This is a genomic window from Desulfosporosinus nitroreducens (assembly GCF_023897015.1).
Taxonomy (GTDB): Bacteria; Bacillota; Desulfitobacteriia; order Desulfitobacteriales; family Desulfitobacteriaceae; genus Desulfosporosinus; species Desulfosporosinus nitroreducens.
In genome coordinates, this window is record NZ_JAMHFY010000033.1 from 1 (window position 1) to 53,084 (window position 53,084).

A 53,084-nucleotide genomic window follows, 5' to 3' on the forward strand; every position below is an offset into this window, starting at 1 on the left:
TCGCTCATGATTTCTTTTGAAACTCTTTCGAGTCTCTCTCATTGGCTGTCCTTGTTGTTTAGTTTTCAAAGACCATCGTGTAATTTTACGTCCCTTTAGGACCGAGTTATATCTTAGCATTTCTAACTTACATTGTCAATACTAATTTATTCCAGACTCCAATTCTTAAAGGCGTACTTGTTTGCTTCGCTCTTGGCAGGTATTTTGTCGAGCGAACAAATAGTACTATACCATAACTGTATAACTCTCCTCAAATATGATTTGAATCCATAATATCATTATTATATCCCAAAACTGTTCATATTCTTCCTGATGCTCCGTTTATCTGGATAATATATTTTTCTTTACAATATTTCTTAGCAGGTTTCAACATAATCCCGTATTGACAAAAGCTACCCAATTCTTAAAGAGGCCACTGAAAAAGTCCCGTTGTAGAAAAAAGGTATAACACCTCATGATTTTGAGGAAGTTATACCTTTTTTGCTTTATAATTATGATATCAATTTCATGAAGGTGAGTACTACTATGATTCAAAAACAACAATCAATGATCCTTAGCCCATTTATGGATATCTATGATATAGTCGTTCCAAGGGATAATCGATTGAGAAAATTAAACGAACTGGTTGACTATTCTTTCGTATATAACGAACTAAAGGATAAATATTGTCTTGATAACGGTCGAAACGCCATCGACCCTATTCGGATGTTTAAATATTTATTGTTAAAATCTATCTATGACATATCTGATGTTGACGTGGTAGAGCGTTCGAAATATGATATGTCGTTTAAGTACTTTCTTGATATGGCACCAGAAGAGGCGGTAATTGAGCCGAGTTCTTTAACCAAGTTCCGGAAACTACGGCTAAAAGACGTAAACCTTTTAGATATGCTGATTAATAAAACCGTTGAAATTGCCATCAAAAAGGAAATCATCAAAAGTAAAGCTATTATTGTTGATGCCACTCATACGAAAGCTCGCTATAATCAAAAGGCCCCTAAAGAAATCCTGATGGATCGGTCAAAAAAGCTGAGAAAAGCCGTTTATAAAATAGATGAATCCATGAAAGACAAGTTTCCTGCCAAAACAACAACGGACGTATTGGAAGATGAACTATCCTACTGCCAAAAGCTCGTTGATGTGATCGAAAAGGAGGACAGCATTTCCAGCTATCCAGTAGTAAAGGAACATCTAAACCTTTTAAAAGAAACCATTGTGGATGATCTCGAACACCTGCGAATCTCGGATGATCAAGATGCAAAAGTTGGACACAAAAGTGCGGATTCCTCATTTTTTGGGTACAAAACGCACCTTGCCATGAGTGAAGAACGAATCATCACCGCAGCGACGATCACGACCGGCGAAAAAAGTGACGGAAAAGAATTACTGGCACTGATAGAAAAAAGTGTGGCAGCAGGCTTGGAGATTGAAACAGTCATTGGAGATACAGCCTATTCGGAAAAGGAAAATATTAAATACAGTAAGAAGAATGACATTAAATTAGTTGCTAAATTAAATCCTTTAATTACTCAAGGGAACAGGAAAAAAGAAGATGAGTTCAATTTTAATAAAGATGCCGGAATGTATGTGTGTGAAGCAGGCCATATGTCAATTCGGAAGGCCCGACAGGGTAGAAAAAAGCAAGGCAAAAATCAAAGGGATACATATTACTTTGACATTGAGAAGTGCAAGAGATGCCCATTAAAAGAGGGTTGTTATAAGGAAGGGGCCAAAAATAAGACCTATTCCGTTACTATTAAATCTACAGAACATACAGAACAGGCAAGATTTCAGGAAAGCGAGTACTTTAAAGAAAAATCAAAAGAGCGCTATAAGATTGAAGCTAAAAATAGCGAGCTGAAGCACAGGCACGGATATGATGTGGCATCATCTTCGGGTCTAATTGGTATGGAGTTACAAGGGGCGATGGCCATATTTACCGTAAATTTGAAAAGGATATTAAAGCTGATGGAGTAACAAAGGGACTAAATAGTCTATCAAATACTAGAAAAAGACGGTCACATTCAAAAAATGGAATAATGACCGTCTTTTATTTATTTAATCACCGACTACTAGTAAGAAAAACATAAGTTTTTCAGTGGCCTCTTCTTAAATCGGGTAGCTTTAAACACTAATAGGTTATTCAACCTCTTCGTCTTGAATATTTTCATCTCTTGGCCGCATCGTTGGGAATAGGATGACGTCACGAATTGACGCAGAATCCGTTAATAACATTACCAAACGATCTATTCCAATTCCCAGTCCACCAGTAGGCGGAAGCCCGTACTCTAGAGCTTGGACAAAGTCTTCATCCATGATATGAGCCTCATCATCCCCTTTAGCCCGCTCAGCAGCCTGCGCTTCAAAACGTTGTCGCTGATCAATAGGATCATTTAATTCGGAAAAAGCATTGGCAAGTTCACGTCCATATATGAAGGCTTCAAACCGATCCGTATATTCGGGGTGCTCAGCATTACGTTTAGCTAGCGGGGATATTTCTACGGGATGTCCGATTATGAATGTCGGTTGTATCAATTTTGGTTCCACGTACTCTTCAAAAAACTCATTAATAATTTTCCCGCGAGATGAATCTGACTCGACATGCAAACCCTTTTCTTGAGCTACAAGACGAGCTTGTTCATCCGTTATGATTTCCCTGAAATCTACTCCAGAGTACTCCAAAATACCATCAAGCATTGAAAGTCGCCGCCATGGAGTCTTGAATTCGAGGGGTTGTCCCTGATAAGTAATTTCCAAGGTACCGTGTATCTTTTGCACAATATGGGCAATCATCTCCTCTGTCAATTCCATTATATCTTCGTAATTAGCGAACGCTTGATAAAGCTCCATCATAGTAAACTCTGGATTGTGCTTAATTGAAATTCCTTCATTCCTGAAAGTACGGCCAATCTCGAATACTTTTTCAAACCCGCCAACAATTAAACGTTTCAATGGGAGTTCAAGAGCAATCCTCAAATAAAGATCTATATCAAGCGCGTTGTGATGCGTGCTAAATGGACGTGCTGCCGCTCCACCAGGAATTGTATGTAACGTGGGTGTCTCTACTTCAAGGAATTCCCGTTTCTCTAGAAACTCTCTCATAAACCGAATGATTTTACTTCGTGTTATAAATACTTGGCGAACATCGGGATTCATAACTAAGTCTAAATAACGCTTGCGATAACGTGTTTCTACATTGGTTAGGCCATGGAACTTCTCTGGGAGTGGGCGCATTGCCTTGGATAGCAGTAAAACCTCACGCGCATGAATAGATATTTCCCCTCGCTTAGTCCGGAAAACCTTCCCTTTTACCCCAACAATATCTCCAACGTCAAATTTCGTAATTAAATCAAACATAGTCTGACCCAATTCGTCCATTCGGATATAACTCTGAATACGGCCATTAAGGTCTTGAACATGTGCAAAGATAACTTTCCCCTGATCACGCTTGCTCATGATTCTACCAGCAATACTTACTTCTTGGCCTTCTAATTCTTCAAAATGCTCTAAAATGTCAGCAGTTTTATGGGTTCGAATATAGCGATCAGCATAGGGTTCAATATCTGCTTGGCGAAGCATCTCAAGTTTTTCTAAGCGAATTCGCCAGAGGTCGTTGGTATTCTCCATCTTTATTCCTCCATAAATTATTCTCTAATTATCAATTTTACCAAACTTAGACTTCAATAAACAAGAAAATTTAATTTCAATAAATAAAGTGCAGCATCTGTACGTGGCCAAACCAGTCACAGAAACACTGCACTTACAAATACTTAGTTCTAATGTTTTCTCAAATTTGAGTGTACACTCTTACTTGATCTTACTTAATATCAAGAATTTGATAGTGTAAAATACCTGCTGGTACATTTACTTCAACTACAGATCCTTTAGTTTGGCCTAAAACTGCTTTTCCGACAGGGGATTCATTGGAGATTTTGTTGGTACCTGGATCAGCCTCAGCTGACCCGACAATAAAGTACTCTTCTTCCTCACCAAAGTCCAAGTCTTTCAGGAGTACTTTTGTGCCTACTGCCACGACATCTGTTCCTTCTAGTTCATCAATAATTCGCGCATTCCTAAGCATTTTCTCGAGAGTAATAATCCGACCTTCGATAAAGGCCTGATCATTCTTAGCATCATCATACTCTGAGTTCTCACTAATATCTCCAAAGTCAATGGCCTGCTTAATGCGCCCGGCGACTTCCCGCCGCTTCACAGTTTTAGATAGCTCCAACTCTTCCTCAAGTTTTTTGAGGCCTTCTAATGTTAGAATAACTTCTTTTTCAGCCATATTTTCCTCGCTCCCTTTTCTCATCCTACGCATTATGCTTCTATACTTGTTGTACCACACACTTTTAAAAAGTTATATGCGTAATTCCTTTTAAATCTAGGAACTCCTTGAAAGATTCCTCATTTACATTACTCGTTATTATAAGGACCTTGCAAAATATTGTCAAGGATGCGGCTGTTATCTATAACGAGATATGCCATCAAATTATTCCTTTTTTCTGCAAAAAATAACACTTCACCCTGTTATTCGGGTTAAGACAGCTCGCATTTCTTCCGGTGATCTCGTTTGCATAATTTCATCCCGGATTTGGGCTGCCTTCCTAATCCCTTTAATATACCACACCGCATGTTTTCTCATTTCATTAAGACCAATTCTTTCACCCTTATAACGCAACACACGCTCGAAATGCTGTAATGCTACCTGTATCCGTTCTTCAATTGACGGTTCAGGCAATAAGATACCATCTTTTAAAAAAGATTGGGTACGCGGAATAAGCCATGGATTGCCCAAGGCACCACGTCCGATCATTACCCCGTCGCATTCCGTTTGCCCGATTAATCTACCGGCATCTTCAGGCCTAGAAACATCCCCATTACCGATAACCGGAATACTTACTGCTTGCTTTACCCTCCGAATCCATCCCCAGTCAGCATGACCCGAATAAAATTGCTCACGGGTTCTTGCGTGAACTGTTAGCATCTGGACACCTACCGATTCTAGACTTTTAGCCAGTTCAAGGGCCACAATTTCTTGATCGTTCCAACCAAGACGAATTTTTACGGTTACTGGTACATTAACGGCTTGTACGACAGCTGAGGCGATAGCTTGCGCACGGGGGAGATCCTTTAGCAGTGCCGATCCTTCACCATTCTTAACAATTTTCTGTGCTGGGCATCCCATGTTAATATCAATAACATTGGCGCTGGATTTCACGGCCAACAGGGCTGCTCGGGCCATTGTCTCAGGATCTGTACCAAACAACTGTACAATTCTCGGTTCCCCTTCTCCACTCAAATCCAGCATCTTCAAGGTTCTCGAGTTTTGATAAGTTAATGCTTTATCACTTATCATTTCCGTCCACACATACTCTCCGCCCACTGCACAGACTGTTTCTCGAAATGCTTTATCTGTCACACCAGCCAAAGGTGCCAGAAATACCGGGACTCCAAGTTCATAATGTCCTAACTTCATATTCTTATTCCTCTTAATTACTATTTCCTGTTACGTTCGTAGATTAATAAAAGTCCCTCAAGGGTTAAGAAGGGATCGACAGTTTCAATCATTTCCGATTCTTGAGAAATCATTTTGGCTAATCCACCTGTGGCAATTACTTTAGTCTCTGGTCCTAATTCCCCTTTCATACGTTTAACTATTCCATCCACCTGGCCAGTGAATCCATAATATATCCCGGATTGCATTCCAGCCACCGTATTTTTCGCGATAACTGAAGTGGGCTTAACCATTTCAATGCGAGGTAATTTTGAGGCCCTTTGAAAGAGGGCTTCTGTCGAGATCCCTATACCTGGAGCAATCGCCCCACCTAAGTATTCTCCGCGTTTTGATACTACGCAAAATGTCGTTGCAGTTCCAAAGTCGACAATGACAAGCGGTCCTCCATATTTAGTATATGCAGCTACTGCATTCACAATGCGATCAGCCCCAACCTCTCTGGGATTATCATAAATAATTGGCATCCCTGTTTTAATGCCAGGCCCCACAACAAGAGGTTCTACTCCAAAATACTTTCGAGCGAGAGATTCTAACGTAGGCATCACTGGTGGGACTACCGAGGAAATTACAACCGCATTAATTTCTTGAAAGGTCAAGCCGCTTAAATCGAATAAATTTTTAATAACCACCGCATACTCGTCCATAGTACGTGATTTATCTGTTGACACCCTCCAATGATGAGTTAATGTTCTCTCATCGTAGACCCCCAACACAATATTTGTATTACCTACATCAAATAATAGAATCATAATAACGCTCCTTTTGGCCCATTTAAAGTCCTCTTTCCCAGTTTGCTCTCGTCGTGGCTTTAATCTCGCCCAGGTCAAGACTAAAGTCCATGGCCTTAACCGAATGGGTCAAAGCACCAATTGAAATCAAATCGACCCCAGTCTGAGCCACTTGACGAAGTTGATCTTCCTGAATCCCCCCTGAAGCTTCAACGATTGCCCGGTGGTCAATATAAAGAACTGCTTCCCGCATTTCATCGATTCCCATATTATCCAGCATAATCACATCAACACCGCAAGCTACGGCGTCTTCCACCTGTTCGATCGTTTCACACTCAACTTCTATCTTAACCATGTGCCCAATTACGGCCCTTACCCTTTGAACAGCTTCTGTTAATCCACCCACTGCAGTAAGGTGATTATCTTTTAACATCACTGCATCATAGAGTCCAAATCGGTGGTTATGCCCGCCTCCGACTCTTACCGCATATTTCTGCAAAGCTCGCCATCCTGGGAGAGTTTTTCGTGTATCCACAATACAGGTCGAAAGTCCAGTGACCTGATCAACGGCACGTTTTGTTGCCGTTGCGATTCCTGAGAGGTGTTGTAAGAAATTTAAAGCTGTTCGCTCTCCCTGCAAAATAGTGCTTAAAGGGCCGTCCAGCTCGATTACAACCTCTCCAACCTTGACTTCATCTCCATCTCTCACTAATTTATGGACCTGTATCCGTTGGTCTACACGCTGAAAGACCTGCTCAACAAGTGCCAGACCAGCGACTATTCCATCCTGTTTAGCATACAGTTTTGCCAAACTGGTTAAATCCTCCGGAAAAATCCTAGTGCTCAGATCCCCCGTCCCGATATCTTCCATCAATGCCTGATCAATCAGCTCTTGAAACTGGAACGTAGCGTACATCATTATCCTCCTTATGTTGCAGAGAGTGCTTTTGCCAGGATTCATCAAGCCGCACGGGATAATCTGAACGGAAATGCCCGCCTCGACTTTCTTTACGATCTAAAGCGGCTTTGGCAATAGCTACTCCGACCGTCAACATGTTTACTGTTTCAAGTTCATGCACAGAACCTGTTGACAAGACTTCTTGCTCCCAACCCAGCAATAACCCAACGGCCTCTCTAAGGCCCGTTTCATTTCTCAAAATACCCACCTTGTCCCACATTAAGTCTTGAATATGAGTCCTCAAGCTTTGAGCATCTATGGGTTTCTTTGATCGATATATTCCTGTTACATTAAGACTTCCCTCAGGACTAAGTACGTCCTCCCATGAAGGACGTTTACCAGGACCCTTATCCCCTATCTTTTCTACGATACGCGCTCCAAAAACCAGTCCATCCAACAATGAGTTACTTGCTAACCGATTAGCTCCGTGGACCCCATTACACGCGCATTCTCCAGCCGCATAAAGATGAGGCAGGCTTGATTCCCCATAGGAGTTTGTTGCGATTCCGCCCATCATATAATGAGCCGCCGGTGCAACTGGTAAAGGCATAGTTAATACATCCCTACCATACTTCAAACACGTTTGGTATATGGTAGGGAATCTCTCAAGGATCCTCTTTTCTCCGATAGGTCGAAAATCCAAATAAACTGAACCATGATTCATTTCTTCCCAAATTGCTCGAGCGACAACATCCCGTGCTGCAAGTTCTTTCCCAATAATATTTTCCATAAAGCGTATCCCAGACGCGTTAATTAAATGTGCACCCTCACCACGCACTGCCTCCGAGATGAGGAAGCGGGGCGCATTAGGGATCAACAAAGCCGTAGGATGAAATTGAACAAATTCCATGTCCATCAAATCTGCGCCTGCACGCAAGGCTACGGCCATTCCATCACCCGTTGCAACACTGGGATTTGTTGTAAAGCTATAGACCTGCCCCAACCCTCCGGTTGCCAGAACCACTGCATTTGCTAAGTGACTTTCCAGCTCCCCTGTTTCTCCATTAAGAACTAAGGCCCCAACAATATGCCCTCTATCATTTTCTAAAAGATCAATCACAAAACGTTCTTCAAATGTGCTGACATTAGGGCTTGACTTTACCTTGGCAACCAAAGCCCGTTCTATTTCCCATCCCGTAGCGTCTCCCAGCGCGTGCAGTATTCTCCTCTGACTATGTGCGCCTTCACGGGTAAGAGCAAGCTCCCCATCATGGTAGTCGAACTGAGCACCCATACCCATTAATTCCTCAACACAGATAAGCCCTTCTTCCACCAGAATCCTCACTGTCAAAGGGTCGCAGAGCCCCGCGCCTGCCCTAAGAGTGTCATTTAAGTGCAACGTTGGAGAGTCAGCTTCATCAATGGCTACCGCGATCCCACCTTGGGCATGCTCTGTATTGCTTTCTTCAATTGTTTTCTTAGTAAGAACAGTAACCTTAAATTGTTCACTTGCTTTGATTGCTGTGTATAACCCGGCGATTCCGCTTCCCAATACAAGTACGTCCGAATCAAAGACCTTTACCCCTGTTTTAGACCAAGGGTATAAATATCGTCTCAACACGCCCATCCCCTGCTCTTCTGCTGCTTATAAGGCCAGCATTCGCTCTAGTGCCGCTTTGGCTTTAACTCGTATTTCCTCTTTCACTGTAACACGTGGAGAGAGGTTTTTAAGTGCATCTCTTACCTTTTCTAAGCTTGTCAATTTCATATTTGGACAAACTAAACGTTCTGAAGCGAGATAGAATTTTTTCTCTGGACAAACTTGGTGGAGTCGATGTAAGATTCCTGACTCCGTCCCCACAATAAATTCTTGGTTTTCAGAGTTTTGAGCATACTTAATCAATCCTGCTGTAGAGCCAACATAATCCGCTGCTTCACAAATGTCTTCTCGGCATTCCGGGTGAACTATGACTTTGGCGGAGGGATGCTCATTCTTCGCTCGTTGAATGTCTTCCTTCGACAATCGGTCATGAGTTTTACAGTAACCAGGCCAGAACTGAAGGGAACGCCCAAGAATTTTGGCAGCGTAACGGCCAAGATTTTCGTCCGGAATAAATAAGATGTTATCTCCTTGTAAAGACTGCACTACTTTCACCGCATTAGAGGAAGTACAGCAGATATCGCTCTCCGCTTTGACTTCTGCAGAGGAATTAACATAACATACCACCTGAACTTCGGGAACCCTCTTTTTATAAGCTCGCAAGCCGTCGGCATCAACCATGTCTGCCATTGGGCAACCCGCCTTTTGATCGGGCAATATTACGACTTTGTTCGGGGATAGAATAGCTGCACTTTCTGCCATAAAGTGGACACCGCAAAAGACAATGACCTCCGCGTCTGTATTTGCAGCTTGTTGACTCAGTTGCAAAGAATCTCCAACGAAATCTGCAATATCCTGAACCTCGGGTCTTTGATAATAGTGGGCTAAAATAACTGCTTTGCGTTCTTTTTTAAGCACTTCAATCTCCGCAGCTAAAGTCTCAAATAAGTCTTGGCTAATGGTATAATTCATAAAATATTATGCCCTCCCTTGAGTAACAAAATCTTTTTAAAAGATTAGGTCTTTCGATTAAATTTGTCAAGATTCCCGTCCATGAACTTCTTCTGAAGCAATCTTAGTTTCATGGTTTTTTTCATCGACAAAAACGACTTTAGGGGTATACTGATGAGCCTCTTCATCAGTTAACACCGCATAAGAAATAATAATTACTTGATCGCCAACTTGTACCTGACGAGCTGCCGCACCATTTAAGCATATCACTCCAGAATTTCTCTCTCCGGGAATAACGTAGGTCTCAAGCCTTGCTCCGTTATTATTGTTAACGACCTGAACCTTTTCATTAATCAATAAATCCGCTGCCTCCATCAATGCGACATCAATGGTAATACTGCCTACATATTGAAGATTCGCTTCTGTTACGACCGCCTTATGAATTTTTGATTTCATCATCGTTCTATACATTCTGCTTAACCTCCACTACTTTATTATCAATTAAACGGGTTGTCCCAAATTTAACTGCTAAAGCTAATAGCACCGGCCGCTTTATTTCTGTTACTTCAGACAAGTCACCAGCATCTCTTACCTCTGCATAGTCGATAATACCCTGACTCTCAGAAGTAATCCTTTCTCGCAGTTGCCTTTCAATTTCCCGAGCTGATCGTTGCCCCGTTTGTATGCTTAACTCTGCAGCAGCAAGACTCTTGGACAAGATTTGGGCTTTTTGCCGTTGTTCAGAGGTTAAAAAAATATTGCGGGAACTCATAGCTAACCCATCTTCTTCCCGAACAATAGGGACAGGGCAAATTTGAATTGGCAGATTAAGATCTCTCACCATACGTTCAATAATCAGATACTGCTGATAATCTTTCTGCCCAAAAAATGCCCTGTCAGGTTGGACGATATTGAACAACTTGTTTACAACAGTAGTGACTCCACGAAAATGTCCAGGACGAGTTGCCCCACAAAGCATCCCATCTAATTGGCCTACCTCAACAAATGTAAGCATCGGGTGGGGATACATTTCTTCAACCGTCGGATGAAAAAGGGCATCAACCCCGGCCTCTTCCAAGAGTCGGACATCACGTTCTAAGTCCCTGGGGTAACGTGATAAATCTTCATTGGGGCCAAATTGCAATGGATTAACAAAAATGCTCACTACCAAGAAATCATCCTTCTGTTGGGCTTGCTCAATTAACGATAAATGTCCACGATGTAAGAAACCCATCGTAGGCACGAAATTAATTTTTCGTCCCCGTTTTTTTTCCTCAGCTATCATCTCACGCAGTTCATGGATATGTGAAGTTCTTTTCACATCTCACTCCACCTTTCTTATCGAAATTCACCGTCTGAATTTTGTCCACCAAGCAACAATTTCAAAATGTTTAGCTCCTCTGAAGGATAGCTTAATCCTTGTTTAGCCCTCTTGTTTTTCCCTAACTCTAAAGCCTTTAATCCCAAGCCTTTATAAATTTCCGTGAGTTTAGATGGCAACTGATCTAAATGCCCTTTAATAACTTGTACTTCTCCACGAGCAATTGGTCCGGTTAATGCTTGGGGCAACCCTACTTGTTCTAAATTAGAAAGTGTCCCTTTCATCAGCGGTAATAAAGAAGCCAAGGCTTCTTCTCCTTGAATTCCTGCTGCCGCAAAAAGCTCTACAGCTAATGAAGCAAGTACTGCCAAATAATTCGAGGCAACAACAGCGCCAGCATGATAAAGTGTCTTCTCATCAGCTAAAATTTTATGCGGAATTCCACCGAGATCTTTCACGATCTCCTCTCCCAGCGCCTCTGCCTCTCCTTCAACTCCAAAGTGAGTTCCAGAAAGAATTGTCAGTGCATTATCCACACTTGCAAAGGACTGTAGAGGGTGTAACGACAAGCAACGCACAGGTAGGTCTTCCTGGATACGTAGAATGGATGAAGGAAGCGAACCTGAACAGTGAATCCATATTTGGTCCGGAATAATTAGATCTTTTTCAACTAGATTCTCTGCAATCGATTGAATCATGCCATCCTGTGTCGTAATAAACAAAAAATCAACTGCAGGCACAAGCTCCTCTAAAAGAAGATGATCGATATTTAGATAACTGCGAAACCGTTCATATGAGAGTCGACTTCGGGTATGAACCCCTAAACATTCATGACCTGCCTCTGTTAATTGCACTGCTAATGCGGTACCCACTATTCCAGCTCCAATTATTCCAAATTTCATTTCGTTCCTCCTTTCAAACGCAGTTTGATCTGCAATGGCGTTGGCAGTAAGAAATAGATTATCCCGTTCTCAGTGTGCCGTATTTCGGCATGAAGTCAGACCAGCATAAAAAAACCTTCACGAGCGTGAAGGATATTTTCTCTCTCCTCCGTCTCAGTCATCTTGATCTAAGCGGGTTATTATTGAATTTTCAGAAATAAATATTTGTCAGTCTATTCAATATATTTTATAAAAAATAATTAATCTAAATCAGTACAATTCAAGAATGATATTGTCTGATATTAGATTTCCGTTCAGGTAAGTGGATAAACCTTACCATCTCCCATTACTTCATTTATAGATCTACCCGAGGGCAGGATGAGTTCTGGTGCAATTTCTCGTAATGGAGCAATAACAAAAGCACGTTCTTCCAAGTATGGATGAGGTAAGCTTAATTCTTCTGTCTCACTTACTCTATTATCGTAAATTAAAAGGTCTATGTCAATGGTTCTTGAACCCCAATGTACCTTACGCTCTCTCCCCAGGCTCAGTTCAATTTCTTGGCAAACATGAAGCAGGTCTAGTGGCTCTAGGATTGTCTCAATCTCTATGACCTGATTCCAAAATAAAGGTTGATCTATCCCCCCCCAGGGTTCTGTTTCATATATGCGGGACATCGCCATTATTCTAATTGATCGGCCTTTCAAAGCCGAAATTGCCTCTCTAAGGTAAAAAGCTCGGTCTCCCATATTACTTCCTAACCCTAGATACACTTTCATCGCTTTCACCTGCCTCGCCAAATCTCCACAGAAACATCTCTAATAATTCCCGGGATTGGTGCCTGTGGCTTGTGGACTTCTACTCGCACTGATTCACAGGCAAACTGCCCCAGTACCCTTTTAGAAATTTCTTCAGCCAGGCGTTCTATTAATAGATACCTGCCCTCAGTTACGCACGCTTTAATAACTTGGTATACCTCTCCATAATGAATCGTATCCTCAACTCGATCAGAAGAACCTGCCTGGCTCAAGTTGTGGAAAAGATCCATATCTATTAAAAATCTCTGTCCTAAAACATTTTCTTCGGGTAATACCCCATGGTACGAATAGAATTCCAGTCCACGAAGGTGAATCACGTCAAGCTCCGACATAATGGACTCCTCTCTGCCCTCTTACAATGGCATCTGCCATTTGTATCGCCCTGCTATTTGCCTTAACATCGTGAACACGTATAATATCTGCCCCAGAAACCACCCCCAGAACGCTGGTTGCCAATGTCCCCTCTAAGCGCTCATTCACCGCTAGGTTTAAAGTATTTCCAATCATTGATTTGCGAGAAGCCCCTAATAATACAGGGTGTCCCAGCGTCTTTAATTCTGCCAAACGGGCCATAACTTCAAGATTCTGCTCTGTTGTTTTCCCAAACCCGATTCCTGGATCCAGAATAATCTGGTCTCCTGACAATCCCTGAGTTTCAGCCAATTCGATGCTCTTTTGCAAAAAAGCAAAAATGTCCCCCATAAGGTGGTGGTAGGCTGTTCCATCCTGATTATGCATTACAACGACGGGTACTCGGTAATCCCCAACCACTCTAGCCATATCCGGATCTCTTTGGAATCCCCATACATCATTAATCATATGAGCACCTACTTCAAGCGCTTTGGCCGCGACGCTCGCCTTATAGGTATCTATTGAGACAGGGACGGCTACTCGCTCTAAAAGCGCCTTCAGTATGGGCTCTAAGCGTTTCCATTCTTCTTCAGCACTTACACCCGCATAATTCGGCCGAGTAGACTCTCCGCCGATATCTAAAATATCTGCACCTTCATCAATCAAACGTTGCGCTTGAGAAATAGCGTCTTCAATACTAGCGTATCTGCCCCCATCCGAGAACGAATCTGGAGTTACATTTAAAATCCCCATGACAAGGGTGCGCTCCCCCAGAATTAGTTCTTTTCCTCGACAATTTAGACTGCGGGTCGTCGATGGCTCCAAGGCAATAAGTAATTGCTTGAGGGCCTGTCCAATCTTCTTAAGTCCAAATGGTTGGGCTGACACCTTTTTCGCAAGGTGCTCTAATTGCCGAACTGTACCGAGTAACATAACATCTGTTGCATCTATGCTATTTGTAATTACATCCCGATGAACTGCAGCATCTCCACCAACGGACAGCATCTCTTGCTTAAGAATATGGGCTGCGCGTAATGGAACTTGCTCTAATTTTATCGCACGGCCAATTCCTTTACCTGCCATGTTTGCGACTCCTGCCGGGTCAGATCCAATCTGTGTCAACGCCATCTTAGCTTCTGACAAGTTATCAATCGCAACCCAACGCATTCCATATATTTGCATTGCGGTCCCTCCTTAATACATAATTTGTTTCATTGCGGGCTTAAACTTGTGACATAAAGTTTGAGCGGAACAATATCGACAATCTCTAGACCAATCATCCGCATTAGCTAATACCTCGCCAAGTAAAGTCAGATTGTCATAATGATGCCGACGATGTTCACGGATTCCTCCCAGGATTATCCCTATATCCTCCGAGCAAAAATTACACGATTTGAGCAAGGGGAGTGCCAATCGGGCACTTGCCTCAGCGTGATCTTCACCCGTTTGATATTCTACCCATCGTCCGATATCATGCAGCAATGCAGCAGCATAAACTGCTTCTTTAGATAGACTTACATCCCCTTTTTCCAGCAGGTAGGCATAGGAGATGCGTGCAACACTTAACCCATGTTCAAAGCCATGTTTACAAAATCGTCGTTCTTTTTCTAATTTATCAATTTTCTCTATATAGCAAATATAATCTTCATGGTCCAATAGCCGGTTGACGCGAGCCATTGAATGTAACATTTAGCCACACTCCCAAGATTTCATCTCATTTCTCCCAAAACTTAAGCCCCTGAGTCAGCTAAGGGTTTCGCTTCCTTAAACGAATATGAACCTTTGTAGGATGGGATACGCAGAGTTTTCCTTGCTATACTTACAGTCATGCCTCTATCTTTAAGAGTTTTTCCATCCAGTTGGGAAACATAGTCGAGAAGCGTTTCCTGATCCCCGATGGCACTAAATTCATAAGGGTTTCCCTCTGTACGATTTATAGGCACTTTGTTTACTAGGATAGTCGAACTTCCGCTCAACACAATATCTGTAGAACCAACAATCCGTTGGCCATTGATACTGATTGCTTCTGCACCAGCCAGTTTTAAGGTGTTGATCATTCTTAAAATTTCATCCGTATAAAGCGGAAAAGTTACCTTTTTATTACGGTCGTCGATGCTTACCAAAATTCCTGGTCCTTCTACTTCTTGTGTACCATCAAGCATTTTCAATTGTTTGAGATGTACAAGCAGTTGAGGATCCGTCCCTACTTGGTTACGTGCTAAGTCCAGCTTTTCCGACAGGCCCTTATGTCTTTCCTGAAGCAGAGCATTTTGTTCCTGAGAATTCACCAGCACCGCTTTCATTTGAGACATACGTTGTGCACTAATTTGTTCGGCAGCCGATACATTCTTTTGAGTTTGAGCCTGAAGGGCAATTAAAAACCCTAGGGCAATCGCTACCATAGTGACCGGTAAAGCTAAGGTTCTTTTCCAACGTTGCATTACGTTCCCTCCTTAATGGGTTCCGCATAACGATAATCTCTCAATTTGCCCGCCGGAGTCTTTACTTCTTCTAAAACCTCAAGCTTGCGAGTTATTCCATACTGTTCTTGAAACTCTCCAAGTCTATCCCAGCTATAACCATAAAACTTAAGGGCAGCAGACAAATTATGTGAATCACCAATAGCCCCAATCACATAAGGGGGCATTTGACGGGTGCCATTGACCTGGATAAACGATCCCCCACAAAACACTTCAGTGTTCGTCGTCACGCGTTGCCCATTAACTGCAATGGCTTCAGCCCCACCATTCCAAAGTGCATTCAATATTTCACGAATATATTCCTCATGAATATAATAATTATTTGGGTCTTCTTCCCCAGTTGCTACGCGAGTAGAGTCATCCAAAGTGATTTGCACACCTGGACCCGCGAGCTCAATTAAGCCTGCATTCATCATAGCCTCTTTTACTTGCTCATTTAGCAATGAGGACGCGCTTTGACCCTGAGCATATTTAATTAATTCTTGCTCTATTTTATCATTTTCTACGGAAAGCTGTTGATTCTCCTGTTCCGTTTTAATCAGACTAGGGATAGCCGTTTCCTGTTGTGTCACCTGACTGCCCGCAACACCCTGCGCTTTAATCAGCAGGACAAAGAGAAATCCTAGCAAAATTGCAGAAAACCCCAGCAGAGACCGTTCTTTTCTATCCAGATGCATTTGATACACCTCCACAATACCAACTTTAGAAAACTTAGGAGCCATAGATAGACCATAAGTCATACTATCTGACCAGTATTTGAAAAAAGGACACCCCTGCGGGCGTCCCTTATTAAGTTTCTTATTTATTCACTCAGCCATTCATCGCCTGCTTTTCGATAGTCAACAAGTTCCTCGGGTTTAAAGTAAAGGGCAATTTCGCGGTCAGCACTGGCAACCGAGTCTGAGCCGTGAATAACATTTCTGCTAATATCCATCCCATACATCCCTCGAATAGATCCCGGGTTTGAATTTGCAGGATTTGTTGCACCCATTAACTCACGAGCCAAAGCAACTACGTTTTTACCTTCCCAGACCATTGCTACGACCGGAGAGGACATAATGTAACCAACCGTCGGCTCAAAGAACCCTTTGCCCCTGTGTTCGGCATAATGCTCTTCCGCCAAGGCACGATCTACTTGAATTAACTTCATACCCGCAAGTTTGAAGCCCTTTTTCTCGAAACGATTAATTACCTCTCCGACTAATCCCCTCTGAACTGCATCCGGCTTGAGCATAATAAATGTACGTTCCATTCTTCCTTCTCTCCTCTACAATCGAAACTCTTTATAAACTATTGAATTTTATTTAACTCTTTTTCCATTATTTGACCAGGCAACTCAGTATCTTGCTTAGTTTTAGTTTCTGTAATGTCTAATGGACCTTCAACAGCCTTTTCTAGAGTAACGGTACCTTCGGCTTGTTTGACTGCCTCAGGATTAGGATCAAATTTAGCCATTAGTGCTGCGAAATCTTTGACATCAAGGGTTTCCTTCTCCATTAATGCTTCAGCTATGGCATGCAGTTTTTCAATATTTTGCTCAATCAGATCTTGAGCCTTCTGATAGCAGCCATCGATAATGCGCCGAGCCTCTTTATCAATAGAATATGCCACAGCATCACTGTAACTGCGATCTCGCGAAATATCTCTGCCTAGGAAGACTTGCTCTTCTTTGTGCCCAAAGGTTAGTGGACCTAATTCCTCGGACATTCCCAATTCAGTAATCATTTTTCGAATAATCCCCGTGGCCCGCTCTAAGTCATTAGATGCACCTGTACTAATTTCATGAAGTACCACCGCTTCAGAGACGCGTCCACCAAGTAACATAACTACTTGGTCCAGCAGTTGGGATTTAGTCATATAATTACGGTCTTCTTTCGGAAGAAGAAGGGTATAACCCCCTGCCCGTCCACGCGGGATAATGGAAACCTTGTGTAAGGGGTCCGTATGAGTGAGTAGCTCTCCTAACAAAGCGTGCCCTGCTTCATGATAGGAAACCAGTTTCCTCTCAAATGGACTTATTACGCGACTCTTCTTCTCGGGCCCTGCAATAACTCGTTCTATCGAATCTTCCACGGACTGCTGTTTAATTTGGGTTTCGCTGCGACGAGCAGAAAGAAGTGCAGCTTCATTTAACAGATTTGCTAAGTCTGCCCCAGTAAAGCCTGAGGTTTGACGAGCAATAACCTGAAGGTCAACATCCTCCTTCATCGGCTTACCTTTAGCATGGACTTTAAGGATCTCTTCACGTCCTCTGACATCCGGAACATCGACAATTACTTGCCGGTCAAAACGACCCGGACGCAAGAGTGCCGGATCAAGTACATCCGCTCTATTTGTAGCCGCAATGATGATAACTCCATCATTGCCATTAAATCCATCCATTTCTACAAGAAGCTGGTTAAGAGTCTGTTCCCGCTCATCATGTCCGCCGCCTAAGCCTGCTCCCCGTTGCCGTCCAACAGCATCAATCTCGTCAATAAATACAATGCAAGGAGCATTTTTCTTGGCCTGTTCAAACAAATCCCGAACTCGAGAAGCCCCAACCCCTACGAACATTTCCACAAAGTCTGAGCCGCTGATGCTAAAGAATGGCACACCTGCTTCTCCAGAGACAGCGCGAGCAAGTAAGGTCTTACCTGTTCCAGGAGGTCCGAACAGAAGTACACCAGTAGGGATCTTGGCCCCTAATTCATGAAACTTCTTCGGCATCTTCAAGAATTCAACCACTTCTTGAAGCTCCTCTTTAACCTCATCAGCACCTGCGACATCTGCAAATGTCACTTTTTTCTTATCTTCCCCAACCAGGCGTGCTTTACTTTTTCCGAATTGCATTACCCGGTTTCCACCGCCCTGGCTTTGCTGCATCATAAAGAAGAACAAACCAACGATGACAATAATAGGCAACATTGTGGTTAGCAGTCCGACCCACCACGGTGTCTTCGGAGGTTGTTCTATGCGCAAAGACGGAACATGAGCATATAAATCCGAGGTAAGTTGTGGGTCAGAGGCAAGTCCAATAACCTCGTGTTTTTCATCATCCTTCATGGTGACTGAATATTTAGTCGAATTGCTTTCAACAACAGCAACAACACTTTTAACTTGATCCTCTACTACCGCCTTTTTAAAAGCGTTATAATCTAAACCAATGTCTTTACTAACGGGAGGGGTCGACCACTTTATTAGCATTATCGCCATGAGAATTATTAGTATATAAATTGCCGCATTCTTAAAGACCTTCAAATATGGTCCTCCTCTCTAGTTAGGAAGCTGCTTCACCGAGAAGCAATTCTTCATATTATACCATGGGGTATTGCGTTTTACAATGAATTCAAATTAGAACACCCGCTCAGTGGTGTGAGAATACAATACATTTTTTCGTCATCATAATCGGCATAATACAGTCCGCTTTGGCGAACCCCGGGAATCCATAGAACCTCTGTCCCTATGGCGATCAAAGGCACGCTGTTTCTCTCTTTATCGTCTATTTTTGCTTCCTGAAAAACCTTTTTAAGAGGCTTATGTCCTACACCCTTAAACCACATTCTGTCCCCTTCCCGCCTTACACGACATACCAAGGATCGCTCAGAAATGCTTGTCAATAGGTCGCGGCTAAAAACCGCTATCTTGTTCTCACATCTATCACTATAATTTGGCGTGGAACGATTCCATTCTTTAAATAAGCCAACGGCCATTTTTAAGCCAGAAATTTCAGTCCATTGCCCCATGACTAAAAGTATCTCTGAGTTTAATCCCTGCTGTTCGCTTAAAGCATCCATTAATCCGTCGTTTTGTCTGCTATTAATATGCGAACGGCTAAACTGCAAACCTACTTCTGAGATCTTAACCCTCAAACCTGGCAAATCCTGAACCCAACCGAGCTTACCCTGATAGGACATAATCTTTGCAACATAGGCAAAACCCAGTCCACGGGGTTCTTGGGTGACCTGCATAGCCGCCTTACGCAACAGACGGGAAAGAATAGCAGCGGGCTCCTCAAAAACGTCAAGGCTTAAGCAGATAGTTCCCTCAGAATTTTTAAAGTGATACCGTTTCCAGGCGGCTTCCACCTGCTGGTCAAAATATTCTTCATCCCAACGCAAAAGTTCTCCTGTTCGTCCCAAGGCTTCCTGAATACGAGAATTGTAGCTCCTCTCCAATTCTGGTAACAACTCTAAGCGAATTCGATTGCGTACATAAACTGGTTCTTCATTTGAGCGATCAAGAGCATATGGAACTGCTTCACTCTCACAATAATGTAGGATATCTGCTTTTGTAAAGGTCAACAATGGACGAATAATTGAGCCTTTGCTAGGATACATTCCCGCTAAACCCGCTGTCCCGCTTCCTCTAAGCAACCTGAAAAGAATGGTCTCTGCTTGATCTCCCAGGTGATGAGCCGTGGCTAGAAGCGAGCACCCTTCCTTTGCCATATCCTCTTTCCAGCGAGAGTAGCGCCATTCTCGCGCAGCTTCTTGGAACGATTGACCCGTAGTTTTAGCGTATTGTTTAGCATCAAAACGGTGTATTAGACAAGGCACATTCCACTTCTTCGCCATCTTTCGAACTAAGTCTGCTTCTTCATCCGACTCTTTTCGAACCCCATGATGGACATGGGTTAATACTAGCGAAATCCCTCTGCCGCTCTCCTCTTGTACATACCTCCAAAGAATATGACTTAATGCCATTGAGTCGGGTCCTCCGGATACTGCAACCATAACTCTAGATTGAGAAGGAATTAGTTGGGGCAGTATGAATTTGCGCAATTTCTCGTACATCTTGCGCCCCCCTTTCAGATCGGTTGCAGGCTTTGTCCTTAGTTACACTGATGGCTGGCTATGACTCAAGCACAGATGTCCTAGATTAGAGCATGCCAGCGCATACATTATGTGTCGATAGTTATATCTTCCACTGAAAGAACTCGTTTCAAACCTGCCAACCCCAACTAGTTTATCACTTTATCCAAAAACAAACACTCCTTTTTGCTGGTTTGATTTGGCAGAATTGAAAAGACCCTGATTGCTCAGGGCCTAAACCTTATATTCCGTAATTAGTTTTAAATCATTTTAGAACAATCCGCTTACTTTACCCGTCTTGGTATCAACGTCAATTCTTCTGTAAGCGGGGTCTGAACTTGTACCAGGCATCAAACTGATTGTTCCAGCCATTGGGCAAAGGAATTTCGCTCCGCCATATACTAAGATATCACGGATCGGCAATCTCCAGCCTGTTGGCACACCTTTCAGAGTGGGATCATGGGACAAACTCAAATGGGTTTTAACCATCATGGTGGAGAAATCAGCATAATATGGATCTGATTCAAATCTCTTAGCCTTAGCTTCTGCCTCAGGTGACCAATCTACGCCGTCTGCCCCATAAACTTCTTTAGCGATAAGCTCAACGCGTTCACGCAACGGCATTTCCAAAGGATAGAGGCATTTGAATTGAGATTCTTCTGTGCAAGCATCCATAACAGTATCTGCTAATTCTAAAGCACCATCTCCACCGCTGAGCCAGTGATCAGAATGAGCACAACGAGCTCCTGCAGCCCTGACAATTTTCTTAATTAAGTCAATTTCTGCTTGGGTGTCTGTGTAGAAACCGTTAATGCAGACAACTGGAACAATTCCAGACTTTTTAATAATTCCAAGGTGGTGAAGCAGGTTAGCGCAACCCTTTTCAACCAGTTCGAGATTTTCTTGGGTGTACTCTTCAGGTAATGGACGACCCGGTACGACTGCAGGTCCGCCGCCATGCATTTTTAGAGCACGGATAGTTGCTACGAGAACGGAAACATCCGGTTTTAAACCGCCCAAACGAGCTTTAACATTCCAGAACTTCTCAAATCCGATATCTGCTGCGAATCCGCTTTCCGTAACATGATAATCAAACATTTTGAGACCAACCCGATCCGCAATAATGGATGATTGTCCAATAGCAATATTAGCGAAAGGACCAGCATGAACCATGACAGGTTGACCTTCAGCTGTGTAACAAATTGTTGGATTAATTGTGTTACGCATCCAAGCAGTCATTGCGCCATCGACTTCTAAGTCCTTTGATGTAACAGGTTGGCCGGTTTTACTATAGGCAACGATAATTTTGCCAATCCGCTCTCTGAGATCCGGGAGATCTTTAGCGACAGCCAAAATTGCCATCAACTCTGATCCAACAGCAATCCCAAATTTAGATGTCATTTGGAAGCCATCTTTTTTACCGCCAATACCAATGATAATATTTCTCAGGCCTTGAGCTGCATAATCGATTACCCAGCCCATTTCAACATTCTTAGGATCGATGTCCAAGCGTTTCAATCCGCGCTTAGCAAGCTCTTCATCCGTATAGTTTGCTTCATGCTGCATCCGAGCATTAAGGGCAACCATGCATAGATTATGGGCATTCATGATATCATTTATATCACCAGTGAGTCCTAGGGAAAACTCAGTCATAGGAATCAAGAGAGCATTCCCACCACCAGCAGCGGTACCCTTAATATTCATCGTTGGGCCGCCGGACGGTTGCCGAACTGCGCCACCAACGTTCTTGCCTCTCTTAGCAAGTCCTTCGATGAGACCCAGAGTCGTCGTAGTTTTTCCTTCACCGAGCGGCGTTGGAGTAATAGCTGTTACTTCAATATATTTGCCATCGGGTTTATCTCCAAGGCGCTCCATCATTTTCAGAAAGTCTACTTTTGGTGTTTTTCCGTATGGAATTATTTCTTCTTTTCTAAGTGACAACGTTTCGATTAATTGTTCCACAGTAGGCATGTTTTTTTCGGCCTCTTCGGCGATTTGCCAGTCCTTAAGTTTGGTTGCATCCCAAGCCATTTTTAATCCGCTCCCTCAATTCAATTTCTACTTTCCAGTAACTTAGATATGGAAAGCTTACCCGCACCATTAGTTAAACTATTATTAAAGCGTAGGTCCTATACCTTAATATTACTAATCAAACGTGATTAGTATATCCACAAACGTATTTTTAATATAAAAAACACCTCCGAGGTTAGTATTTCCTAAACTTAACTTTTTGGAATTTTCGGTTTAACAAACTCCCGGTGCTGGGCATTTTCAGATTTGATTACAATAGTTTGATTCGACACGCATTTCTGATATCCTTCTTCATACCTAATCTTTTCAGGCGAGTTTTCCCACATTTTAAAATTTTTGCACTCCTGAGTAACCCTAATTAAAACCAGCGCGGCATCTTAAGATCAATTATTGATTCCAAAAGTTTTTTCGAATGACCAAAACTATTCCATCATCATCTAAAGTCCCTCCGCTTAAACGGCGGGCTTCCTGTCCAATTAGATCTGCAATTTCTTGAGATTTGACTAAGGGCGTTTTCTCTAAATAGTCTTTGATCCAATCCGTTCCTTCCTTTAAAACATCTTGAACCCCATCCGTCAATAAAACCAAGGCTTCCCCGCTCTGCATTTCCAATTCAATAACAGGAGTGTCAATCTGGTTTAAAATTCCCGCAGGAAGGCTTGAAGATTCAATAACTTTTACTCCATCTTGACCGATTAAATAGGAGGGCGAGGCCCCCACTTTAATTAACTTTAAGTTAGTGGACTCTAAATCAAGAATTGCCATATCAATTGTAACGAAACTTTCTTCGGGAGAACGCAGTACCAAAATCGAATTCAGGGCTTGGATCGCGCCTTCAGGTTTGAACCCTGTTGTCAGGAGTTGCTCAAGAAGGGTTAATGCCGTCGCACTCATTTTGGCTGCATTTTCCCCAACACCCATACCATCACTTAAAACAAATGCATGTTCCTTTGTGGAATAAGCAATAGAAGCATAATTATCCCCGCTCATTCCATTTCCGGTTTTCGTAAATGTTGTTATCCCCACATCAAGAAAAAAGCGGCGGCGACGGGCTAAATTCGATGGTTTTACTACTTCCCAGTTATGCTGTGTATGAAGTTCCTTGGCTAGGTTTCCTATAACCTGCGAAACATTTAGAAATTGGCGAGACAATGCTTCTTGATTAAGAAGCAAGCGGCGACGCCATGTTTCTTGGTTCTTCTCTTGCTCAATGATAAACTGCACTCCCAATAGCATCTCTTTTAATCTCCCGCAATGACGTTTCCATTCGATGGGTAAGGCCTGTAACTTTACGTCTGTTTGCTTTTCGACCAATCCAAAAAGTTCAAAGAAAATATGGTATGTTTTATAAAACTCTCGGTTCCAACACACATCCATTGTTGGGCAAGAATGACATACACGCTCAACCAGAACATTCATTAATTCTGGAACTTCTGGACGCATCTCAAATGATTCTACCTCTGCGGCTTGATAACTTAAGGCTATTTGATCGAAAATCTCTGACAATGCTTTGACTTTGGAAACCGTGGTCTCAACCTCTGGAATTACCTTAGGTTTTAAGAAATCTTTTTCCGGGGTTGCTCCTGGCCATATTAAAAAGAGGAAAAGACCCGCTGTAGAGGAAATGAGCTGCGAATATATTGCCTCCTGCCGCAAAAAGACGGTAAGTATCAGCATCACCGAAATAAAAGCGGTCCCGATTCCCAGTTTACCTAACCGCCGAAAAGCCCCCGTGCAAAAACCGGCTAATCCGTATATTCCAGCATCTATGAGATTCTGAGTATTTACCGATAATTGAGGCATAAAACCAAGTAACGCTCCTACACCCGCAGCCGTCCCTGCTCCGTAACGTTCCGATACAAATAACGTAAAGAAACTCAATAGGACGATTGGGAAATTGATTCCCATAACCTGAACCCCTTGAAGACCGCTAATTACACCAATAAGGATGAAAAGCCAAGCAATCCCTTGTTCATTCTGGAACTCCCCACTCCAAATGGGCTCCTGATGACATAAAGCAAACCAAAAAATAATTGAGCATCCTCCAGAAATTATCCCCTGAAGTGCAACTATAAGAAAGGCATATAGATCAGGATTTGCGAAGCTAATAGAAAGAGAAGGAACTAGGGCTGTCATCAAAGTCGTTAAGGCAACTAAAAAAATCCCCTGATGCTTCTTTTTACGCAAAGAAGGCACAATCACCATTAAAGCGGCTAACATAGCCACACCCTGTAAAGTGAAAGATATGTCGTTCAATGAAATCATACCCATCAGAATACCCAGCAAACCAAAAGGAAACCCTTTTTCTCCTCTCAGTATCAAGGCTGCTCCGAACGCCACCCCAAAGGGATGTAACCCAAATATGCTTCCTCGCGCCAACACTCCCCCAAGTATCAAAGGAAGAAACGCACTTTCAATTGAAATTCTGCTTCGCAGACCTTGATCCAGTTTTAATGTTGCCCATTCTGCCATAATGTCACCTCTTAACCATTTATTGGAAACATTATAACGCAAATTATTGGCAAAGCTTGTCTAGTAAAGTCAATAAAGCACAGCAACTTTCGACGTTGTTCACAGTAAATCTCACTAAAATCTCGCGATAACACTATGTGCCTGATAAATATGCCAGCATTTTTATTTTTTGTAATAAAAAAACCGCCTTTCCGGCGGTTATGTTCTAGTATCTGCTTGATCCTCTGCCTCCACGTTTAGAGTCTGTGGCCCGACGGAATTCAGTCTGACGTTCATCACTGTCTTTTATAAACTTAGCCAATTTATCCTCAAAGGACACTGTTGGCGGAAGACGGCGTTCACGACTCACATTGCGAACAGGGGGATTTGCTTGTTTAATCGAGAGTCCAATTTTTCCCTTTTCATCAACGTGAATGACCTTAACTTTTACATGATCTTGTTCCTTTAAGTAATCTCGAACGTCCTTGACATAGGCATCAGCGACTTCCGAGATATGTACAAGTCCGGTGATTCTATCCGGTAATTCAATAAATGCCCCAAAGTTCGTGATCCCTGTTACGACACCTTCAACAATACTGCCAACGTCAATGGCCATACGAAGCAAACTCCTCCTTGTGATGATCTATCTATACTTACTCTATATTATATGCAGTACATTTCATGCCTGTCAAGGTTAAGTAGACTAATGTGGCGTACTAATTCTTGGGAGAAATGAGAATTTCGCCTTGTTTCACAAGACCTAGCTGTTCTCGGGCTAACTGTTCGATGTAACTTGGTGTATTTAACCGAGTAATCTCATCATTAAGAATCTTTTCCCGTTGAAGTAATTTGGTCTTTTCTTGATTCAATTGAGCTAGTTGATCCTCAACCCGAGTTCGGAGTTTCCATATCTGCCAAGCTGAGCTCCCAACTATCGCCATAAACACCACCAAAATAAGAATAGAACTGCGACGAATTCGGACCCTTTGGCGATTTTTTGGGTTACTCTTCAGACGAGCCCTCTTCATCCAATTCCTCTCCTCCTATACCAAGTTCCCCGCCCGGAATGATACAGACAATTTCATATCCTTTACTTCTTGCGCGGGTTAATAGAGTCGCGACCGAACTCTGACTGAGATGAAGCCGTTTTGCGATGTCTTCCAGCGACTTTCCACTTTCCTTGAGAATCACTGCTTGGCGTTCCCGAAAACTAAGTTTTTCCAAGCCTCGAATTTCTAGTTGCACTGTGGCACGCCCTTGCTTAAAAGTTATCCACAAATTGTGGATAGATTGTGGACAGATCACCTACAATCTGTTTACAAACCGTTTACAAACCAACGGGTAATTCCATTATAGCACTCAGCATTAAGGAATCAAGACCTCTGGGAAATTTTAACCATTTGTTCTTGGTGGCAGAAGCCCCTTCCACCAATCTCTGAGCCTTCTTTTAATACGTCTGGCTCGCTTAAAAAGAATAACTTCTCCAATTCTATAAAGAAGCAAACTCAACCAGTGCAATATCGCATAAGGGGGTCTCATTATGATTACCAAACCCCTAATTGGAATCTTGATGCTTCTGTGAATAAGTTTAGCAAGAAAGGATATCAGTCTGTAGAATCCGAAACAAGCACGTAACGTAAAATAACTAAATATTTTCAGATACAGCCCTAAGCCCAGCAGGCTTCCCCAAATAATGTAAAAGCGAAAGTCTAGCGCGTTAGCTCTTTCAAAAAAGTAAAAAAGAATCACTATGGAAATTAAAGAAAAAATCACATCCCCTATAAAGGTTAAAATTTGTCCAAAGTCTTGCCAGCGACGAAAAGAACGATAAAAGTCAAAAACCAAACCGACGGTTGCTCCAGCAAGGATTACCCAAAAGAAAGTCTCGAATTCTGAGATTGTTCTTCCTCCTCTCTTTCTTCATTCTTCAAGCTATGGAGGAATCGTTCGCTTTTTAACGAAACACACGGTTCAAAAATCCTCGACGCGCAGCATTGCTCGAACTTCGATGATAAATTAAAGCACCAACTGATCCTTGAAGATCCACTAAACCTTCCTCAAGATTGAGCAATTTAATGCCTAACTGATCCCCTTTGACACTCAATATCCCAAGTTCTGTTTCCAGAACAATTTCCTTGGGGTCAAAGGACTGAACTTTTAGGATCCCTGTCAATTCAATAAGTTCACGATTCTGCATGACAAGGCGATGTCCCTTGGCAACTTTATCGACCATGCCCCATCCCCCTAACTCTTTTTCTTCATATAACCCTATTCAGCCGGCCTGTACTTTAGACATCTTGGGAGTTAGTTTCTTAGAGCGCACTTAGAGTTCGTACCGATTTCAGTCGAAACCGGCTCTCTAAGCTTAGTTCCTCCCCTGGACAGGGTAATCCTTAACAGTTCGTGAGTTAGGGTCACTGAGGCATTGTTTGCGCCTCTTACGTAATGATACTGAGCTGAAGTGTAATCCGGAAAATGTGCACGATCCTCACTTAATTTTGGTGAAACCCAGGAATATATAGAAAAGACAGAGTCTTTTACTTAAGACTCTGTCTTTCGTTCATCTCGAATCAATTCGTAGAGTGTCTGCGCTTCGTTAGCTTTTATACTGTTCGGAGTCGATAACACTTGGACTTCAATCAAACGATTTGCAAACTCCAGAGTGATACGGTCCCCTGGCTTGACATCTGCCGAGGGTTTAGAGACTTTTCCGTTAATTGAAATTTTTTCTCCCACACAAACATCTTTAGCAACCGTTCGACGCTTAATGAGTCGAGATACTTTTAAATATTTATCAATTCGCATACCAACCCCGCCTTAAAAACTTAAATAGTTTAACTTTCACGGATATACAAAGTCAGGTTCCAGAAATGGAACCTGACTTTATCACCAGTCCGAAGACTCATTTTTGTACCGCGTCCTTGAGAGCTTTACCTGCCTTGAAGCCGGGTACCTTAGCCGCAGGAATTTGGATTTCTTCCTTCGTTTGTGGGTTTCTTCCAGTCCGTGCTGCACGATCTTTAACTTCGAATGTCCCAAAACCAACTAGTTGGACTTTTTCACTTTGTGCCAACGATTCCTCGATCACTTCAAAAACAGCTTTTACTGCTTTTTCAGCATCCTTCTTGGACATGTCGGCCTTCTCCGCAACTGCGCTAACTAATTCAGCCTTATTCAAAATGAGTCCCTCCTAAATAACTGATCTACTACGTAAATTATATTTCGCGATAAATAACCAATCTCCTGCTTTTTTTAGATTATATTACACCTTATTGCCACTTTTTTCTTGAGATTTTGCTTTTTCCCAAAAAATATCCATTTCATCAAGGGAAAGTTGCTCAAAATCTACATCATTTTTCTCGCTTAATTCAACCATTTTTAGGAAACGTTTCTGAAACTTATGTATAGTGTCCCTTAAAACCTCTTCAGTATCAAGCTTTAAAAATCTAGAGAGATTAACGATGGAGAACAATAAATCACCTAGTTCTTCCCGGATCCCAATCCCATCAGTTAAAGCACTTTCCAGCTCTTGTAATTCCTCTTTAACCTTACCCCAAGGCCCCTCGATATCTGACCAGTCAAACCCTGTCTTGGCAACTCTGCGTTGAGTTGACGCGGCCCACATGAGTGACGGCAACCCCTTGGGATCATTAAAGAAGTCTCTTCTCTTATCGCTCTCCTTCTCTTTCAGCTTAATTCTATCCCAAGTAAGGATGACATCATCTGCAGTTTCAGCCTGCTCTTCGCCGAAAACATGGGGATGCCTGCGAATCATTTTTTGAATAACCCCGCGCAATACATCTTGAACTTCAAAAATACTGGCCTCAGTAGCGATCTGAGCATGAAAAACTACTTGCAATAATAAGTCTCCCAACTCTTCACACAAATTATACATATCTTTTTTTTCGATTGCTTCAAGAACTTCATAGCTTTCTTCAATCAGATATTGCTTTAACGTATCATGTGTTTGTTCTCTATCCCATGCACACCCTCCTTCTGCACGCAAGGTCCTCATAACTTTGACCAACTTATAAAAAGAGATGACCTCTGAGTTAGGAGGCAAAACAATCGTCGTTAAATGATCGAAGTCTCTATGGTCCATCTCGTAAAGCGGAAGCTTGTCCACGTGTTCTAATTTAGTTCCCAAAGCCTGGACTACATATACCCATGCATCATCTGGATAGGCATTCATAAGATCTAATTTGACCTCTGAGGCGATTAACTTATTATAAACTTGAGGAATAACAAGCCATTCCCGCCCTGTTAGTTCAACATCTTTGAGGGCATCATAGTTTCGTATTGACACTCCATCGATAGGGTCGAACTTCAAGACTCTGAAAATCTCATCCACAAAGCTCATCGCTGGATGAATCACAACGTTATATTCTGGAGCAAGTCTTTCCGCAATAAGTTGTACTGTCCTTTCTGCAACCATGGGATGACCCGGTACTGTATAGATGACCTCAGCCCTCTTTTTTAATTCGTTACGCAATTGCTCTGTGATCTTTTCATATACCGCCTCAAAGGATGTTTCTGCAGCATAGATTTCATCAAATGATTCGACACTTACACCCTCAGCCATTAATTCTTGAACGCAAGGATGCTGGGCTGTGCGCGCAAAGATTTTCTTTGCACTGCATATACGCCGATAGTTTCCAAGGGTTAGCTGCTCTAGGCCGGCAGGACCTAACCCAATTACATGAAGACACGCAGACATTTAGGTATCACCTCCTAAAATAGTTTACCACAAACTGCCTAACGGGCATAGAAAGGAAGAGTGGCTGGAACATGCGGGTCTAACCGCCACAAGAAAACTCGACAAGCGCCAAGGTCTTAAGGACAGGAGACGTCTTAATTGTACGTATGCGCTGGCCATGACTCGAACAGGACATTAGAGATTAGAGTATCGCGGTGGATGGCAAGGTGCCCGGGTATAAAAAATAAAGCGGCAGGACCGCTTTATTATGTATTGCTTTGCTAATGCTTATTGTTCCATCTGCTTTGCTAAGAAACCTGCGGCAGTTTCAACTAACTTGACCTCCAATTCACCCATCTTCATGTTTAAATCTTTGGACATTAGGATCACCGCACCTATTGGATCTCCTTGTGAAATAATCGGTGCAACAACTTCACTGGTAACCTTACAATCTTCATCCTCATTTTCAGGGCAACTTTTACAGGAGGTATGTTCTCCTGCAACGCCTATTTGAATAGTTTTTCTTTCGTCCATAGCTTGTTCAATAGCTGGTCCTATCGCTTTATTTAGATACTCTTTCTTTGACGCACCAGCGACTGCAATGATCGTATCTCTGTCTGCGATACAAGTAATATGCCCAGTAGATTCGAATAAAGAATCAGCATATTCCTTAGCAAACTCTCCCAATTCACGGATAGGAGAATATTTCTTTAATATTACTTCCCCTTCCCGATCTACAAAAATCTCTAACGGATCTCCTTCTCGAATACGAAGAGTCCGACGAATTTCTTTTGGAATAACGACACGACCGAGGTCATCAATTCTTCTTACTATACCTGTTGCTTTCATAGACGTACATTCCTCCTTTTGTCGTTCCCGAAAACATATTTCGTCTTGTCCTTTTGCGAGCTAAATTCAATGATAGTATATATCTAGAGATTGCCAATTATTCATTATTTTCCAAGGTAAAATATAAGAAGGCATTTTCTAAATGCCTTCTTACGCTCGTTTTATTAACTTTCTGGCTTATATCCTTGAGAATACTCTATTTTTGCATTTTTACGAAGGTCGTCAAAATACGTCTGAAACTTGGTGTCTTTTGCCTGATTTAATGCGTCTTGCCCCACTTGATCTTTCACCTTCGCGAAGTCTGGTGATGAAGCCTGTGTGTGAGCTTCAACCTTGATAACATGATAACCAAATTCTGTTTTTACAGGAGCTGACGAAAAGGTACCCACTTCTTGAGCAAAGGCTGCAGTTTCAAATTCAGGAACCATTTTCCCTTTAGTAAACGTTCCCAGATCTCCGCCAGACTCATTTGCCCCGGGCTCAATGGACTTTTCTTTCGCAAGTTGTTCGAAATTAACTCCCGTGCTAAGTTGCGCTATAATTGCCTTAGCCTCATCTTCAGTTTTAACCAAAATATGCCGTGCTTTTACACTTTCGGGCTGACTGTAATACGAAATATTTTGATCATAAAAATTCTTTATATCTTCATCGCTTACCTTGACGTCACTGGTGACCTTCTCATATACTGCCAAAAAATTCCTTAATTCAGGTTCTGTCATACCCTGCTGTACCAGTGTATCTTGAAATGTTGTTTCATCGCCCATATTCTTTTTAATAATATCTTCTTGCTCTTTTACTTTGGCATCCTCTGGATCAAGTCCAAGCTTCTTAACCTCTTGAGCAATCAGTTCCCCTTCTATCATACGATCTAATAATTGGTTTTTGATTTGAGGCAATGCTTGCTTTCCTTGATCAGTGTCAAATTTCATACCTTGTTTTTCATAAATTTTTTGTGCTTCAGTAACGCGGGCATCATAATCTTTTACTAAGATCGAACTTTCGTTAACTTTAACAGCCCATTTACCGCCAACCAGCGAAGAGCACCCCGTGGTCACAAACATCAACGCCAGGACTCCATAAATTAACCCCACGCGGGACTTTTTCAATATAGACACACCCTTTCAATTAGACATGGGAATAGTATATCAAGGAGTTGTCCTTGAAGCAATGTCGCAAAATGTCGAAAGCACCCTGTAGACAGCCTTAATAGCCACTTCTTGGTCAAGCGTACGGATACGAACCTTGCACTCTAGATTTCCATTTTGCATAGTTCTAAACGACAATGGATAGGGGGAAGCTGAAGCCGCAGACATCAAATGTTCTCCCGTTAGGAAATTGATATTTGCCAAGAAACGAAGGCTGACATTTTGTTTGGCTTGTTGAATTTGTTCGATTTTCAACGAACTTGCCAGTAATTTTATTCGAATAATTTCAATCAGATGCTCAACTTCACGTGGAGGGGTTCCAAAACGATCCAACAGTTCATCCACCATCTCACTGAGTTGATCCTCATTTCGCACCATAGCCAGCCTTTGGTATAAGGATGCCTTGGTTTGATTATCCGCAACGTAGGTATCCGGCAAGAAGGCATCAATTTGAAGCTCAATGCTCGGCTCGATAATCTCTTCGAGCTTTTCTCCACGGAGTTCTTGGACCGCTTCCTTGAGCATCTGACTATACATTTCAAATCCTACTGCAGATAAATGCCCATGCTGCTGAGCGCCAATTAAGTTCCCTGCACCACGAATCTCTAAATCACGCATGGCAATTTTGAATCCCGCTCCAAACTCTGTAAATTCTCGTATTGCCGCCAGACGTTTTTCTGCAATTTCCGTGAGAACCTTTTGAGGTTTATACAAAAGATACGTATACGCTTTACGATTGGAACGCCCGACGCGCCCTCGCAGTTGATAGAGTTGGGACAACCCGAAACGATCAGCTTCATCGATAATCAGAGTATTGGCGTTGGGCATATCAAGGCCAGTTTCGATAATAGTGGTGGAGACCAAAACATCCATCTCGTGTTCTAAAAAATCAAGCATAACCCGTTCCAATTCTCTCTCACGCATTTGTCCGTGGGCAACCCCGAACCTCGCTTCAGGAACTAATTGACTCAAGAAATTAGTAACCTTGTCCATGTCCTCAACTCGATTATGAACATAGAACACTTGACCTCCGCGTTGGATCTCACGCCGTATTGCCTCACGTACCACATCGGCTCTAAATTCAGTAACGTACGTTTGCACAGGATAACGACCTTCGGGCGGGGTCTCAATGACACTCATATCCCTAACGCCCACGAGCGACATATGTAAAGTTCTCGGGATCGGAGTTGCAGACAATGTCAGTACATCCACATTCCCCTTTAACGTTTTTAACTTTTCCTTATGCGCAACCCCAAAACGTTGCTCCTCGTCGATTACCAATAAGCCTAAATCACTAAATTTAACTACTTCTGAGAGAATGCGATGCGTCCCAACAATAACATCAATTCGCCCTTCCTTCAGGCCCTGAATTATTTCCTTTTGCTCTTTCTGAGAACGGAAACGACTCAGCATTTCGATGGTAATCGGATACCCGATAAAACGTTCTTTGAAGGTATTAAAATGTTGCTGAGCCAAAATAGTTGTAGGAACAAGTACCGCGACTTGCTTGCTGTCCATCACAGCTTTAAAGGCTGCCCGAAGGGCAACTTCGGTTTTACCGTACCCCACATCTCCACAGAGTAACCGATCCATGGGACGTGAGCGCATCATATCTTTCTTCACATCTTCAATACTCTGAATTTGATCCGGGGTTTCAACATAAGGAAACTTCTCCTCAAATTCAGTTTGCCAGACATTATCTTGAGAAAAAGCAAAACCTTGGACGGCCTCCCTTTGAGCATATAACTTTACCAAATCAATAGCCATTTCCTTGACAGCACTTCGCGTTTTCCGCTTTACTTTATACCACTCAGAGCCCCCGAGTTTATAAAGCTTAGGCAGGGTTTCCCCAGCACTCCCTAAATACTTCTGCAGGAGATGCAACTGATCTAAAGGAACATAGAGTCGGTCTTCCCCGGCATAGCGAATTCCAAAATAGTCTTTAGCTATACCGCCCACTTCCAGCCGCTCTATGCCAGTAAATTGACCGATTCCATGATGGACATGCACCACAAAGTCCCCGGGTTTAAGATCCGCAATAAATATATTCTTTTGGGCAGGAGCACTAGGCTTCTTGCCAATCGCCTTACTCTCTCGTTTATAGATTTCTGTCTCGGTAAGAATAACTAGTTTGCCGAGCGGCAACTCAAATCCTTGATCAAGCGAAAATGGATAGATATAAACATTTCCTTCCTCAATCGGATCCAGAAGTTCCTTACGAGATGCTGTCACTCCACGATCCTTTAAGCCCTGAATTAATCGTTCAACATGATCTTCATCCCCGACAAATAATGCTACCACATTTCCGGCATCCTTACGATGTACAATCTCATCAACCAATTTACTTGTTTTTCCCATGAAACCCGTTAACGGTCGAGCGTTAAGGTTAAATATCCTCTTCGGAGAAAGCCCAGGAGCCTGCCTCAACAGAGTTGAAAGCCCAATCAAGGGGTGATGGTCACCATGCTTTAATAACTCCTCGTAGACAATAAATTGCGACTCGGGATGAACAACTCCTTCACCGTTTTCCAATTGCTGCGTAAATTCAAGTAAGCGTTCATTGGCCTGAAACTCTAATTGTTCCTTTAAACGAAGCGGCTCATCTAAAACCACAAAATGGTCGTCAGTAAGATATGAGAAAAATGGAACGAGCGGGGTATTTACTAAGCTTAAGAAGGGATAAACATTTTCGTCTAAAATACCCTGCTCAAGTCGTTCCACTAGTAAATCAACTTTATTTTGTAATCGTTCAGCAGCTTCTTTTCGCCCTGAACGCTGAAGACGGCCTGTTGTTTTACGAGCTTCCGCCCGAATTGCAAAGCGCAATTCTCCAAGTTCTTCCTTAGTTACGATATATTCCATAGCAGGAGACACCAAGACCTTATTCTGGGAACTCGTTGATTTCTGCGTTCCCAAATCAAAGGTTCGAATGGAATCAACTTCATCATCGAAAAACTCAATCCGCACCGCTTCCCCATCCAAGGGGGCAATGTCCAAGATCCCTCCTCTTAAGGCAAACTGACCTTGCCCTTCAACCGTCTCGATCCGTTCGTACCCTCCAGTAGTTAATAAAGACAGCACTTCGGACAAGTTATATTTTTGCCCTATTTCAAAGGTAAGTGTAAAATTTTTCCATCTATCGACTGAAAATAACCGTCGTTCTACGGCGAGAACAGAGGCGACCACAGTACACTTCCGATCGTGAGCCAGCTGATTTAAAACACGAATCCTTTCTGCGGTTGTTTCTCTGCTTTTGCCCAATATTTCAAATGGGAGCCATTCCGTTGTCGGCAGATGCAGAATGGTTTGATCAGTACACCAAGTACGCAAATCATTGGCCCACTTTTGAGCCTGCTCCTCCGAATAAGTTAAGATCAACCCTGGTTTAGACTTTTGGAAAAGCTGAGCGACAAAGGCTGCCTTTTGGCTTCCCGTTAAATCATAAATCATTTGGGGCCACTCTCCATGGCTTAAGGACTGATTAATCTCCTTAATATCGAGCCCCCGACGAAGATAACTGTGAATAGTATTCAAAATGTCCATCCTTTCGGGTAATTGAAAAAGATGAACGTCCGTACGGACCCCCATTCGCCTGCCCCCTAAAGCCAAAATAAGGGTCACAGCGGCGTTCATCGATATTGATCCCGTCTAGTCATTGCTTGCCATCTTAAAGACCAATGCCAAGCCTTCCCTTAATGATATACGTTACAAGGCTCTGTTTTCATGTCATTAAGACAATCTGTACAAAGCGCGTATGCCACGTTTCCAATAATATCCATTATAGGATCCGAGTTATTGCTGGTCAAGTCATCTAACTCAATCTCTCCAATAATTCGATCACAAGTATGGCAGACTTTAAATATTTTCATCCTGTAATCACCTCCCTTTGCTAGTAGAATTACCCCTAGCACAGGAGGTTATACTCAACCTAACGATGGTATAAGTTCATAGCCCGCTCAGATTCCCCTTTAATCCATAAATAGCTCGCCTTTTCCGCACGCCCTAATACATCATCTAACAAAGCAAATTCATCTTCCACGAAGGGAGCGAGCACGTAGCGTGCCGGGTCCCACTCTTTTGGCGGACGACCTATCCCCAACTTCAGCCGCCATAATTTTTCCGATCCTAATTCCGCTTGAATGGATTTGATTCCGTTATGTCCACCTGCACTTCCCTGATCACGCAGACGGATTTTGCCAAGCGGCAAATCCATATCATCTTGAACTATTAATACATCTTCTTGAGCGATTTTATAGAAATGAATAAGCTCACTTACCGAACGGCCGCTCAAATTCATAAATGTTTGAGGCTTTAAAAGAAATAGCCGTTCCCCCTCAATAGTCCCCTCTGCCAATGATCCCTGAAACTTTGCACGAAATTGCAACTTATGAACTTCTGCCAGCAAATTAACCAGCAAGAAACCAATATTATGGCGCGTCTCTTCATATTGAGAACCGGGGTTTCCAAGACCAACAATAACCTTCATTCTAATCACCTCCAAAGCATATTCATTCGATGCAATGAATACATTCTTTAAGAATAGAAAACGGATCAAGACTAAATAAAGGGGGTGAACTATGAAACCCAGCCGTAAATTCTTATCATTACCTATCATTTCCCTTCAGGAAGGGCAACAACTAGGGTATGTAAAAAGCCTGATTCTAAATGCTGGTACAAAGTCCCTTGCTGCAATCGTCGTAGACCCTAAAGGCTTTTTTAAGGATCAGCGCATTATCCCCTATTCTAAAGTTGTTAGCGTCGGCGATGACGCAATTACCATTAACAAGGAATCTCATGTTGAAAAGACCTCCAGCTTACCTGAATTGTTAGATTTGGTCAAAGAAAAACTGACCATCATCGGAACAAAAATGGTCACGGAAACAGGAAAAACCCTTGGAACTGCCGACGAATACTACGTCGATCCAAGCACCGGAAAAATAACTCAAATCGAAATCTCAGGTGGTAAACTCGAAGGATTTCTAAATGGTAAGGCATGGATTTCAGCAGAATACATTACGACGATCGGCCATGATGTTATTGTAATCCAAAAAGGAAGCGAAAATGCACTAACCGTGTCTGACAAAGGACTCAGTGATTCATTTAAAAATCTGATTCACACAACATCTAACCTGGCCTCAGAAACAACTCACACCATCAGTAATTACTTTAAGAAAGAAAGAGTCAAACCTCAACCCGCTCCAGAGAAGGCTGCCATCATCTTTCCTGAAACCGAAGTTATCTCACCAACTGAACAGACTGTTTCAGAAATACCTACAACTAAAGACCCCCTGGGGTGACACCCCGGGGGCCTTTTTTACACTAATCAGAAACGTGACTCTCTGGAAGCATAAGTCCTTGACTGCAAGGACACTCGGCCATCCGATGGGCTTGGGGCCAGCAAGTTCTCTTTAGCTGAAAAGTTTGCTCACCGAAAGATCCTCATGAATGCGAACAATAGCCTCACCTAAGAGTGGAGCGACGGATAATACTTTAATCTGAGGAATTACTTTCTCTTGGGTTAAGGGAATTGTATTTGTCACAACGAGCTCCCGAATAACGGAATTAGCTAAACGTTCGACAGCGGGCCCGGATAATACCGGGTGAGTACAACAGGCATATACTTCCTTCGCGCCTCGATCAACAAGAGCTTGGGCCCCTTGGGTAATAGTTCCTGCTGTATCGATTATGTCGTCAATCATAATCACGGTTTTGCCCTTCAGCTCGCCAATGACATGCATTATTTCGGAAACATTGGCTTCCGGTCTCCGCTTATCAATAATAGCAAGCGTAGCGCCAATTCGTTCAGCTAGGTCTCTAGCTCGTGTAACCCCACCTAAATCCGGAGAAACAACACAAATGTTTTCCAGACCTTTTTCTCTAAAATATTCTGCCAGAATTGGGACACCAGGCAAGTGATCAAGCGGGATATCAAAAAATCCTTGGATTGCTGGAGCGTGTAAGTCCATAGTTACCACACGATCCGCTCCCGCGGTTGTAATTAGATTTGCCATTAGCTTTGCCGTGATGGGATCACGAGCTCTGGTCTTGCGCTCTTGACGAGCATAACCGTAATAGGGCATCACTGCCGTAATACGACGCGCTGAAGCCCTGCGAATAGCATCAATCATAATTAATAATTCCATGATGTTATCATTCGTTGGATGGCAGGTAGGTTGAACAACATAAATATCCGCCCCCCGAACGCTTTCATCTATGGCAAGACAAGTCTCTCCGTCTTGAAAACGTTTAATCTTTGCTTCACCTAGCGGTACTCCTAAATAGTCTACAATTTCTTGTGCCAATGGACGATTAGCATTCCCACAAAAAATTTTAAATTCTTTTGCTGCCATGCCTCTTTCTGCCCCCTATTTTATCTTTTCGCGATGCCAATTTTCCTTGACCACTTGTTGGCTCCGTTCAACGACCAAGGCCTTTGCTGGAACATTCTTCGTAATAGTAGATCCAGCACCCGTAACGGCATATTCCCCCACTTCAAGTGGCGCAACTAAATTTGTATTACTGCCGATGAAAGCATGATCTCCAATTTTGGTGTGATGTTTGTTAACCCCGTCATAGTTACAGGTAATTGTGCCCGCTCCAATATTCGCGGATTTCCCAACATGTGTGTCTCCAATATAACTCAAATGGGGAATTTTTGCCCCCATTTCAACCCAACTGTTTTTGATTTCAACAAAGTCCCCTACTTTTACTCTTGCATCCAGTTTTGTGCCTGGTCTTAAATAGCTAAAAGGACCAATATGACAACATTCTCCGATCACCGCATCTCTGGCAACAGAGCAGGTTACTTCAGAACCACGTCCAACCGTACAATTCTCTAGATTTGTCTGGGGACCGATCACTGAATCCTCTTCGATCTTGGTTTTCCCCACTAACCTTGTAAATGGCAGAATCGTAACATCTTGAGCCAATATTACTTCTGCATCGATAAAGGTTGACGCGGGATCAACAATCGTAACTCCTTCAGACATCCAATGCTCCAGAATATTTTTCCGAACAATTCCTTCAGCTTCAGCTAATTGACCTCGACTATTAATTCCTAATGCTTCTTGGGAGTTCACAGTACGATACGTCAATACTGTTTTTTCATGCTTTAGTAAAACATCAAAAACTTCCGTTAAATAGTATTCCCCTTGTGCGTTCTGAGTAGTAATTTTTGTCAGAGCATCCTTAAGTGCAGACCCCTTGAAACAATATGTTCCAGTATTAATCTCCTTAATTTCCCGTTCATCTGGAGCTGCATCCTTTTCCTCGACAATTCTAACGAGGTTCTCACCCTTTTTAATAATCCTACCGTAACCAAAGGGTTGTTCCATATAGGATGTCAAGACTGTTGCGCTAGCCCCTTGCGCTTGATGCAATTTAACAAGTTCATTTAGAGTCTCGGATTTGAGCAACGGTTGATCCCCGCTTAAGACAAGAACGGTCTGTTCACCCTCTAAATAAGGCATAGCTTGCAGAACAGCATGCCCAGTACCAAGCTGTTCTGTCTGAACGACGATCTCCGCTCGATTCTCTATAAGGGCTTTAACACCCTCTCGACCATGCCCTACGATAACTAGGGAGCGGTCAACTCCAGCTCGGCCCACTATATCTAAGACATGTTCAATGAGAGTTTTTCCAGCCAATGAATGCATGACTTTCGGCAACTTAGATTTCATTCTTGTGCCTTTTCCTGCCGCCATGATCACCGCTACCAAATTAGACATAATCTAATTCTCCTCCAGCTCTAGTTTAACCTCTACTTATTTTATATACCCGTAAAGTATAACTTTCGGATGGCATAAGCGCAACTAAGATTTCAATAGCCGTTTTTATACCTAAAAATTGTTTATTCGCCAAAATAGGAAAGAATCCTTTTTTATTAGGCAGAAAGTATTAAAGAGGCTTTATCATAAAATTTCCTTTAACCAAAGTTTTTAGGCGTGCCAAAGGAGACCTAACTGCAAGGTCCCCTTTAGCACGCCTAAAATATCTAAATAAGCTCTTCAAATGGCTTCTTGATAAGCTTTCAAAACAGCAGTTTGAATTACTTCTCGTGCAACAGCTGAAATGGGATGGGCGATATCACGAAATTCCCCTTCAGGAGTTTTACGGCTAGGCATCGCTACGAAAATACCATTCATACCCTCAACGACTTTGACATCATGGACTACAAAAGCATTATCAAAGGTTACCGAGACCACCGCTTTCATCTTTCCTTCTGTATTAATCTTCCGAACCCGCACATCGGTAATATTCATTATGAATCACCACCCTTCCACTTTCCGGGCCTATTCATAATAATATTCTCTGTATGGTAAAAAAATCCTGCTTCAATTTTAGGAAAATTTCTATTAATAATAAAAATTATCTTATTTGATTTGTATAAACTAAAAAATAGAAACAACCGTTGTCTTTCCTGAATATGGATTTAGTTCCTTGAGTTGCAACAAAGACAAATACCCTTCAACGAGCTTAGGCTCTGCAGTTATTTGAGCTTCTACCAAAATCCCAATTCCGACAACGTCTGCTTCAAATTCTTCCATCAAGTTTTTGATTCCCAACGCCGTCCCCCCAGCTTTCATGAAATCGTCAATAATCAGAACACGTTGCTGAGGTTCTAAGGCCCTTCGAGAAAGCGACATAGTTTGAATACGCCGAGATGATCCAGAAACATAGTTAATACTGACTGAAGAACCTTCCGTAACTTTGTTGCCACTGCGAATGACTACCATAGGAAGTCCTAACGCCTCTGCTGTAACAAGGGCTAAAGGGATCCCTTTTGTTTCGATAGTAACTACTACATCAGGCTTCTTATCTCGAAAAGCACCAGCAAAAATTAAACCTAGCGGCCGCAAAATTGAGGGATCGAACAATAAGTCCGTCATATACAGGAAGCCCCCGGCAAGAATTCGCTCCTTATCGTTCAGACGTTCAGCCAGTGAACTAAGGACTTGTGTTGCTTCTTTTTTAGAGATCTCTGGAATGTAACGCACTCCTCCGGCTGCCCCTGAAATGGTTTCGAGATGACCGTGCCCTGAAAGGAGTAAGCTCCCCTTGACAGCCATCAAATCCTCACTAATTGTAGACTTAGCCGTTCGAAACTGTTCTGCAAATAAAGTTAACGGAGTCAGGACATTCGGTTTTAACATCAGTACTTGAGTGATGGCTACCATCCGTTCCGCTCTTTTCATCTTTTCCACGTTTTTTAATCCACCTTGTCCGGATCATTCTTTATACTGAGTACATCGAACATAACATTCTCTGCAGTAACAATATGTGCCATCGCTAAAGATTGAGCTTCCTCGCTATTATGATTTCTTAAAGCCTCAACAATCATTCGATGCTCCTCAATCGCAAGTTTATTTCGTCCTGGAACAGCTAATGAAGTAGCGCGAAAACGTTGAATCTGTTCTCTTAAGTTCGCTAAAATTTGAATCAAACGTTCATTGCGACTCGCGCTATAGACTAAGGCATGAAAATCTGTGTCAGACTTTACAATCTGCTCTAAGTCCAGTTCTCCCTCGCCGGCTTTATAAAACAAGACCCTTTCCATTTGTTCCAATTCATCCTCCGTAATACGTTCGGCTGCGAGTCCTGCAGCCAATCCTTCAAGAGCAGATCGGATTTCAAAAACATCAGCAACATCTTTCGACGAAACGCCGGCTACGTAGGCACCCTTGCGGGGAATCATTACAACAAAATTCTCAAGTTCTAATTTTCGAATTGCTTCACGTACCGGGGTTCGGCTAACTCCCATTTCTTCAGCCAGCTGAATCTCCATCAACCGCTCTCCCGGTTGGAGAACGCCGCTCAAAATAGCCTCCCGCATAGATTCAAAAACAATCTCCCGCAGCGGTTTATAACCATCAAGTATTACCGGTAACAATCGTTTCTCCACCAAACTATCCCCTTTCAAACAATTACTGTCAAATAGTATTCGTCACCCAAACATATTTAAAACCCTTTTTTCTCAACTTCTCCGCTACTTTCATGGCGTGTTGCTCTCCTTGTGCAATCCCAAATACACTCGAGCCGCTGCCAGACATTAAGGCTCCATAACACCCTGAGTCGAGTAAACTCTGCTTATATTCGAGGATATTAGGAACTAGTTGAATCGAGGCCGGCTCAAGATCGTTATATAGCAATTCGGCGATTTGCTGAACCGAATTCCCGCTTAGAGCCTTTTCCCAGTCCATTTTCCTTAACAATCCTCCCTGTCCTCCCACGTCAAACTGACGGTAAGCTTCCCTGGTATTCACCCCATCAATTGGTTTAATTAAAACAAGATTCATTTTGGGAGCTGAGGGCAATTGTTCAAGTCGCTCGCCCCGTCCAGTAGCCCACATCGTTCCACCCTGTAAACAGAATGCGACATCTGCCCCACACCTGCTCGCCAGTGCAAGAAGCTCCTTCTTACTCAAAGGTTCTCCATAGAGCTGATTTAATAATCTCAGTGTTGCCGCCGCATCCGTACTCCCTCCAGCTAATCCGGCTTGAATCGGAATATGTTTCTCGATCTCAATTTCAATTCCTTCGGATTGTCCACATAGTTCTAAAAACTCTACCGCAGCCATATAAGCCAAATTCTTAGGGCCGCTTAATGCTCCACAACGACATACAACCGTTTCTCCATGACGACGAACCCGAACAATATCGTGCATTACAATGGATTGCATGACACTTTGAAGCTCATGATACCCATCTTCTCGAATTCCTTGAATGGCTAGAGCCAGATTAATCTTCGCGTTTGCGAACGTTGTAAGAAAAGATCCTTCCATTTGCATTACCTCTTCCGAACATTGCCAGAGTATTTCCTTTCATTATACATATTTTTAGGTTTAAGTTCCAGCACTTCTCTGGGTAAAATCTTTTAGAAAACTTGGCTGACGGCTGCCAAAGTTGTACTTATGCTTGGAAAGTATATAACGATGAGTTTTATACTTTCTGACTGTACAAACAAATAGGGGCGAAGATAATCCTCGCCCCTCCTAACTCTTAATACCAACTTTCCCTTGTCTGTCTCAAGCCCTAGAATTCTCCACCAACAACCCAATCATTCTGAGTTGGTATATAGGACAAGGCCTTTTGCAATTCCATTCTCTTGCGAATCTCCTCTTCGATTGGCTCTAAGTGCTCATAAAACATCACAAATGTGTCTCCTGGCACGCAACTGTCAAGTCCCTGAGAGAAAGCTTCTATTTCTGGCAGTACTACCTTTATGTTTTTGGGAGCCATTCCACTTAGTATCGCCTCATCATAAAGCAATTGAGCAATCTCCCCAGGTTTTCGCCCTCTCAAATCAGAATCCTCACGAATAATTAACCGCTGGAACCCCTTTGCTGCAATCCGCGCTACTTCACGAACTGTTTCATCTGGCCGATCTCCTGGCACAGTGATACATCCTACAAGAGATTTCTTTTTAAATTGTTTAAGAGTCTTGGCAATCTCTTGAATGCCTGCTGCATTATGACCATAGTCAATAAACACATGGACCCCGTCAAGTTCATATAGATTAAGTCGTCCGCGATTATGCTCTGCATCCGATGAGAATTCTTGAAGAGAATCTCTAATGGTTGCTGTACCTATTCCAAGTGCCCAGCCTGACGCGATTGCAGCTAAGGTGTTTTGGATATTATGCTTTGCCTTGCCATCCCACGTCACAGGAATCTGTTTTACGGAGCAAATCCGAAAAATTTCTGAACCCTGGCAAAGCAAAATCGTACCTCTCCGTACAAAAACAGCCGTTCCGCCTTTCCCCAAGTGTTTGCGAATATGAATGTTATCTTTTTCCGTACTGAAGAAGATTACTCTTCCTTGCGTGCGCTTTGCCATCTGAACAACATAAGGATCATCCGCATTCAGGACCACATAACTATGAGGCATAACCACCTCAGCAATGAGGCTTTTAACATGAGCGATATCTTCTAGCGTCTCTATTCCATATTGCCCTAGATGATCATTTGAAACATTGGTGATTACTGCTACATCCGCATAGTCATAACCTAAACCTGATCTTAAAATCCCACCCCTTGCTGTTTCTAAAACAGCGACCTGAACTTGGGGATGTCTTAAGACAGCTTTAGCGCTCTCCGGGCCAGTAGTATCTCCTTTAACCCACATCTTTTTATTAATATATATCCCATCTGTAGAAGCCATTCCTACTAAAAGTTGCTGATCTGCAAGTAGCTTCCCAATCATACGAGTAGTTGTTGTTTTACCATTTGTGCCACTGATCGCAACAATTGGGATGCGTCCATTTCCGGCAGGCAGTATTTGCTCTACGATTGCTTTACCCACATTTCTCGCTTTTCCCTTACTCGGAAAATGGTGCATACGAATTCCTGGAGCTGCGTTTACTTCAATGATATGACCGCTTCTCTCACGATAGGATGCCTCAATATCCTCGATGACTAAATCTATGCCTGCAACATCCAACCCGATCAACTTCGAGGCATAGACTGCCAAATCCACATTATCAGGATGTACGAGATCGGTTACATCTTCGGCAATCCCTCCAGTGCTTAGATTGGCACTGTCCCGCAGATATACCACTTCTCCCTTTTCAGGAACAGAAGACAGGGTCAAGTTTTTGAGAGTCAAGTTCAAAAGCACTACCGAATCGATTTTAATTTTCGTTAAAACCTTCTCATGATCATCTCCACGCAATGGGTCAGCATTGGTCTGAACAACTAATTCCTCAATTGTCGATTTCCCATCCCCTGTTACATGAGCCGGAACTCTCTTGGCAGCGGCAATTAGATGTTCTCCAACCACAACCAAACGATAATGTTGTCCCTCAATATATTCTTCAATGATAACCCATTCTCCATAAGTTTGCGCAACTTTAAACGCGGCTCTAACTTCAGCCGCATTTGTAAGCTGAAGAGTTACGCCTTTCCCTTGATTTCCATGCAACGGCTTGATCACTACCGTGGTTCCCATATCAAGGAAAGCCTCCACAGCTTCTTCTTCCGTTCTGACAATATGTCCGCAAGGGACAGGTACCCCGCCCTCACTAAGTATCTTTTTCGTCATTTCTTTATCACAAGCAATATCTACCCCAATGCTAGATGTTGCATCAGTAATCGTCGCTTGGATACGTCGTTGGTTCCGACCATACCCCAACTGCAACAGGCTCCCCTCATTAAGGCGATGGACTGGAATTCCGCGTTCCTTACAAGCATCAACAATTACCTGCGTAGAAACCCCCAATTCACATTTGGCCATGACCGCCTTAATTTGGTCTACTGCTGTTGACACATCAAAAGAGTTTTGATTCAGAAGAGTTTGCACAAGCAAAAATCCCTGTTTAAATCCCTCAATTGCGCCAGCTTCTACTTCATAATTGAAGATGATCTCATACCAACCAGGTTGATCTAATACAGCCATGGTTTTGCCATATTTAATAGTTTGCCCTGCTTGAGTTAAAAGCTCTATAGTTACATGTTCAACGACATGTCCAATAAGGGTTCCTTCATGCAACCGTTCTAGAAATCCGCCACGTTTACCCCGCGAACAATAGTGCTCATCCAATGTGGGCAAATGTTCGACGAGTCGTTTTCTGAAATCTTCCAGTTCATTAGTAAACCGTTCTGTCCATTCTTGGAGATCCACAATCGCTCGAATAATTGGGCGATGGCTGTAAACATTAGCCCCCTCGATTGTTTGGATTTCTCTAATCTCCATTTTGTTTTTGTTCCTCCTTAAAAGCGATGGGTTAATATCCTTCACTAGTTTTAACCTTTTTCCCTCTTGGTATTCCTCATTAGTTTCATTTTGCTTAAAGCAGGGAAACCCTCTGTTTTAGATCAAAACCATAACCCTCGGATAGAACATGCATCAAAATTGGGCTTAGTACAAGGGATTGTCCTGGAGTTGTTTCCGAGACGTTCGTAGTTGTCGAAGTGGATGCATCAACCACTGTTACTGTATTGCTTCCGATGACCGAAAAGCTTGCATCAGACTGCACTAAAATTGCGGTATCCTCGTCAATTCCCACGCCAAGAACATATGGATTTTGTGAAATTGCAGATAAAAGTCTGCCTATTCGCCCACGCTGAGCAAAATGTTGATCAACTACCACAGAACGAAGCAGTCCAAGTCCCGGGGCCATCGACAAAGTATTTTTCTTCGCCGTTCCTGCTTCTCCACCGACAATCATTGTATCCGACATGACTGAGGCTCCCGCGCTGGTTCCTGCAATAATGATTCCGTTTTGGTACAACTGTTGCAGTTTCCGACCGAGCAAGGTACCTCCTAGCAATCCCGTAATCCGAAGTTGATCACCGCCTGTAAAAAAAATCCCAGTTGACTTCTCAAATTCATTTTCAATGCCTTGCCTATTTGCTTGGATTCGGTCTGAAACATCGAGAACTTGAACTTCCTTGGCCCCTAGTTCTAGAAACAAGGCATGGTACTCTGTCCCTACTTGAAGCGGGTATTCCGTCGCAGCGGTCAGTACTGTAATACGGCTTTCTCTGCCGCCTGATTCCTCGACAAAACGCTTAAGGATTTTGCACTCGTTCTTTTTATCTTCCGCTCCACCAATAATAAGCAGTTTTCCTTCCACATGTTCTGTCAAACTGATCCCTCCAGTCCAAAATCGTGGTTCGAACACGGAACATCGAATATCGCTTGCGTCCCTGAATAAGCTCAACTAACTTCCAAATGAAAAAAACTCTGCGGAACTAAGCTCCTATAGTCTCCACCTAGAATAGGTCTAATTATGCAACGAACATTCAGAAATCATGAACATAGCATGAGATAGAACCAAATTATTAAGAAAGAAAGGAGCTTCTGCTCTATGCCCAACCGCCAAATTGTTATTTATACGGCCAGTCGATTGCTTGAGCTCTATGAAGGGACTCAACGAATTTGTTCTTATCCTGTCGCAGTAGGCAAAGGATCAACCCCCACTCCGCTGGGCCATTACACCATTGCCACAAAAATGGAGTACCCTGGTGGAGTCTTTGGCAGTCGTTGGTTGGGACTCTCTATCCCTCATTATGGAATTCACGGTACTAACAACCCTTCAAGCATTGGGCAGGCTGTTTCGAAAGGCTGTATCCGCATGCATAACCATGATGTTGAATACCTATATCAAACCGTCGAAATTGGGACCCTGGTAACCATTCAAAAGTAGCCTTCTAAACAAAAACTGACGCGGGAAACGGTTCTCTTGTCTAAATGACAACAAAACCGTTCCCGCGTCTGCCCTGTGTCTAACTTCACCCTAAGCATCAAAACTAACTGTCGTCTGCCTGATTTTACCTTAATAAGGGCTTCGAGGATACCCTCGTCTCATCTGCCCCCTCGTCTCAACTCCGCCAACCCCATCCGTGCCTGTAATCGTGTGTGTCAAGATATCTTTTACCGAAACAATTTGGTCAGTGGGGGTAAAAGCAATTCTCTCAACGATAAAAACAGGGTCAAAGGCGTGGATTAGCATGCGTTTCGGAGAGGAAGCAAAATTTGCTCCTGCGGAAAGAATTGCTTCATAATTTGATTGACAGGCACCTGCAAAAATCACCAATGCATCTAGATTATGCTGAAAACGTCGAGCCTCTAAGACAGATTCCACAAAATAGCGAGAACTGCGATAACTATCCATGTTATGAAAATCCTTTTTTCCCGAAATCAATCCGTCGTGACCTGTCAACACCAAGATATCCGCGGGATTTTCTTGCAGAATTTCCCGTATAACCCTTGGTTGTTCTATTTCCGACTTACAAATTCCCTTAGCCTCGATTCCCATTTGTCGATAGGTCTTGATACATTGGTGTAAATAATCTTGGTCCCCATCGAGCTGTAACACCCGGCCCGGTATCTCAAAAAATTCTCTTTGATCGTCTTGAGCGGTCTTCCTTTGACTAGTTAATTTGTGTAATTTCTGATAAATCATTTTATGATCTTCGCGCTCATAGTTAGCAACTTCAACGGAACTCTTTAGTACAAGGTCGGAGATAGGAGCATCCGCTAACAGTCTTAAATTCAGACCTTTAAGAATCACTAAACCCGAACCTTTGCTTTTTAAACTCCCCTGTATCTTATCAACATGGAAATAGATATCTTGTTGATGAGAGAGACGCGCAACAATATCCCCAACCTGAACCATAGATTGACCTCCTTTTCCTTTTTATTGCTATATACTATGTCGAACATCATTAAACGGCATATAGTATAGCAAGTTAAGTTAAAGGGGGCCCCCCACGATGTTCGCAACCATTATTCCTGCTAAAAATGAAGAAAAGAGCATCTTGGCAACTCTGACCACCATTCTCCGCCTTCCTATCAGCCACATCATTTTAGTTCTCAACGGTTGCACAGACCGAACATTTGAACTTATCCGTTCAATCCCTGATACTCGAATTCATATTCTCTATTTCTCTGACCCTCTGGGAATTGATATACCAAGAGCCATTGGAGCACTCTATGCGCGACATCTAGGAGTTAAAGGAGTACTATTTGTCGATGGAGATATGTCGGGAGATATCTATGAGAATCTGGTTAAGCTCCTTGCTTCCATTGAGTCAGGAATTGATGTTGCTCTTACAAATTGTTATCCTTACATTCCACATCGTCAAAAGCTCGCTAATCTCGTCCTTAAATTCAGAGCCAAACTCAACCGTGAACTAGACTTGTTTAAAAGTCTTGGCCTCGCAACCCCCACACACGGACCTCATGCGCTTTCAGAACGAGCCTTGCAGAGTCTTCCTCTCGAAGCAATTGCAATTCCCCCGCTCACTTTGTATTGGGCTAAGAAAAGTAACTTAACCATTAAGGTAGTTGCATCCATTCCCCACGAAGCGCTCCATTCTCCTAGAAAACACCGGCGTCATGCCCGTCTGATTGCCGAAACCATCATTGGAGATTGCCTAATGGGCTTATCTCTGGTTCAAAATGAACCCCCGTCTCGTTCACTGGGTAAACACAATTTATTGGGATATCACCCGGAAAGACGTTTTGATCTCCTGGAGTATTGGGAACAATCCCTTAAGTCTCAAGGCATGTTTTATGAGCAACATATCATTATTCCAGGATCCTCTCTTCCTATTTCGAACTCCTCCGAGGGTCGATAAGGAGTTTATTGAGTTCTTAATTTTGGATCAATACTATGCTTTTGAAAGTAATCAACTATTTCATCCTTTTCCTCTACTTGCACATGGACAGTCGGTTGCAGTTTTCCTTCTCGCACTCCACTCCACTTCATATAAATCGTTTGATTATACGATTTGTCCAATATGGGATCTGTATACTGTAAGTCAACAACCACGTAATGCTCGTTAATATTAAGTTGTTTAGGATAAAGCTCGTCACTAGGTATGTTCATAACCAAACTTGAGGCAGCATCCTTAGGTATTTCATTGACAATTGATGACTCATCATAGTAAATCGGCTCTGCTGATAACTGCTCATCAAAGACGACAGTCGTACTAGAGAGAGTAATGGCCGGGTGTATACCCACGTTATTGAATTTTAATTCTAAACTAAGTTCATCGCCTAGCTCTACTTTTGGAGACTCCTTTAACACAAAATAAGGACGTGTTGTCTCTTGTTGAACCTTCCAGGCGGTAACCGTTAAGTAGACAGTGATTAGCGCTGTAATGGCAAGCACAGACGTTGCTCCCGTACCAATAACGCTCGACCATTTTATTGAGCTATGCTTAATACTTTTTCCCAAACTTCAGTTCACCCTCCATTAATCTTACCAACCTCATAAGTCTGCTTCGTACCATGAATTAGGCTATACGTTAATGAACCCCATTTATGTTTTGGATATTTCTCTTGTTTTATGCCCCTTAGACGAAATATTGTCCGTTAAATATAAAAGCCCTCCACCTGGAGAGCTTTTGGAGACATTGAATTAATCCCGGTTTACAGGAAGGCTTTTGTTAATACTTGAAATTCCTCAATACTCAGTGACTCTGCTCGCCGGCCATCCGAAATTCCGGCACCTTGCATACGTTCAATGACTTCTTCTTTTTTTAGCCCCAGCCCGCCGGCCAACGAATTGCCTAAGGTCTTTCGCCGTTGGCTAAAGGCAGCTTTAACCACTCGAAAGAAGTCTCTCTTATTCACATTGAACCCTGGGTAAGGGCGAAGGTCTAACCTAATTACTGCTGATGTTACCTTTGGAACCGGCCAGAATGAACTTGGCGAAACATCCCTAACTTTAGTAACTTTGGCAGAAATCTGAACAGCAATGGATAAAATTCCATAAGTCTTACTTCCTGGGCCCGCAGCGATCCGATCGGCCACTTCTTTTTGAACCATAATCGTCATCCCACTTAGTTGATCTGCCTGATCTAGAAAGTGCATAATCAGCGGGCTGGTAATATAGTAAGGTAAATTTCCTACCAAATAGCCCATTCTGTCTCCCCATAAATCTTTCAAATCAAGCTTTAACGCATCTTGATGCACAATTTCTATGGGGTGTTCCTTTAGCTCCTTTTTGAGAATGCTAATCTTATGATTATCCAACTCGACTGCCCACATCTTCGGTACCTTTGGAGCAAGAGCACGAGTTAACACTCCGAGACCTGGTCCAATTTCTACTAGAGGAACATCTGGTTCCAATGTACTGGCAGAAACAATGCTTTCAATTACTTCATCACTTATCAAAAAAACCTGACCCATTGATTTATGCGCACGTGCCCCATATTTTACGAGACGTTGAGTATATTCAGCTGAAGTCTCCACGTTGCACCTCCTCTACTGCTTGAAAAAACTGCTCACGGGAAATTCCAAACCGGTTCAATCGATGGAGAAATTGTTTTGCATTAGAATCCCCGATTCCCAACTTGCGACCAAGAGCTAACCTATTTTCGCTGGCTCGCGCAAACCCCACAAGCCCTGTATGCACTAAATCCTCTATAGTGAACTTCTGGTCTGGAGTTCCCTGATCTTGTTTAATATCAGAAAAGGCGCGACGGATTTCCTCTAAGGCTGCATTTTCGACCCCGATATCTCCTTTTTTTATTGCAACTTTTCTTGTCAAATAAACATGCTTGGCCTTAGGAACATGCGCTCGAATGCGATTTCGGATCTGCTCCCCAACTGTATCCGGATCAGTAAAAACAATTACCCCTTGTCGGTTAGCCATTTCTGCAATGTACTCTAACTTCTTTTTAGTCAGCCCAAAACCATCGGTCCAAATTATATCAACTTCCCCAAGGGCAAGGCGCACCGCATGCGCATCATTTTTCCCTTCTACAACTATGAGTTCCTTTATCATCCTTGATTCCTCCGTTTTCAACTCCTATATCTTAACCGAGAATGACGAAATACTCAAATAAACGGGTTATAAACTTGGCTGACCCGTTATACATTAAAAAGGAGGCCGTAACGAAAACTGATAAATTGACAGTTTTTTCGCTACAGCCTTTTAAATATCTTTTAAATATCTTTTAAATATTTAAGAAGTTTATTTCTTTTCTTGGGTATCTTTATTTGTTCCATACGTCTTAATTAGCTGATCCCAGATCTGAGGATCTTCCATACCTAAACGCCAAATAGCAACACCATGTAACTTGTATTTAAGCGCATCGTCCATCTTGGCTCTTAAGCTGGCGATGTTCTCAAAGTAGACTTCGTGCCGTATCCCATTTGCGGTATAGGTAAACTGTGGGACTTTAGCGTTGGGGTCAGTATGAATTTCTACACCATGCTTTTTAGCTCTCTCAACCGTTTGAGCATAGGACAGATAATCTGGCATTGTGGGCTTGTTTGTTCCCCAGTCAAATGAATATACTGGCAGACCCATCACAATCTTTTCTTTAGGGATTTTTCCCACTGCGAATTTAATAACTCGATCAACCCATCCCTCAGAAGCTACCGGGCCTTGGGTTGTACCCAGTCCATGTTCATCATAGGTCATTAGAATAATTTGGTCTGCAGATTTACCAATGGCAGCATAATCATACGCACCCGACCATAGATCTGACGGATAATCTGCAAATTTTGCAGGGATAGAAATATTTAAGACTTTATCTTTTGCTTGGAGCGCTTTCTTAAGCTCTGCGACAAAAGCAGAAAAATTATCCCGGTCTCCAGGAGGGGTTTTCTCAATATCGATAGAAATTCCGTCCCAATTATCTTTAGTTGTCAGATTAACCAAGTTTGTTACTAAGTTTGACCTTTTCCCTGGGTTTGATAACATACTATGCGCTAGATTCTCATCAAAGCCAACCGTCCCTTTTAATTTCATGTTATGCACCAAAGCATAGGCCTTGGCTCCATTTTTTTGAACCTGATCTTTGATTTTTAGATCAATTTCTCCTGTCGGAATGACTTTGCCGTTTGCGTCAAAAGAGTACCAGAAAAACGCAACTTCATTTAGTAGCTTTCCATTTTTCAAAGTAGTTTCTTTTGAACTAGGTACAGGTCCCTCTTGGTCAGTATAAAATCCCATGACAACTCGCTTTTCTGGCCCCAATACAGATTCGCGTGTTGCCCCTGCCTCGGCTTCTGGCAGTTGTGCCGTTTGCTCCGGTGGTGTTTCGGGACCAGCCGGTGGTTGTACATTCGTACATCCTGTCACGGTAAGGCTTAAAACCAAGGCACTAGTCGCCAATAAAGTCAGAAACCGTTTCATGCGCACTTCAACTCCTTAATCTAGATTCGGTAACTGACTTTATCTTCCCCGCTTCAAAAAGAGGTTATGTATCTAAGAATAGAGCGTTAATATCCTATTTAAGCTAATTATGGAAGTTCAAAATAATTAGAAATCCCTTTGGCAATTGCTCTGGATAGTTGTTCTTGGTACCAAGTTTGTTGCAATTTCTTCTGTTCCTTAGTACTTGACAGATATCCGACTTCAACAATAACAGCAGGCATGCTAGTGTTTTTAATGATATAAAAATCTCCCGGTTTTGCAATCCTGCGATTCATTCCATTTATTTTTATCATTTCTTGTTGAATTAATTCTGCTAACCTTTTTCCAGATTCAGACTTATAGTGATAAAACGTTTCTGCACCAGAATTTTGACCCGTTAAAGTCGCATTAACATGCAAACTGACAAAAATATCCGCTTTTTCTTCTTTAGCCATTTCAATACGATGGTTCAAGTCTATTTGTTTCTTTGTTGTTTTTCCCTTAACCCCATTTGGAACATAATCTAGATCTTCCTCGCGAGTAAGAAATACGTTTATTCCACTTGGCATCAACATCTCTTTCACCTTTTGTGCAATTTTAAGATTTATCGATTTTTCATAAATACCCTGAGAGGAAACCGCTCCAGGATCGTATCCTCCATGCCCCGGATCGAGCATTACCACATAACGGTTTTCAAATTGACTGATTACAGCAGTTGAACCTTGCCAAAATACAGAGAGTACCAGTGTACACATAACACCAATGACAAGCAAAATTGCAAACTTAGTTCCTATTATCACTTTTGGCCATCGCATTCAGCACTCCCCCGTTTCGCGATTCTATTAAAGAGTATGTGCTGATAAATAAAGATATACTTTTTAGTATAAAAAGAGGCCCTCGCTTTTTAAAATGGACCCTGTAAAATAGACAGTTAGAAAAAGAGGCTCTATAGCCAAAATTTAACTGACTCTGTTTTA

Annotated in this window: 52 protein-coding genes; 4 read left to right on the top strand and 48 right to left on the bottom strand. The window is 42.6% G+C overall.

Going from position 1 to position 53,084, the window contains the following annotated elements; translation table 11 throughout:
- The first annotated feature begins 525 nt into the window (after nt 1–525).
- The gene (locus M8E35_RS22950; protein WP_252472955.1) at nt 526–1,977 is read left to right on the top strand and encodes an IS1182 family transposase; all 1,452 of its coding nucleotides are present in this window, start codon (nt 526–528) and stop codon (nt 1,975–1,977) included.
- Between the two features lie 162 nt (nt 1,978–2,139).
- On the opposite strand, the gene lysS is transcribed toward M8E35_RS22950, so the two are convergent.
- From lysS to pth, 34 genes are all read right to left on the bottom strand, one after another.
- On the bottom strand, nt 2,140–3,627 hold the full coding sequence (gene lysS / locus M8E35_RS22955) for a lysine--tRNA ligase (RefSeq protein WP_252472957.1): 1,488 nt from the start codon (nt 3,625–3,627) through the stop codon (nt 2,140–2,142).
- Nucleotides 3,628–3,817: 190 nt separating this feature from the next.
- Nucleotides 3,818–4,288 carry a transcription elongation factor GreA gene (gene greA, locus M8E35_RS22960; protein ID WP_073026846.1) on the bottom strand — a complete coding sequence of 157 codons (471 nt, stop codon included), beginning with the start codon at nt 4,286–4,288 and terminating at the stop codon, nt 3,818–3,820.
- Nucleotides 4,289–4,522: 234 nt separating this feature from the next.
- Entirely contained in the window at nt 4,523–5,479 is a 957-nt protein-coding gene (gene dusB / locus M8E35_RS22965) for a tRNA dihydrouridine synthase DusB (protein WP_252472959.1), read from the bottom strand.
- 20 nt (nt 5,480–5,499) lie between these two features.
- Entirely contained in the window at nt 5,500–6,267 is a 768-nt protein-coding gene (locus M8E35_RS22970; RefSeq protein ID WP_252472960.1) for a type III pantothenate kinase, read from the bottom strand.
- Between the two features lie 22 nt (nt 6,268–6,289).
- Nucleotides 6,290–7,162 carry a carboxylating nicotinate-nucleotide diphosphorylase gene (gene nadC / locus M8E35_RS22975; protein WP_252472962.1) on the bottom strand — a complete coding sequence of 291 codons (873 nt, stop codon included), beginning with the start codon at nt 7,160–7,162 and terminating at the stop codon, nt 6,290–6,292.
- Nucleotides 7,128–8,771, bottom strand: coding sequence for an L-aspartate oxidase (gene nadB / locus M8E35_RS22980; protein ID WP_252472964.1), 1,644 nt, complete (start codon nt 8,769–8,771; stop codon nt 7,128–7,130). Before nadB ends, nadC begins: the two co-directional genes overlap by 35 nt.
- Before the next feature lie 18 nt (nt 8,772–8,789).
- Nucleotides 8,790–9,716 (bottom strand): quinolinate synthase NadA, encoded by a 927-nt coding sequence (nadA, locus tag M8E35_RS22985; RefSeq protein WP_252472966.1) that lies wholly within the window; start codon nt 9,714–9,716, stop codon nt 8,790–8,792.
- A gap of 66 nt (nt 9,717–9,782) precedes the next feature.
- Nucleotides 9,783–10,166, bottom strand: a complete 384-nt coding sequence (gene panD / locus M8E35_RS22990; protein WP_252472968.1) for an aspartate 1-decarboxylase — start codon at nt 10,164–10,166, stop codon at nt 9,783–9,785.
- The gene (gene panC, locus M8E35_RS22995; protein ID WP_252472970.1) at nt 10,159–11,016 is read right to left on the bottom strand and encodes a pantoate--beta-alanine ligase; all 858 of its coding nucleotides are present in this window, start codon (nt 11,014–11,016) and stop codon (nt 10,159–10,161) included. The genes panD and panC overlap by 8 nt, the downstream gene beginning before the upstream one ends.
- A 17-nt stretch (nt 11,017–11,033) precedes the next feature.
- Nucleotides 11,034–11,918 carry a Rossmann-like and DUF2520 domain-containing protein gene (locus M8E35_RS23000; protein WP_252472972.1) on the bottom strand — a complete coding sequence of 295 codons (885 nt, stop codon included), beginning with the start codon at nt 11,916–11,918 and terminating at the stop codon, nt 11,034–11,036.
- Nucleotides 11,919–12,211: 293 nt separating this feature from the next.
- Nucleotides 12,212–12,676: a 2-amino-4-hydroxy-6-hydroxymethyldihydropteridine diphosphokinase gene (folK, locus tag M8E35_RS23005; protein WP_252472974.1), complete on the bottom strand. Its 465-nt coding sequence runs from the start codon at nt 12,674–12,676 to the stop codon at nt 12,212–12,214.
- Between the two features lie 5 nt (nt 12,677–12,681).
- Nucleotides 12,682–13,047: a dihydroneopterin aldolase gene (gene folB, locus M8E35_RS23010; RefSeq protein WP_252472976.1), complete on the bottom strand. Its 366-nt coding sequence runs from the start codon at nt 13,045–13,047 to the stop codon at nt 12,682–12,684.
- The gene (gene folP / locus M8E35_RS23015) at nt 13,034–14,248 is read right to left on the bottom strand and encodes a dihydropteroate synthase (RefSeq protein ID WP_252472978.1); all 1,215 of its coding nucleotides are present in this window, start codon (nt 14,246–14,248) and stop codon (nt 13,034–13,036) included. The genes folB and folP overlap by 14 nt, the downstream gene beginning before the upstream one ends.
- A 12-nt stretch (nt 14,249–14,260) precedes the next feature.
- Complete coding sequence (locus M8E35_RS23020) at nt 14,261–14,755, bottom strand: HD domain-containing protein (RefSeq protein WP_252472980.1); 495 nt, start codon at nt 14,753–14,755, stop codon at nt 14,261–14,263.
- Nucleotides 14,756–14,796: 41 nt separating this feature from the next.
- Entirely contained in the window at nt 14,797–15,507 is a 711-nt protein-coding gene (locus M8E35_RS23025) for a DUF881 domain-containing protein (RefSeq protein WP_252472983.1), read from the bottom strand.
- The gene (locus tag M8E35_RS23030; protein ID WP_252472986.1) at nt 15,507–16,223 is read right to left on the bottom strand and encodes a DUF881 domain-containing protein; all 717 of its coding nucleotides are present in this window, start codon (nt 16,221–16,223) and stop codon (nt 15,507–15,509) included. Before M8E35_RS23030 ends, M8E35_RS23025 begins: the two co-directional genes overlap by 1 nt.
- A gap of 125 nt (nt 16,224–16,348) precedes the next feature.
- Entirely contained in the window at nt 16,349–16,798 is a 450-nt protein-coding gene (gene ndk / locus M8E35_RS23035) for a nucleoside-diphosphate kinase (protein ID WP_073026874.1), read from the bottom strand.
- A 38-nt stretch (nt 16,799–16,836) separates the two neighbouring features.
- Nucleotides 16,837–18,786 carry an ATP-dependent zinc metalloprotease FtsH gene (ftsH, locus tag M8E35_RS23040; protein WP_289710987.1) on the bottom strand — a complete coding sequence of 650 codons (1,950 nt, stop codon included), beginning with the start codon at nt 18,784–18,786 and terminating at the stop codon, nt 16,837–16,839.
- Nucleotides 18,787–18,863: 77 nt separating this feature from the next.
- Nucleotides 18,864–20,321 carry a tRNA lysidine(34) synthetase TilS gene (gene tilS, locus M8E35_RS23045; RefSeq protein ID WP_252472988.1) on the bottom strand — a complete coding sequence of 486 codons (1,458 nt, stop codon included), beginning with the start codon at nt 20,319–20,321 and terminating at the stop codon, nt 18,864–18,866.
- Between the two features lie 288 nt (nt 20,322–20,609).
- Complete coding sequence (locus tag M8E35_RS23050; RefSeq protein ID WP_252472990.1) at nt 20,610–22,370, bottom strand: formate--tetrahydrofolate ligase; 1,761 nt, start codon at nt 22,368–22,370, stop codon at nt 20,610–20,612.
- Between the two features lie 387 nt (nt 22,371–22,757).
- The gene (locus tag M8E35_RS23055) at nt 22,758–24,842 is read right to left on the bottom strand and encodes a SpoIIE family protein phosphatase (RefSeq protein ID WP_252472992.1); all 2,085 of its coding nucleotides are present in this window, start codon (nt 24,840–24,842) and stop codon (nt 22,758–22,760) included.
- A 205-nt stretch (nt 24,843–25,047) separates the two neighbouring features.
- On the bottom strand, nt 25,048–25,437 hold the full coding sequence (locus M8E35_RS23060; RefSeq protein WP_073026884.1) for a S1 RNA-binding domain-containing protein: 390 nt from the start codon (nt 25,435–25,437) through the stop codon (nt 25,048–25,050).
- 100 nt (nt 25,438–25,537) lie between these two features.
- Complete coding sequence (locus M8E35_RS23065; protein ID WP_252472994.1) at nt 25,538–25,849, bottom strand: FtsB family cell division protein; 312 nt, start codon at nt 25,847–25,849, stop codon at nt 25,538–25,540.
- Complete coding sequence (locus M8E35_RS23070) at nt 25,824–26,066, bottom strand: sigma factor-like helix-turn-helix DNA-binding protein (RefSeq protein ID WP_073026887.1); 243 nt, start codon at nt 26,064–26,066, stop codon at nt 25,824–25,826. The genes M8E35_RS23065 and M8E35_RS23070 overlap by 26 nt, the downstream gene beginning before the upstream one ends.
- A 147-nt stretch (nt 26,067–26,213) precedes the next feature.
- Nucleotides 26,214–26,720, bottom strand: coding sequence for a spore cortex biosynthesis protein YabQ (gene yabQ / locus M8E35_RS27065; RefSeq protein WP_366946834.1), 507 nt, complete (start codon nt 26,718–26,720; stop codon nt 26,214–26,216).
- A 55-nt stretch (nt 26,721–26,775) separates the two neighbouring features.
- Nucleotides 26,776–27,054, bottom strand: coding sequence for a sporulation protein YabP (yabP, locus tag M8E35_RS23080; protein ID WP_073026889.1), 279 nt, complete (start codon nt 27,052–27,054; stop codon nt 26,776–26,778).
- Nucleotides 27,055–27,362: 308 nt separating this feature from the next.
- Nucleotides 27,363–27,626 (bottom strand): RNA-binding S4 domain-containing protein, encoded by a 264-nt coding sequence (locus M8E35_RS23085; protein ID WP_252472999.1) that lies wholly within the window; start codon nt 27,624–27,626, stop codon nt 27,363–27,365.
- 97 nt (nt 27,627–27,723) lie between these two features.
- Nucleotides 27,724–27,999: a non-specific DNA-binding protein Hbs gene (hbs, locus tag M8E35_RS23090; RefSeq protein WP_045574054.1), complete on the bottom strand. Its 276-nt coding sequence runs from the start codon at nt 27,997–27,999 to the stop codon at nt 27,724–27,726.
- An 84-nt stretch (nt 28,000–28,083) separates the two neighbouring features.
- Nucleotides 28,084–29,538, bottom strand: coding sequence for a bifunctional methyltransferase/pyrophosphohydrolase YabN (yabN, locus tag M8E35_RS23095; protein ID WP_252473001.1), 1,455 nt, complete (start codon nt 29,536–29,538; stop codon nt 28,084–28,086).
- A 267-nt stretch (nt 29,539–29,805) separates the two neighbouring features.
- On the bottom strand, nt 29,806–30,366 hold the full coding sequence (spoVT, locus tag M8E35_RS23100) for a stage V sporulation protein T (protein WP_252473004.1): 561 nt from the start codon (nt 30,364–30,366) through the stop codon (nt 29,806–29,808).
- Between the two features lie 164 nt (nt 30,367–30,530).
- On the bottom strand, nt 30,531–31,472 hold the full coding sequence (locus tag M8E35_RS23105; RefSeq protein WP_309446500.1) for a peptidylprolyl isomerase: 942 nt from the start codon (nt 31,470–31,472) through the stop codon (nt 30,531–30,533).
- A 39-nt stretch (nt 31,473–31,511) separates the two neighbouring features.
- Nucleotides 31,512–35,099 (bottom strand): transcription-repair coupling factor, encoded by a 3,588-nt coding sequence (gene mfd / locus M8E35_RS23110; protein ID WP_252473007.1) that lies wholly within the window; start codon nt 35,097–35,099, stop codon nt 31,512–31,514.
- Between the two features lie 104 nt (nt 35,100–35,203).
- Nucleotides 35,204–35,380, bottom strand: a complete 177-nt coding sequence (locus tag M8E35_RS23115; RefSeq protein ID WP_252473010.1) for a hypothetical protein — start codon at nt 35,378–35,380, stop codon at nt 35,204–35,206.
- 59 nt (nt 35,381–35,439) lie between these two features.
- Nucleotides 35,440–35,997 (bottom strand): aminoacyl-tRNA hydrolase, encoded by a 558-nt coding sequence (pth, locus tag M8E35_RS23120; RefSeq protein WP_252473012.1) that lies wholly within the window; start codon nt 35,995–35,997, stop codon nt 35,440–35,442.
- Between the two features lie 91 nt (nt 35,998–36,088).
- Between pth and M8E35_RS23125 the strand changes: the two genes are divergently transcribed.
- Complete coding sequence (locus tag M8E35_RS23125; RefSeq protein ID WP_252473014.1) at nt 36,089–36,808, top strand: PRC-barrel domain-containing protein; 720 nt, start codon at nt 36,089–36,091, stop codon at nt 36,806–36,808.
- A 111-nt stretch (nt 36,809–36,919) separates the two neighbouring features.
- Here the strand turns inward: M8E35_RS23125 and M8E35_RS23130 are convergent, their stop codons facing one another.
- From M8E35_RS23130 to M8E35_RS23165, 8 genes are all read right to left on the bottom strand, one after another.
- Nucleotides 36,920–37,861, bottom strand: coding sequence for a ribose-phosphate diphosphokinase (locus tag M8E35_RS23130; RefSeq protein WP_073026897.1), 942 nt, complete (start codon nt 37,859–37,861; stop codon nt 36,920–36,922).
- Between the two features lie 15 nt (nt 37,862–37,876).
- Nucleotides 37,877–39,238, bottom strand: coding sequence for a bifunctional UDP-N-acetylglucosamine diphosphorylase/glucosamine-1-phosphate N-acetyltransferase GlmU (glmU, locus tag M8E35_RS23135; protein ID WP_252473016.1), 1,362 nt, complete (start codon nt 39,236–39,238; stop codon nt 37,877–37,879).
- A 279-nt stretch (nt 39,239–39,517) separates the two neighbouring features.
- Entirely contained in the window at nt 39,518–39,772 is a 255-nt protein-coding gene (spoVG, locus tag M8E35_RS23140) for a septation regulator SpoVG (protein WP_007777981.1), read from the bottom strand.
- 129 nt (nt 39,773–39,901) lie between these two features.
- The gene (gene purR, locus M8E35_RS23145) at nt 39,902–40,714 is read right to left on the bottom strand and encodes a pur operon repressor (protein WP_252473018.1); all 813 of its coding nucleotides are present in this window, start codon (nt 40,712–40,714) and stop codon (nt 39,902–39,904) included.
- Nucleotides 40,715–40,719: 5 nt separating this feature from the next.
- Complete coding sequence (locus M8E35_RS23150; RefSeq protein WP_073026901.1) at nt 40,720–41,412, bottom strand: GntR family transcriptional regulator; 693 nt, start codon at nt 41,410–41,412, stop codon at nt 40,720–40,722.
- Nucleotides 41,413–41,440: 28 nt separating this feature from the next.
- Nucleotides 41,441–42,292, bottom strand: a complete 852-nt coding sequence (gene ispE / locus M8E35_RS23155) for a 4-(cytidine 5'-diphospho)-2-C-methyl-D-erythritol kinase (protein WP_252473031.1) — start codon at nt 42,290–42,292, stop codon at nt 41,441–41,443.
- A gap of 250 nt (nt 42,293–42,542) precedes the next feature.
- Nucleotides 42,543–45,200, bottom strand: a complete 2,658-nt coding sequence (gene cphA / locus M8E35_RS23160) for a cyanophycin synthetase (RefSeq protein ID WP_252473033.1) — start codon at nt 45,198–45,200, stop codon at nt 42,543–42,545.
- 94 nt (nt 45,201–45,294) lie between these two features.
- The gene (locus M8E35_RS23165; RefSeq protein ID WP_252473035.1) at nt 45,295–46,095 is read right to left on the bottom strand and encodes a cyanophycinase; all 801 of its coding nucleotides are present in this window, start codon (nt 46,093–46,095) and stop codon (nt 45,295–45,297) included.
- 222 nt (nt 46,096–46,317) lie between these two features.
- On the opposite strand from M8E35_RS23165, the gene M8E35_RS23170 reads away from it, so the two are divergent.
- Nucleotides 46,318–46,656 (top strand): L,D-transpeptidase, encoded by a 339-nt coding sequence (locus M8E35_RS23170; protein WP_252473038.1) that lies wholly within the window; start codon nt 46,318–46,320, stop codon nt 46,654–46,656.
- A 129-nt stretch (nt 46,657–46,785) separates the two neighbouring features.
- On the opposite strand, the gene yabG is transcribed toward M8E35_RS23170, so the two are convergent.
- On the bottom strand, nt 46,786–47,628 hold the full coding sequence (gene yabG, locus M8E35_RS23175; protein ID WP_252473041.1) for a sporulation peptidase YabG: 843 nt from the start codon (nt 47,626–47,628) through the stop codon (nt 46,786–46,788).
- A 97-nt stretch (nt 47,629–47,725) separates the two neighbouring features.
- Here yabG and M8E35_RS23180 point away from each other — a divergent pair, with 97 nt between their 5' ends.
- Nucleotides 47,726–48,592 (top strand): glycosyltransferase family 2 protein, encoded by an 867-nt coding sequence (locus tag M8E35_RS23180; RefSeq protein WP_252473044.1) that lies wholly within the window; start codon nt 47,726–47,728, stop codon nt 48,590–48,592.
- 5 nt (nt 48,593–48,597) lie between these two features.
- On the opposite strand, the gene M8E35_RS23185 is transcribed toward M8E35_RS23180, so the two are convergent.
- The 5 genes from M8E35_RS23185 to M8E35_RS23205 all read right to left on the bottom strand — a co-directional run bounded on the left by M8E35_RS23185 (nt 48,598) and on the right by M8E35_RS23205 (nt 52,922).
- Complete coding sequence (locus M8E35_RS23185; RefSeq protein ID WP_252473046.1) at nt 48,598–49,194, bottom strand: DUF8453 domain-containing protein; 597 nt, start codon at nt 49,192–49,194, stop codon at nt 48,598–48,600.
- A gap of 194 nt (nt 49,195–49,388) precedes the next feature.
- Nucleotides 49,389–50,213 carry a 16S rRNA (adenine(1518)-N(6)/adenine(1519)-N(6))-dimethyltransferase RsmA gene (rsmA, locus tag M8E35_RS23190; RefSeq protein WP_252473048.1) on the bottom strand — a complete coding sequence of 275 codons (825 nt, stop codon included), beginning with the start codon at nt 50,211–50,213 and terminating at the stop codon, nt 49,389–49,391.
- A complete protein-coding gene (gene rnmV / locus M8E35_RS23195; RefSeq protein WP_252473050.1) occupies nt 50,197–50,748 on the bottom strand; it encodes a ribonuclease M5 in 552 nt (183 codons plus the stop codon). Before rnmV ends, rsmA begins: the two co-directional genes overlap by 17 nt.
- 189 nt (nt 50,749–50,937) lie before the next feature.
- Nucleotides 50,938–52,107, bottom strand: coding sequence for a glycosyl hydrolase family 18 protein (locus M8E35_RS23200; RefSeq protein WP_252473052.1), 1,170 nt, complete (start codon nt 52,105–52,107; stop codon nt 50,938–50,940).
- 107 nt (nt 52,108–52,214) lie between these two features.
- On the bottom strand, nt 52,215–52,922 hold the full coding sequence (locus M8E35_RS23205) for an N-acetylmuramoyl-L-alanine amidase family protein (RefSeq protein WP_252473054.1): 708 nt from the start codon (nt 52,920–52,922) through the stop codon (nt 52,215–52,217).
- Nucleotides 52,923–53,084 lie beyond the last annotated feature (162 nt).

What these genes read in the sequence shown, in the direction of transcription:
- yabN (WP_252473001.1), bottom strand. Translation starts at nt 29,538, where the DNA reads ATGTCTGCGTGTCTTCATGTAATTGGGTTAGGTCCTGCCGGCCTAGAG.
- M8E35_RS23055 (WP_252472992.1), bottom strand. Translation starts at nt 24,842, where the DNA reads ATGGCAGAATGGGCAACATTAAAACTGGATCAAGGTCTGCGAAGCAGA.
- M8E35_RS23050 (WP_252472990.1), bottom strand. Translation starts at nt 22,370, where the DNA reads ATGGCTTGGGATGCAACCAAACTTAAGGACTGGCAAATCGCCGAAGAG.
- nadB (WP_252472964.1), bottom strand. Translation starts at nt 8,771, where the DNA reads ATGGGCGTGTTGAGACGATATTTATACCCTTGGTCTAAAACAGGGGTA.
- spoVT (WP_252473004.1), bottom strand. Translation starts at nt 30,366, where the DNA reads ATGAAAGCAACAGGTATAGTAAGAAGAATTGATGACCTCGGTCGTGTC.
- dusB (WP_252472959.1), bottom strand. Translation starts at nt 5,479, where the DNA reads ATGAAGTTAGGACATTATGAACTTGGAGTCCCGGTATTTCTGGCACCT.
- nadC (WP_252472962.1), bottom strand. Translation starts at nt 7,162, where the DNA reads ATGTACGCTACGTTCCAGTTTCAAGAGCTGATTGATCAGGCATTGATG.
- mfd (WP_252473007.1), bottom strand. Translation starts at nt 35,099, where the DNA reads ATGGGGGTCCGTACGGACGTTCATCTTTTTCAATTACCCGAAAGGATG.
- folB (WP_252472976.1), bottom strand. Translation starts at nt 13,047, where the DNA reads ATGTCGGAGCTTGACGTGATTCACCTTCGTGGACTGGAATTCTATTCG.
- M8E35_RS22950 (WP_252472955.1), top strand. Translation starts at nt 526, where the DNA reads ATGATTCAAAAACAACAATCAATGATCCTTAGCCCATTTATGGATATC.
- yabG (WP_252473041.1), bottom strand. Translation starts at nt 47,628, where the DNA reads ATGGTTCAGGTTGGGGATATTGTTGCGCGTCTCTCTCATCAACAAGAT.
- lysS (WP_252472957.1), bottom strand. Translation starts at nt 3,627, where the DNA reads ATGGAGAATACCAACGACCTCTGGCGAATTCGCTTAGAAAAACTTGAG.
- nadA (WP_252472966.1), bottom strand. Translation starts at nt 9,716, where the DNA reads ATGAATTATACCATTAGCCAAGACTTATTTGAGACTTTAGCTGCGGAG.
- spoVG (WP_007777981.1), bottom strand. Translation starts at nt 39,772, where the DNA reads ATGAATATTACCGATGTGCGGGTTCGGAAGATTAATACAGAAGGAAAG.
- yabP (WP_073026889.1), bottom strand. Translation starts at nt 27,054, where the DNA reads ATGGTCGATAAAGTTGCCAAGGGACATCGCCTTGTCATGCAGAATCGT.
- ispE (WP_252473031.1), bottom strand. Translation starts at nt 42,292, where the DNA reads ATGGAAGGATCTTTTCTTACAACGTTCGCAAACGCGAAGATTAATCTG.
- M8E35_RS23200 (WP_252473052.1), bottom strand. Translation starts at nt 52,107, where the DNA reads ATGAAACGGTTTCTGACTTTATTGGCGACTAGTGCCTTGGTTTTAAGC.
- folP (WP_252472978.1), bottom strand. Translation starts at nt 14,248, where the DNA reads ATGCAAATATATGGAATGCGTTGGGTTGCGATTGATAACTTGTCAGAA.
- rnmV (WP_252473050.1), bottom strand. Translation starts at nt 50,748, where the DNA reads ATGATAAAGGAACTCATAGTTGTAGAAGGGAAAAATGATGCGCATGCG.
- glmU (WP_252473016.1), bottom strand. Translation starts at nt 39,238, where the DNA reads ATGTCTAATTTGGTAGCGGTGATCATGGCGGCAGGAAAAGGCACAAGA.
- M8E35_RS23170 (WP_252473038.1), top strand. Translation starts at nt 46,318, where the DNA reads ATGCCCAACCGCCAAATTGTTATTTATACGGCCAGTCGATTGCTTGAG.
- folK (WP_252472974.1), bottom strand. Translation starts at nt 12,676, where the DNA reads ATGAAAGTGTATCTAGGGTTAGGAAGTAATATGGGAGACCGAGCTTTT.
- M8E35_RS23130 (WP_073026897.1), bottom strand. Translation starts at nt 37,861, where the DNA reads ATGGCAGCAAAAGAATTTAAAATTTTTTGTGGGAATGCTAATCGTCCA.
- cphA (WP_252473033.1), bottom strand. Translation starts at nt 45,200, where the DNA reads ATGGAGATTAGAGAAATCCAAACAATCGAGGGGGCTAATGTTTACAGC.
- M8E35_RS23180 (WP_252473044.1), top strand. Translation starts at nt 47,726, where the DNA reads ATGTTCGCAACCATTATTCCTGCTAAAAATGAAGAAAAGAGCATCTTG.
- M8E35_RS23000 (WP_252472972.1), bottom strand. Translation starts at nt 11,918, where the DNA reads ATGAAATTTGGAATAATTGGAGCTGGAATAGTGGGTACCGCATTAGCA.
- M8E35_RS23085 (WP_252472999.1), bottom strand. Translation starts at nt 27,626, where the DNA reads ATGCGAATTGATAAATATTTAAAAGTATCTCGACTCATTAAGCGTCGA.
- M8E35_RS23020 (WP_252472980.1), bottom strand. Translation starts at nt 14,755, where the DNA reads ATGTTACATTCAATGGCTCGCGTCAACCGGCTATTGGACCATGAAGAT.
- panD (WP_252472968.1), bottom strand. Translation starts at nt 10,166, where the DNA reads ATGTATAGAACGATGATGAAATCAAAAATTCATAAGGCGGTCGTAACA.
- M8E35_RS23025 (WP_252472983.1), bottom strand. Translation starts at nt 15,507, where the DNA reads ATGCAACGTTGGAAAAGAACCTTAGCTTTACCGGTCACTATGGTAGCG.
- pth (WP_252473012.1), bottom strand. Translation starts at nt 35,997, where the DNA reads ATGAAGGTTATTGTTGGTCTTGGAAACCCCGGTTCTCAATATGAAGAG.
- M8E35_RS23125 (WP_252473014.1), top strand. Translation starts at nt 36,089, where the DNA reads ATGAAACCCAGCCGTAAATTCTTATCATTACCTATCATTTCCCTTCAG.
- M8E35_RS22970 (WP_252472960.1), bottom strand. Translation starts at nt 6,267, where the DNA reads ATGATTCTATTATTTGATGTAGGTAATACAAATATTGTGTTGGGGGTC.
- greA (WP_073026846.1), bottom strand. Translation starts at nt 4,288, where the DNA reads ATGGCTGAAAAAGAAGTTATTCTAACATTAGAAGGCCTCAAAAAACTT.
- M8E35_RS23065 (WP_252472994.1), bottom strand. Translation starts at nt 25,849, where the DNA reads ATGAAGAGGGCTCGTCTGAAGAGTAACCCAAAAAATCGCCAAAGGGTC.
- M8E35_RS23115 (WP_252473010.1), bottom strand. Translation starts at nt 35,380, where the DNA reads ATGAAAATATTTAAAGTCTGCCATACTTGTGATCGAATTATTGGAGAG.
- tilS (WP_252472988.1), bottom strand. Translation starts at nt 20,321, where the DNA reads ATGTACGAGAAATTGCGCAAATTCATACTGCCCCAACTAATTCCTTCT.
- M8E35_RS23030 (WP_252472986.1), bottom strand. Translation starts at nt 16,223, where the DNA reads ATGCATCTGGATAGAAAAGAACGGTCTCTGCTGGGGTTTTCTGCAATT.
- M8E35_RS23060 (WP_073026884.1), bottom strand. Translation starts at nt 25,437, where the DNA reads ATGGCCATTGACGTTGGCAGTATTGTTGAAGGTGTCGTAACAGGGATC.
- ndk (WP_073026874.1), bottom strand. Translation starts at nt 16,798, where the DNA reads ATGGAACGTACATTTATTATGCTCAAGCCGGATGCAGTTCAGAGGGGA.
- M8E35_RS23205 (WP_252473054.1), bottom strand. Translation starts at nt 52,922, where the DNA reads ATGCGATGGCCAAAAGTGATAATAGGAACTAAGTTTGCAATTTTGCTT.